This is a genomic window from Neobacillus muris (genome assembly GCF_943193175.1).
Lineage (GTDB): Bacteria > Bacillota > Bacilli > Bacillales > Cytobacillaceae > Neobacillus > Neobacillus muris.
Genome location: NZ_CALPDF010000025.1, coordinates 1 through 57,493 on the forward strand (window position 1 = coordinate 1; position 57,493 = coordinate 57,493).

A 57,493-nucleotide genomic window follows, 5' to 3' on the forward strand; every position below is an offset into this window, starting at 1 on the left:
ACCTCAATTATCCTTAGATTTCAGGGGGTGACAATTTTTTTGCTTATAAAGCCCTCTATCAAGGTATTTTATAGCCTATTTTAAATAAAAGTTTTTACAATACGTCAAAATTGGAGGGGGGGAGTGTATGAAAATTGTCATTGCTGGCGGTTCAGGATTCATCGGGCAGAAATTGACTGAAATTCTCCTAAATAAGGGACATATGGTAGTCATTTTAACAAGGAAAGATCGACCGTCTAAAGGTAATATACTGTATGTAAGGTGGCTGGCGGAAGGATCCACTCCTCAAGCAGAGATACAAAATGCTGATGTGTTTATCAATTTAGCAGGTGTATCGATTAACGATGGACGATGGAGCGTGAAACATCAGAAACAAATATACAGCAGCAGGATGCAAGCAACGGATGAATTATTAAAAATTATAGACGGCCTGTCAGAAAAGCCGAAAGTTCTAATAAATGCCAGTGCGATTGGGATCTATCCTGCTTCATTCACCGCAGTCTACTCCGAGGAAAGCACAGTAATAGCAAATGACTTTCTTGGCAAGACGGTATCGGATTGGGAGACCAAAGCCAAACAAGTTGAAGCACAAGGCATTCGGGCTGTTTTTATGAGGTTCGGCGTCGTTCTTGGAAGGGAAGGAGGTGCGCTTCCTCTCATGGCACTGCCTTACAAATTGTTTGCCGGCGGGACGGTTGGCTCGGGTAAACAATGGGTGTCTTGGATACATGTAACGGATGTGGTAAGGGCGGTCGTCTTTGCTATAGATCATCCTCACCTGCATGGACCTATCAATGTTGTATCGCCTCAACCGGTAAGAATGAAGGAGTTTGGGAAGACAATCGGCCAGGTATTACATCGGCCCCATTGGCTCCCTGTTCCTGCTTTAGCCCTAAAGCTCACACTGGGTCATAAAAGTGCCCTCGTTCTTGAGGGACAGCATGTGGCTGCAAAGGCGTTAATGGACGCGGGGTTTGAATTCAGGTTTCCTGGCCTTTACCAAGCTTTGGAGGACCTGTCAAAGTCTAGATAGCGTAATAACTTCTAAAAAAAGAGTTCAGCCCAACTTTGTTTGGGTTGAACTCTTTCCTTCGATTTACCAAAAGAAAAATGGGGAAAATCCAAATCCGACGAATGGGAAGAAAACAGGAGGCCGAAAGAATGGACCGCCCCAAAAACCATATCCGTATCCGCTGCCAGAAGGACTCGAAGAACTCATTTCTTCAATCTCCAGCCCGTCTTTCCTCACCTTCGCTACCCGTCCAATAGCCCAATTCCCTTCATTATTGACAAACCGAATCATTTCTCCCTCAAGACGTTTGGCCTTTTGATAATCTAATTGCATTTGCTTATTCCCCTTTACTTTGGACTTGCTATAAATTATGAAGGATGTCCATCGTGTGCAAAGGCACTAGTCTATCTAAAAAGTAAATTGGTTTAAATTTATTGCTTTAAACTATCGCCGATCTTGATATCGTAGGAACGAATAGTGTTGACAGGCAATTCCATTACAGAAGCCGCATTATTTATGGGAAAAATCAGTGACCAAGGTTTAACTGATTCTTTCAAATAGATGACCTCATTATTTGAATTGAGAAAAACGACATCAATGGGAAAAAACATAAAAAACATATGAATGGAATTGCAGGGAATAATCCAAATCCCCTCATTTACAATTGGTTTCTTCTTAAACATTAAGCCTCTGAACCTTTTCCAAAAGGTATTGTAAACATAAATCGTGATCGGTAAAGGATGGACAATTTGATTCCGAATCTTTTGCATCTATTTTCTCCAATTGCTCCAAAGTAATATTGCGATATATTTGTAATAATTTTTCCATATAAATGTAAAATATACAAAATCTTATCATTGTTGATATTCGAATCTGCGTGATACTATTTGTCTGTAGACAACAACAAGATACGACAAAAACTGCTGGATTTCTACAATCCCGATGCTGTCTACAAAAAACAGAAAAAGGCAAACTAAGGGAAATCTTAGGACGCAAAACTATAGGGGCTTTATTACTTGTTAATATGCCAGCCAGTTGCCGAAAGTGGTTTTGCCATTCTTCGGGAAAGAAAAAAATTATTATATAAAATGAAGGGTGGACAATAGATCATGATGAATCAAATTAAAAAGTTTGTAAAAGAGGAAAAAGGACAAGGCATGACCGAATACGGTTTAATCTTAGGTGTTATTGCAGTTGGAGCCGTAGTTGCTATTACAGCATTTGGAGATGCCATTGTTGACAAGTTAGAAGAAGTGAAAACGAATATCTTTGGTGGATCTACTACAACTGGATCTAATTCATAAATATATCTAATAAACGAAATATACAGCTATAAAAATTAGTTCATTAAAATCCTACTTTCATTTTCATTTGAAGAAAGTAGGATTTTTTGCGAGGTGAAAGGAAATGTTGACAGCTACTTTATTTACCATTTTAATCATTTCATTAATTACAGATATTAAATATCGAAGAATATATAACGTAGTGACATTTCCGGCTATGCTCATCGGACTGATCGGCAACACGGTTACATCTGGCTGGGACGGGCTTTTCTTTAGTCTTCTAGGCCTACTAACAGGTTTAGGCTTACTCCTTATACCGTATGCGCTGGGCGCTATGGCTGCGGGTGATGTGAAGCTGTTGATGGCGATTGGTGCAATAGAGGGAGCAGCCTTTACGTTTGGCGCCTTTTTATATGTAGCGATTATTGGCGGCATAATAGCGCTGGGTATCCTTATCTGGCATAAGGAACTGCTTCAATCATTAAAAAGAATATTCCTTTCTGCCCAATTCAAAACCTTGAATGGGCTGAGCAAAGATGAATTACACCATGCTTATCCATATGGAGCAGCCATTGTACTTGGCACATTATGCTTTTTTGGAGTTGGTTGGCTTTGATTAAATCGGAAAAAGGACAAGCAACTGTGGAATTAGCAATTGCTTTAACGCTGATCACCTTGATTTTATTCAGTATTATCGACTTTGGCCGTATCTTTCATGCCTATCTTGCACTTGAAAATGCAGGAAGAGAAGCTGCAAGGCAGGCCAGTTTGGGGGCAGCTGATACCGAGGTGATCAGAACAGCATACAGTACTGCGCCATCACTGGATGACGATCTGTTAATGGTAAACATAACACCATCGGAATTAAACCGAAAAAGCGGAATATATGTGACAGTTACCTTGTCCTATCCGATTTCACCGTCAATTCCTGGTTTAAAGGAAATCCTGCCAGATTCACTCATGATCAAGTCAAAAACCGTAATGAGGGTGGAATAATGGTAAGATCTTTTTTAAAGGAAGAGAATGGGGCAGTCATGGTCCTTGTAGCCATTATGATGACCGTTTTTATGGCGCTATTAGCTTTGGTCATTGATGCAGGTTCTCTATATCTTGAAAAAGCACAGCTTCAAAAGATTGTGGATGCATCCGCATTGGCGGGTGCACAGGAGCTGCCGGCAAATCCCGGCAATTCGCGGGCAGAAATCAATAAAACGATTCAATACTACAATGAAAATCCAAATGATTTTACTGTCACATTCAATGAAAGCCACACATCAATTGAAGTTACAGGATCAAAGACGGGTACACTCTTTTTTGCTAAATCACTCGGATTCGAACAACCTAAGATTAAAGCAAAGTCAAAAGTGGCATTATATCCGTTAACATCTGTAAAAAACGCTATCCCATTGGGGATTCAGCCATCTGCAGATTTACAGTTCGGATCCCTGCAATCTTTGAAGGTCAGTGACTCTGCCTACGGAAATTTTGGCGCTATTGCCTTAACAGGACCAGGAGCAAAAGACTATGAGACAGACTTTAAAAATGGATACCAATTTGATTTAAAGGTCGGTACCATTTTAAATACACAAACAGGGCAATTATCTGGACCCACAACAAGAGCCGTTGATTATAGATTGAGTTCATGTCCTGATGCAACCTATTTAGATTATCCAAAAGATTGCTCAAGAGTCGTGATGGTGCCAATCTTTGAGGCTATTCAAACTCAACAAAATCAGGTGAAGCAAGTAAAAGTGGTTGGCTTTGGGTCATTTTTTTTGGAGGGGGTTTCCTCCACAAAAGAGGGGGCAGTCGTTACAGGACGGTTTATTGGAAGGGTCACTTCGGGTGAGACATCCGCAAATCAAACGGATTACGGAACTTATAGTATAAAATTGACTCGTTAGAAATGAGTGATCAACTTGAATACAAAAAAAATATGGCTTCTCGCGCTTATATTTGGAGCTGTCATGTCTATTTTCTTTTATTTTCTCACAGCTGAGCAGACAAGTCCGAAACAGGAGGAAAAGAGCACTTCTTCAACTGCTTCGGAACAAACAAAGGAATCGGAAGCTTCGAATACATCTGGGATAAAGCTTTCAGCTGGTAAACGAGCAGTCTCCATTGCAGTAAATGAACTCCAAAGTGTTTCAGGTTTTGTTAAACCTGGAAGCTATGTCGATGTGATTTTCATTTCACCTGTGCCTGCAGGAGAAAATACTACTGCACAAATTCTTTTAAGCAATGTAAAGGTGTTAGCCACTGGAAAACAGGTAAAGAATAATGCCAATGAGAATCAAGACCCTTATGAAATGGTTACCCTAGAAGTAAGTCCTAATGAAGGGGCAGCCCTTGCTTTTGCAAAAGAAGCCGGTACAGTCTCTCTTATGCTAAGGGGTGAGAACGACGACAAAACGGAACCGGCTGTCCATTACTCTTATCAGGAATTACGTGAGGGAACGATGACGAAATGAGGATACCTTATTTTATTTTTTCAGAAAAACAAATGTACTCTTCTGCTATAAAATCAGTCATGGAAGATGTGAAAAAACGGGCAGCGATAGTGGATACGACTGTTGATCTAAAACATGCCTTGGAGGATGTAAAGGGCTCCATCGTTATCATAGGTCCCCATTTGCAAAAAGATCCCTATAAAGTATGCCAAGACCTGTCGCTGAATTATCCAGCAAGTGCCATCCTGCTTGTATTAAATAAACAAGACATTGATTATAAAAAGGCGATGTTTTCTGGTGCCCTTGACATACTCGACATTGAATGTGAGGAATCCGAGTTAATTGAATCCGTTCAAAAGGCAGAAGAAATCGTGAAATTAAAGGTGGAAGGAAACCTGGATCTCAATGATGAGGGCAAAAAGGCGAAAGTGGTTACCGTATGCAGCACTAAAGGCGGAGTAGGAAAAACGACCATTAGCGTCAATATTGCGGCAGCATTGAATAAAAAAAACTTGAAGGTAGCCGTCCTTGATCTGGATCTGCAATTTGGCGATGTCTCCCTGTTATTTGATCAGCAGCCAAGCCTTACCATTTATGACTGGGTAAAGCAATCCTATGAGAATGGGGATAAGTCCTTCAAGAGATATATGACTAAACATTCATCAGGAGTGGAGATATTAGCAGCGCCAACCCTGCCGGAATTTGCTGAAATGATAACTGGAGAACATATTGCCTATTTAATCGAGGCCATGAAAAAAGAATACGATATCATCATTATTGATACGCCGCCATCATTTGTTGAGACAAGTTTAGTCGCCCTGGAAAACTCAGACGATATTCTCTTAATTGTTTCAATGGATTTGCCCGCTTTAAAGAACGGGAAACTTGCGGTTGAAACATTAAACTTATTAGAACTTAAAGATAAAATTAAGATTATTTTAAATCGGGATACGGCTTCAGATGGAATAACGAAAGAAGTGGTAGAGGAAGTTTTGGCAATGAAGATAAAAGGAACCATCCCTAGTGATTATCCAACAGTCATTTCATCTGTCAACCGAGGAACCCCCTTTGTCACGATGGCCCCTCGGACTCCAGTTGCCAAATCCCTAATGAAGATCTCTGAACAACTGGTAACAGCCGTTCCACTTGAATCCGAGAAAGTTGAAGTGAAGAAAAACAGACGGTCTCTCTTTAAGAAAAAGAAATAATCAAGGAGGATTTGTATGTCGTTATTACAACGTCTAAATGAAAAAAATCTCTCCACCGCTTTAACGCAAGATGGGAATCCGGTCACGTCCAAAAGAGAGATTGTGAGACCAAAAGAATCTGAATTAAAATTATCGCTCCAAAGCCATCTTATTGCTGAATTAAAAAAGAACCCGAACCTCTCGGATGATGGCCAAAGAGAATTGATTGAAGTTGAATCAATGAAATTTTTAAATGACAAAAACGATCGGTTAACATATGAGGGGAAAGTAGAGTTAATTAGAACCGTTTCGAATGAATTGATTGGATACGGTCCCATCACTTCCTTATTAAATGACCCGGAAGTGTCGGAAATTATGGTGAATGGGCCCTTTCAAATTTATATCGAAAAGAATGGCAAGCTTCTTTTGAGTGACCAATATTTTCGTGATGACGAACATGTGCTGCAAGTAATCGAAAAAATTGTATCTCCCCTCGGAAGAAGGATTGATGAAAGCAGTCCGATGGTCGATGCCCGGCTCCCTGATGGATCAAGGGTTAACGCCATTATTCCGCCTTTGTCATTAGTCGGCCCTGCGATTACCATCAGAAAATTTCCGCAAAATCGTTTGCAAATTGACGATTTAATACGGTTTGGGTCCCTTTCAGATGAGATGGCCAAATTTTTAGAAGCCTGTGTAAAGGCTAGGCTGAATATATTTATCAGCGGTGGTACTGGAAGCGGAAAAACCAGTTTATTAAATGTGTTATCTTCTTTTATTCCTGCTGATGAAAGAATTGTCACGATAGAGGATGCGGCGGAACTGCAACTGCTTCAGGACCATATCGTTTCATTGGAAACAAGGCCGCCCAATATTGAAGGAAAAGGTGCCATTTCCATTCGTGACCTTGTCAGAAACTCACTCAGAATGAGACCAGATCGAATTGTGATTGGAGAGGTACGCAGCGGGGAAGCGCTCGACATGCTCCAAGCCATGAATACAGGACATGACGGTTCCTTAGCGACTGGGCACTCCAATTCACCAAGGGAAATGCTTTCTCGTTTAGAAACGATGGTATTGATGGCGGGAATGGATTTGCCAATCCGCGCTATTCGCGAACAAATGGCAGGAGCTATCGACCTGATCATCCAGCAGTCGCGCCTGAAGGACGGCAGCCGAAAGGTGGTCAATATTACAGAAGTCATTGGGATGGAAGGGGACACCATCGTATTGCAGGACCTATTTTCATTCCGCCAGACAGGAACTGGAGAGAATGGGAAAATAATCGGCAAACATGTGTCAGCTGGAATCCGCCCCTATTGCTCTGAAAAGCTGGAGCAATATGGATTTGAACTGCCTGCAGATTGGTTTAATGGAGAGTGAAGTCCATGGTGATTTTGATATTTATTTGTTCCTTCTTAGTTTTTGGCCTGATTGGATCAAGGATCTTCAATCGAAAGAACTACATGGCCAAAAGGCTTGAAAAATTAATCCCGAATAGCACTAGACCAGAACTTATGAAAGCAGAGACAGCTGTTTCCTCAAAAAACTTAACGGTAAAAGATATAATTGAAAAGATTTCTAATCATATTAGCTTATCAGATAAAAAGCGCAAAAGGCTGGAAACTGAGCTGCAAGGTGCAGGGATTCAATTAAAAGTGGAAGAATTTATTGCGATCCGGACTGCATTATTGACAACTGGCATTATTTGTATCGCTGCAGGGGTGCCTATTGTAGTCTCAATATTGATTGGTTTATTCAGCTGGAAACTTCCATCGCTTTACGTCAAAAAGAAAAAAGAAAAACGAATTGCTGCCAGCGGTGAACAACTGCCCCAAGCTTTAGAGACCATGGCAAATGCGTTGAAATCAGGATTTAGTTTTATGCAGGCGATGCAGGTGGTCTCGAAGGAAATGCCGGACCCAATTGGGATTGAATTTAAACGGACATTAAAAGAGATGAATCTAGGGGTCTCAACTGAAGTTGCTTTTGAAAATCTTCTGGAACGGCTTCCAAACCGGGATTTAGAAATTGTCGTAACGGCTGTGTTAATTCAAAGAACTACAGGCGGCAACCTTGCACAGATTCTGGAAACGATCCATGAAACGATATCGGAAAGAGTCCGGTTGAAGGATGAAATGAAAGCACTGACCTCGCAAGGCCGAATGTCCGCTTTAGTCATTACGTTGCTCCCAGTCTTTATGGGAATTATTTTAAGCCTTCTAAATCCAGGTTATTTTGATCCCATGCTTTCTCATCCTTTGGGCCAGATTTTGCTTGGCGGCGGGGTAGTGTCAGGAATATTAGGCTGGATATTTATCCAAAAGGTTGTCACAATCGAGGTGTAAAAAATGGTCAAACTATTCTTCTGTCTTTCATCGTTCTTGTTTTTTACGAGCATTGGTGTGCTGCTATTAAATAGATTATTTCGGAATCACATTGCTATAAACCAAAGAATAGCACCATTCTTGCCGTCCCAAGCTAATCAACTAGAGTCCAATGAGGAGGATGGGTCCCATAAGACATTTTATATCAGAATAATCCTGCCTATAATGGAAAAGCTCCAGACTTTTGTTTTAGGAAAACTGCCTAAAAACAAAATTGCTCAAGTTGAAAAGAAGCTGCAAGCTGCCGGGCATCCATTTGGCCTTTCAGCAGGTACCTTTATTTTGCTTCAGGTGATTTTACCGGTTTTTCTCTTATTAGTATTTATGGCTTTGTTTCTGCCTCTGGCTGAAGAGAAAGGAAAGGTTTTATTCTTATCAGCGTTTGTTTCACTTTTTGCCTATTTTTATCTTAATCATTACTTAACAGCCAAGAGCAAACAACGGACGAAGGAAATTGAAAAGGCCATGCCCGATTTCTTTGACATGTTAAACGTCTCGATTGAAGCGGGGATGGGGTTAGATGGCGCGCTAAAAAAGGTCTGCAGCCAAATGGATTCAGCGATAGCAAAAGAATTCTTATCGGCTCTGGAGGATATGAAGTTAGGTAAAACAAGGAGGCAGGCTTTTATTCAATTAAGAGAGCGTGTCCCTTCTGATTTTTTTAGAAGTGTCATGAACTCCATTATCCAAGCGGACCAAATGGGAATCGGCTTGAGCAAGGTTTTGCAGGCACAAACACAACGGATTAGAGAAAAACAAAGATTTTCGGCAAAAGAAAGGGCTATGAAAGCGCCTGTTAAGATGTTAATTCCGATGGTGCTGTTTATCTTCCCAACTTTATTTGTAGTGTTGCTTGGCCCGGTAATTATTAATTTAATAACCAAATTTTCACAATAATAATAAAGGCAAAATCCCATGAGAAAAGGATATCGAGGGAAATTGCCTTTTTAATTTAGCTCAGTAAACAGGATGGTAATCGTAGTCAATATTGCTGATGAAGTGTTGTCTATTTTTTTCCAATTTTGTATACTATACCTGTACAGTGAGTATTCTGAAATTTTCGACTAAAGTAAAGAAAACGCTTACTTATGTTCAGCTGGAATTTTTAAGGAGGAATGGGAATGAAGGAGCTTTTGCAAAAAAGCTGGCCAAGTGACGTACCGAAAAACTTGTCCTACCGATTAGGGGAAAAACCATTGCATGAATATCTTAAACAAAATGCCATGAATACTCCAGAAAAGACAGCCTTTTCTTTTTATGGAACAGATTTATCCTGGAAAGAGCTGGATGAATCAGTCAGTAAATTCAGCCATTTTTTAGCAGTAAATGGAGTGAAAAAGGGGGACTGCATTGCTTTGTTTTTGCAAAATTGCCCCCAGTATATCATTGCCCATTATGGAATCCAGCGTGTTGGCGGTATTGTTGTTCCGTTAAACCCAATGTACAAGGAAACGGAACTCGAATATTTAATGAACGAAGTAAACGCAAAAGTGCTGGTAGCCGGCCAAGAACTATATCCGCGCATTGCAGCGGTCCGCTCAAAAACTCCTTCCCTTGAATTGATTGTAACCACAAACTATGCCGATTACTTGCCTGATGAACCCAAATGGCCGCTGCCAGGGGAATTAACTCTGGATAAGCACCATATTCATGATTCTTATGATTTCTTACAAATTATGGACGAAAACGATCCTTATCCACCGAACGTTGAGCTTGATCTCTGGAATGACATTGGCTTAATGGTGTTCACCTCAGGTACAACCGGAAGGCCAAAAGCGGCCATGCTTCCTTATGGCAGTGCCTTGTTTAAAACGGCTGCCACGGTACAAGCAAACCAGCTGGACCCAAATGGACGGATATTATCCATTGCGCCCCTTTGCCACATTGCCGGAATGGTTATGGGGGTCAATATTCCTATTTATAGTGGAGTTGAGTGTGTTTTATTAACGCGGTTTGATCCGAAGACTACCGTTGAAGCGATAGAAAAATACGAGATTGCTACCTGGTACAGCATTGCCCCGATGAATGCGGCGATTTTATCTATTCCGGGAATTGAAAACCGAAATCTAAGCTCCTTAAAAAGAAATTTAGCGACCAGTTTTGGTGTACAAGTAACCGAGCAATTGGCCAATGACTGGAAAGAGGCAACCAAGGGCTGCATCCTTCATGAAGCATCCTATGGATTAAGTGAAACTCATACCTGCGACACATTCATGCCGATTAACCAAATTAAATACGGCAGCTGCGGCATCCCAGTCTATCAAACAGATCTTCAAATTATTGACCCAGAAACAGGTGAACCGGCGGACCCAGGGCAAAAAGGGGAAATCCTCATTAAAAATCCGGGCGTATTTAAAGGCTATTTAAACCGCCCGGAAGCAACAGCTGAAACACTCAGGGACGGCTGGGTCCACACCGGCGATATTGGCAGTGTCGACGAGGATGGGTATTTATTTTTTCACGGCAGATTAAAAGAGATGATGAAGGTCTCCGGTTTCAGTGTATTCCCTGAGGATGTGGAAGCCATGCTTAATGAACATCCAGGAATCCTTCAGAGTGCCGTCATTGGCGTGCCAGACGAAACCAAAGGGGAAAGCATTAAGGCTTTCGTTGTTTTAAAACCAGAATACGTTGGGAAAGTTTCCGAGAAAGAACTTATTGCATGGGCGAGAGAGAAAATGGCTGTATACAAGGCTCCGAGATTCGTAGAGTTCATCAGACAATTGCCGGCAACCAGCTCTGGGAAGGTATTAAGACGACTATTGAAACAACCACAAGGAAAGGAAGCTTAACGTGATCAATCAAGAAAAGGACATCGTAAATGAAGCAGTGGAAGAATTAAAGGAACGAAAAAAACGTGCCAGTTTAAATGGCGGAATAGAAAAAATCCAGCGCCAGCATGATTCAGGCTTTTATACAGCGAGAGAAAGAATTGGCCTGCTGGTTGATCCGGATTCGTTTATAGAGCTTGGGATGCTCAATCATTCGGATATGGCAGGGACAGAGAATAAAAGTGCCGGCGACGGCCTGATTGCTGGCCTGGCCAAGGTAAATGGACGTCCGATCATGGTGCAGGCTGGCGACAAAACCGTTTTTGCCGGAACAGAAGGTGCGGTCCACATAAGAAAAGCGAAAACGACCCACGAGTATGCCCTTAAACGGGGGCTCCCTATGTTCTATCTGCATGAAGGGGGCGGATTACGGATGCCAGACGGAATGGGCTCCGATGGTATCAGCGACAAGCTATTTCCTCAAGAAATGCTGACACATAATCGGCAGGTTCCGTCTATTGCCAGTATTCTTGGTGACAGCTTTGGCGGACCGACCTGGACAGCCGTTTCCTCTGACTTTGTCAGCCAGCTGAAAGGAACCTGTATGGCTGTTGCGGGCCCAAGAATGATCGAGATGGCAACCGGCCAGCAGATTTCCAATGAAGAATTGGGCGGCTGGAAGGTGCATGCCTATCAGACTGTCCAGTCTGATGCTTTTGGAGAGACAGAAGAGGAATGTATTGCCCAAATGAAAGAATATTTTAGCTACATGCCTCTTAACGCAACAGAGGAGCCCCCGTATAAAGAATCTAGTGATGATCCATACCGATTGGTCGATTCCGTATTGGATATTTTACCTAAGAAAACCAATCGGGCTTATGACATGAAAAAAATCATCGCTGAACTCGTAGATGACCGCCAATTTTTTGAATATAAGGCGTTATATGGAGCAGCTCTTATAACCGTTTTTGCCAGGATGAACGGACGAACCGTTGGGATTATTGCCAGTCAGCCGATCAAGTATGCCGGAGCAGCGGGTGTCCAGGAATGTGAAAAAGCTACGGACTTTATTGTCTTATGTGACTCATACCATATTCCATTGATATTTCTGCATGATACCCCCGGTTTTCGGATTAGCAATGAAGCGGAGAAGCTGAAGATTCCAACAAAAATCATGGTGTGGAATCAAGCACTGGCACAGTCCACGGTTCCGAAACTTTCAGTTGTAATCCGCAAAAGTGTTGGCGCGGCTTATGGAAATATGTGCGGACCGACGATGGGAGCAGATTTTGTCGTCGCATGGCCAACAGCCGAAATCAATTTCACTGGCCCAGAAGTCGGGATCAATGTCGTATATGGGCGGCAGCTTGAAGGAGTGGAAAATCCCAAGGAGGTGCGCCATCAGCTATTGGAAAAATGGGCGTTTGACAGCTCGCCATACAAAGCAGCCGCCAAGCATCTCATTGATGATGTAATTGATCCAAGGGAAACGAGAAAATTCCTTTGCAGGGCATTGGAATATGCTGCTGTAAAGAATGGGACAAAGAGTGAGCGAAGACTGGCGAATTGGCCGACAGGTTTATAAAATAATTCCAAAGCAGGGGTGAAAAGAGGATGACGAATTCATTAGTGAAAATGGAAACAATGGAACATATTGCCGTCGTAACCATTGATAATCCGCCATTGAATGTGCTGGGCAGTCAAGTTTCGAAAGAATTAAAAGACATATTTGATGAAATCGCCTTAGACCAAGAGATTGTGGCGGTGATATTGACGGGTGCTGGAAACAGGGCGTTTATGGCAGGTGCCGATATTAAGGAATTTCCTCAATCGATTGGAAAACCCGGGAAAAAGGATCATGTCTTAAAACAGCACGAAATGTTTAATCAAATTGATTTCCTTCCGAAGCCGACGATTGCCGTCTTAAATGGGTTAGCCTTTGGCGGTGGCTGCGAGCTGGCTCTCACCTGTGATATCCGGATTGCAGAAGACCATGCACAGCTTGGTCTGCCAGAAATCAAGTTGGGAATCTTTCCAGGCGGCGGCGGAACACAACGTCTGCCAAGGCTGATTGGTGAGGCAAAAGCAAAGGAGCTAATGTTTACTGGAGAACCGATCACCGCACAAGAAGCAGAAAGAATCGGACTGGTTAATAAAGTGGTGCCAACAGGAGAAGGGATGGCAGAAGCATTGGCAATGGCAAGAAAAATGGCTGGCTACTCGCTGCAGGCGTTATCCCGGATCAAAAAAGCTGTAGATGAAGGAAGCAATTTGGAATTCTCAAAAGGAATTGAAAGGGAAGCGGAATTGTTTGCGGAAGTATTTCTAACGGAAGATGTAAAAGAAGGGGTGCAGGCATTTATCGAAAAAAGAAAGCCTGTCTTTTCCCATAAGTAGATTCTAACTATAGGAGGCAGGATAAATGCATAAGTGGATTGTTCCTAGATTAGGTGACCCTAAAGAGGTTTTAGAATGGCAAGAGTCGGCGGTTCCGGAAGTGGAGGATGGGAAACTGCTCATTCAAGTGGAGGCTTCATCGCTGAACTTTTTCGATATTTTATTATGCCAAGGAAATTATCAGGAAAAACCACCTTTGCCGTTTACACCAGGAGCTGAGATTGCCGGCATTGTCCGCTGGGCAGGAAACGGGAGCCGGTTTAAAGTGGGGCAGAGAGTCATTGCTACTCCGCCGCTGCCAAATGGGGGCTTGGCAGAATGGGTCAATGTCCCGGAAGAATCGGTATACGCCATTTCAGCCTCGATGTCTCCAGAGGAAGCAGCAGCGATGTTTATTACCTACCAAACTTCCTACTACGCCTTATACAATCGGGCGAATCTTCAAGAAGGCGAAGTTCTATTGGTCCACGCGGGTGCAGGCGGAGTTGGTTCGGCAGCCATCCAGCTCGGAAAGGCAAGAGGAGCCAAAGTCATCGCCACTGCGGGAGGGCCGGATAAGGCCAGGATATGCAAAGAGCTGGGAGCAGACATAGCGATTGATTACCTCACAGAGGATTTTATTGATATTGTAAAAAAAGAAACTGGGGGCCGCGGCGCCGACGTCATCTATGACCCGGTTGGGGGGGATGTATTTGATCGTTCCAGAAAATGCATCGCCTTTGACGGACGCCTGTTGGTCATTGGTTTTGCCAGCGGCAGGATTCCAGATGCTCCTGCCAATCATGCACTGGTTAAAAACTATTCCATTGTCGGTGTTCATTGGGGCTTATTCCGAAGGTTATACCCGGATAAGGCAGCCGCCATCCATAAGGATTTAATGAGACTTTATGAGCAAGGAAAGATCCGGCCGTTGATTTATCGGGAATACGATTTCAAGGAAGTTCCCGAAGCGCTGGAAGTGCTGGCAAAGCGCCGGACTTACGGGAAATTAACGGTATCACCACGTTAACGTTTCATATTCATGTTCAGCAAAAAAAGCGGAAACGGTTGTCTCTGCTTTTTTTGCTTTGTTTCAGGTTAAGGCAAAAATCAAAAAATAGCACTATGGAGCAAACTCTAACCAATATGTTGGCTATATACGCCAAAATATGCTAATTTTAAAAAAACAAAATGTATCAGTACATGGAGGCTAATAAAATGCTCGATTGGTTTGGGAGTCTTCCCGCTGTCGCTCAAGCAGCTATAGGGTCGTTCTTCACCTGGGGAATGACTGCCATTGGCTCCGCTTTGGTGTTTACAACAAAAACGGTCAATCAAAAATTTTTAGACAGCATGCTGGGCTTTGCCGGAGGAGTAATGATTGCCGCCAGTTTTTGGTCGTTATTATCACCCGCGCTCGAAATGTCAGAGGGAGGTTCACTGCCAGTATGGCTGCCGGCTGCAATAGGCTTCTTATCAGGAGGATTATTCCTATTAGTGGTCGATAAACTTTTGCCTCATTTACATCCCGAACTGCCGATTGAAAAAGCAGAGGGAATTCATCATACCGGGAAAAAGAGAAGCACCTTGCTTGTATTGGCGATCACCTTACATAATATACCTGAGGGGTTAGCGGTTGGGGTAGCCTTCGGCGCCGTCGCCGCAGGGTTTCCGTCTGCCTCATTAACGGGCGCGATTGCCTTAGCACTTGGGATTGGCATTCAAAATCTCCCAGAGGGAGTGGCAGTGTCAATGCCATTAAGGCGTGAAGGAATGTCAAGGACAAAGAGTTTCCTTTATGGACAATTTTCCGGTTTAGTGGAGCCGATAGCCGCCATTATTGGCGCTTTGTCAGTCCTGTTTATCCAGCCGCTTCTTCCATATGCTCTCAGTTTTGCTGCAGGAGCTATGATCTTTGTTGTGGCAGAAGAGGTGATACCGGGATCGCAGGAAAATGGCAACACCGATCTTGCCTCTATCAGTATCATGATTGGCTTTACCATAATGATGATTTTAGATGTTGCACTAGGTTAGCATCACTAATAAACAGAAAAGCCAGGACCCGCCATAAAAGAATAGGTCACTGGCTTTTGTGTGTTTTATAAAAATATTCAGAAAGTTACATGACACATATGAAAATTTGTAATATAGTAAAAATATGCCAAATATAATATAAGTTGAATGATAGAGGGGAATGTCATATGTTCCGAACAATTATCAAGCCGCGTGTCTCTGAAACGGATGGAGCCGGACACATCAATAACACAACCATTCCCATCTGGCTAGAAGGCGGCCGGGATGAAGTTTTTCGAATGTTTATGCCCAATCTTTCATTCGAAAATTGGAAGCTGGTCATTGTCAACATCCATGTCGATTATCTTCATCAGCTATATTATGGAAGAGAGGTTGAAGTATTAACCTATGTACAAGAGATCGGCAACACCAGCTTTAAATTATATGAAGAAATCTATCAATCAAGGAATAGATGTGTCCGTGGTTCCGCCACCTATGTTAATTACAATCTAGCCACAAATCAATCGGAACCGATCCCCCAAAAGATACGCCAGCAGCTTGAGCAGCATATGTACGATAAGGAAAAAACTAAATGATTTTTAAAAGACAGAAATAGTAAGCAGCATCCAATGATACAGCATAAGGTTTCTATTATAAAACTTTAGTGATGATTGGAGTCTGATTGAATGAAATCCTTTATTTCACCTGTCACCGTCATATCTGGTCCAGGTTCAATAGCTAGGGTACCAGAGGAAATAAACAAGTTTGGCGCTTCTAAAGTCATGATTTTTGCAGATCCTGGAATCGTAAAAATCGGTTTAGTGAACAAGCTGGAAAACCTGTTGGCATATGCCAGCATCGAATACGTGATTTATAGTGATTTAGAGCCTGAACCACCGCTGGAAGTAGGAGATAGAGCATTACAAGCTCTCCGGGAAAGCCAGGCAGATTTTGTGATTGGAATGGGCGGCGGCAGCTCATTGGATATTGCGAAAGCGGTTGCAGTATTATCAGCAAACGATGGAAGGGTTCAAGATTACTTAAATCTTACTGGGACCAAACAATTGACGAACAAGGGACTCCCAAAAATGCTGATCCCAACCACATCGGGAACTGGAGCAGAAGTAACCGATATTGCCGTGTTTTCTTTAGAAACCACTAAAGATGTCATAACCCAACCGCTGCTGTTGGCGGATATTGCCATCGTGGACCCAGAATTAACGTACACTCTGCCTCCGAGCATAACGGCTTCAACAGGAATCGATGCATTAACCCATGCGGTTGAGGCTTTTATTTCGGTGAATGCCACACCGCTCACAGATGCGCTTGCGATTGATGCGATTGAGCGGATCGCTGCGAATATCCGGACAGCCGTCTGGGATGGCGCCAATATGGCTGCACGGCAAGAGCTTTCGTGGGGAAGCCTGATGGCTGGATTAAGTTTTTACAATGCCGGTGTCTCAGGCGTCCATGCGCTAGCTTACCCATTGGGAGGGCTCTTTAAACTTCCCCATGGAGTCTCAAATGCTGTGATGCTTCCTTATGTATTTGATTATATTTGGCCTTCCTGCATGAAAAAGATGGCCAGAATGGCGCAAGCTTTAGGCGTGAATTCTGAGCATTTATCTGTACGAGAAGCTGCCATAGCTGCCGTTCAAGCACTGAATCAAATTGTCCTGGATACTGGTGTTCCTCGTACCCTTAAAGATTATCAAATTAAGCGTGAAGATATTGAAACGCTCGCCAGTGAAGGAATCAAGCAAAAACGGCTGTTGGCGAGGAGCCCTAAACCATACACAATCGATGATATCCGAAATGTCTATTTAGCCGCATTTGAGGGCTCACTCCAGTTAGGCACATAATTTGCCAGCTAAGTGAATAGGGAATGAATTAAACTATAGTCTATAAAAATCTAGATGGATTGAGGTGTGGAAATGGCTGCATATCGAGATATTAAGCAATTATATATTGGCGGAAAGTGGGTACAAGCCCAGCATTACACAAAATTGCATTCACCTTACACCGAAGAAGTGATAGCGAAGGTTCCTGCAGCTTCAAAAGAAGAGGTAAATCAAGCCGTTGAAGCTGCATTCAAGACAAGAACTGTAATGGCGAAAATGCCTGCCCATCAGCGGGCGGCAATATTAGAGAAAGTTGTCAGCCTTTTAGAAACAAATGCTGACCAAGCGGCTGAAACGATTGCCCTTGAGGCTGCAAAGCCGATTGCTGCAGCTAAAAGAGAAATTGTCAGAACGATTCAAACCTATAAGTTTGCCGCTGAGGAAGCAAAACGGATTCACGGCGAAACCTTATCGCTTGATGCAGCACCTGGCGGGGAAAACAAACTCGCCTATACTACCCGGGAACCAATTGGAGTTATTGGGGCAATCACGCCTTTTAATTTCCCGATGAATCTGGTCGCACATAAATTAGGTCCTGCGATTGCTTCAGGAAATACAGTCGTACTGAAACCAGCTTCGCAAACCCCTCTTTCTGCTTTTTTTATTGGGAAGCTGTTTGAAGAAGCAGGGCTTCCTAAAGGGGCATTAAATATTGTTACCGGCAGTGGCAGGGACGTAGGCGATCAGATTGTAACGGATCCGCGAATCAGCATGATTACCTTTACCGGTAGTCCAGAGGTTGGTATCGGCATTCGAAATAAAGCCGGGTTAAAACGAATTACACTTGAGCTTGGTTCCAATTCAGCCCTAATCATCGATGAAGGCACAGATATCGAAAAAATCTTGCCGAGATGTATGATGGGAGCCTTTGATTTCCAAGGCCAGGTATGCATCTCCCTGCAGAGAATATATGTCCATGAAAGTTTATATGAACCGTTTGTCGAAAAATTTGTGGAAGCAGCGAGTCGATTGAAAATAGGTGATCCCTTACATCCAGCTACCGACATTTCGGCCTTGATCTCTAAAAAGGATATTGAACGGACGATGGGCTGGATTGAGGAAGCAAAACAAGCGGGTGCAACTGTCGCAACAGGCGGATTTACACAGGGAAATGCCCTTCTGCCGACCGTCATCCTTAATGCCGATTCAAAATTGAAGGTTAGCTGCCAAGAGGTATTTGCTCCTATCGTGCTTATTAATAAGGTTTCATCAATTAAGGAAGCGATCAGCCAGGTAAACGACTCTCGCTATGGGCTTCAAGCGGGGATTTACACCAACGATCTTCAAGCTGCATTAAATGCCGCTGATGAGCTGCATGTTGGCGGGGTGATGATTAATGATATTCCTACTTTCCGTGTCGACCACATGCCTTATGGGGGAGTCAAAGAAAGCGGAATGGGACGTGAAGGAATCAAATATGCTGTTGAAGAGATGACAGAGTTGAAGCTGGTTGTAATTAATCGAAATGGACCAAAGTAGGAATATTTTAATAGCAAGGTGAACGATTAATCACTTAAGGCATAACCATAACAAGCTGGTTATGCCTTTTTCATGTTTTGTAAGGGAACAACGATTGGATAGTTGTTTTGGTCGTTTTTGCAGGAATGTTTTTCCAATCTATCGTATATATACGATAGAAACTTTTTTAAATTGACTCTGGGGAGATATGGAATGGATGTTTCCAATAGAAGAAGTTGGTACCATGACGGACATTGGAACCATTGCCAAGCGGGTGCGTGAGGTGGGCGCATTATTGGCTGTTGACGCTGTCCAAATGGCGGCTGGATCCGTGCAGGACTGCCCCTTACAATACAGAAGAAGAAATCGACCTCCTCATCACAGCCATTCAAACCTATATACACACGCAAATGTGCTAAAAACGCTTTAGTGAAGCAGGGGACAGGCCCCCGCTCGTTTAAAGCTTCACCGCAATGGGGGACTGTCCCCAAAAAATCCTGCCCGGGCTGTAAAACTGGGCAGGATTTTTTTACGTTGCCGTTTACTTTGCTGTACTTGGTTTATGTACTAAAAACAATAGGATGGAAAATAACAAACTTTTAAATGAGAGAATACAGGGTATCTTCTAAAATCACGGTCCCTTCCTTAATAAGTTTTACTAAATGGGCCTCCGTTGTTCTTTTGGCAAATTCAAACACGCTGGGATGGGGAAGCTCCAGATAAATCATACGAGTCAAATTTTCAGCGGTTAGCTGTTTATGCTTTTCAAGCAAACTCTTTATCTGATTTTCGCGATGCAATCTTCGGTTCATGACAAATTCAATGTGTTCATATGGATTTTCCACCCAAACGCCATGACCGGGTCCAATCTTTTTTAAATCCCGCTGTTTTAACCTTGTCAGCGTTTTCAAATAATCCCCCATATCGCCATCTGGCGGACCAATCCAAGAGGTCCCTTCTGCGACAATATTATCACCCGCGAGAAGTACCTTCAGAGAAGGAATATAAAGATTCAACTGGCCAGAAGTATGGCCGGGGGCATGTAAAATTGTAATTTCCTCATTCCCAATTGTAAGAGAATCCCCATCATTCAAGAAAGCAAGTTTGGTCCATGGCGATATGGCATCGAGGGTTGCTTGTTTTTCCTTTTGATGGCAATAAACAATTGGTGACCAATGCATCAATTGCCGAACTCCAGGGGCATGGTCCGGGTGTGAATGGGTAAGAACAATATACTTTGGCACAGCCAGTTTGTTTTCAGCGATGGCTTTTTCTAGGAGCTGCTTCGTTTCTGGCACATCATATCCTGCATCCACCAACATGCATTCCTCTTCATTGCCCACTAGATAGCAATTTGTAGTCGTATGCGGCAGGATGGTTGGTGTCTGAATAGGTACACGAATAATCTTAAGTTCAGTTATCATAAATGGCATCCTTTCATTCATGGCACAACATAAATATTAACTAATTTATTCACTATGGAAACGTGATATTCCTTCAATAAAAAGTAAAAAACTCAATATAAGCAAGTGATACTATTTTTCTTAAGTTTAAAAGTTAGGTAGAATAAAAATAAATACCTTTTGGAAAAACATGGAGAGGGGTGAAAGTTTGAAATTAAACACAGCTTTATGCGGCATACTGGAGATCACTTATCCTATCATTCAGGCTGGCATGGCGGGAGGACCGACCACACCAGACCTCGTTGCTCATGTATCTAATGCTGGCGGTCTCGGAACTTTGGGGGCTGCATATCTGAAACCAGATGACATGAGGTCAGCTATCAGAAAAATAAAGGATAAAACAGAGCATCCCTTTGCAGTAAACATATTTTGCACAGAATGGGATGATCGATATGACGGTGTGGAAGACTCCCAGAAGGTCCTAAATGCCATAAGAAAAACATTGAATATCGGACATGTAACTGAGCCCATAAAAACAGCTGATTTTTTTGAAGAGCAGTTCGAAATAATGCTGGAAGAAAATGTGCCCATAATTTCAACCGCATTTGGTGTACTTCCGAAAGATAAAGTATCCCTATTGAAGAAAAGGAAGATCAAAATAACAGCGATGGTAACAACCGTTCGGGAAGCGCTCATCGCAGAAGAAAATGGGGCAGATATCATCATAGCCCAAGGAAGTGATGCAGGCGGGCACCGTGGAACCTTTCAAATAGAACCTGAGTCAAATGGGGCATTAATAGGAACCTTTTCACTAGTCCCACAAGTAGTAGACTCCGTATCGGTTCCTGTAGTCGCAGCAGGGGGAATCATGGATAGCCGCGGACTTGTTGCCGCATTAGCGTTAGGGGCTCAAGGCGTACAAATGGGCACTGCCTTTTTAACGACTGTGGAATCCGGCGCGCACCCTGCATATAAGCAAGCATTGATCCATAGTAATGAAGAAAGTACAGTCATTACGAAGGCGTTTTCCGGCCGTCCTGCACGAGGCATTAAAAATGAATTCATAAAAGCCTATGACGTCTCAGGTATTTCGCCAGCTGATTTTCCAACCCAAAATACGTTAACCGGAGATATCCGCAGAAAAGCTGCTGAGCAGAACAATCCAGAATATTTGTCACTTTGGGCTGGACAAGGAACAAGACTATTAAGAAACAGCCCATCTGCTGCCGATTTAATAAAAGAATTGGTTACGGGAGCTGAACAAATACTTTCAAAAAATGATTGATGGTAAAAAGAAAATATTTACAGATGGAGAATTAATCATGGAAACGGAAATCCTCAAAATTTTTGATAAGCATCAAAACTATATAGGGACAGCACCGCGCGCTGAGGTGCATCGCTTGGGGTACTGGCATGAAGTTTTTCATTGCTGGTTCATTGGAAACCAAGATGGAGTTGACCATATATATCTGCAAATCCGCAGCCATAGAAAGAAGGATTACCCCAATTTGCTCGATATAACAGCCGCTGGCCATTTATTAGCGGATGAAACAGTCCGAGACGGAATCAGAGAAGTAAAAGAAGAACTTGGGATTAACATCGTAATGGAAGAGCTAATTCCATTAGGAATCGTTTCCTACAGTGCAATGAGTGAAAACCTTATTGATAATGAAATTGCCCATGTCTTTTTATATGAAACTGATCATAGCTTTGACGCTTTTTCGCTTCAGAAAGAGGAAGTTTCAGGGATTGTTCGAATTCCATTTTCTTCTTTTTTCGAACTTTGGTCAGGCGCAATTGACTTCGTGCCGGCAGCGGGTTTTAGAATTCAAAGAGATGGAAGCAAAATGAAATTTTTTGACCATTTTTCAAAAAACCAATTTGTTCAGCATGTTCCTGCCTATTTCGAAAAGGTTTTAGGAGGTATCCAGAATTACTTAGAGCGGAAGAGGCAGGGTGAATGAAAAGGTTAAAATTTTTTAGTAATGTTTGAAATCAATAGAAAAGGGGATTTGATTCATTTTGGAGATACAAAAAGTTTCAATTATCGGTTTGGGCGCTCTGGGCATTTTATTCGGGCATCAACTATCCAAGAATATGCCGAAAGCAGATTTGAGAATCATTGCGGATATTGGGCGGATCAACAGGTATGAAAAGGAGGGCGTTTTTTGCAACGGGGAACGATGTGATTTCCATTTTGTAACACCTGATGATGCATGTGAGCCGGCAGATTTACTTATTATTTCTGTTAAGTTTAATGGTCTTCATGGCGCCATCCGGCAAGCAAAAAACCATGTTGGCGATCACACGATAATTATATCTGCGTTGAATGGGATTACAAGTGAGGAAATAATTTGTGAAACGTATGGTATGGATAAGCTTTTGTATTGCGTTGCCCAAGGGATGGATGCGGTAAAAATGGGAAATAAGCTTACATACGACCATATGGGGATGCTTTGTTTCGGTGAGCGCGAACCTGGCTTCATTTCTGAACGAATGAAGTCCGTTGCCGCTTTTTTCGAAAAAACAGGTGTCCCTTACCAGTTGGATACAGAGATGATGAAGCGGCTCTGGGGAAAATTTATGCTAAATGTGGGAGTCAATCAAACAGTTGCAGTCTATCAGAGCAATTATGGCGAAATTCAAAGGGAAGGTGAAGCAAGGGAGACGATGATTGGTGCGATGCGGGAGGTTATTGCCATATCTGAAAAAGAAGGGATTCCTTTAACTGAAGCAGATCTGGCTTATTGGTTGAGAGTTCTTGCCTTGTTGAGCCCTGACGGGAAACCCTCCATGGCCCAAGATCTTGAAGCAAAACGATACAGTGAAGTGGAGTTGTTTTCAGGAGCAGTCATAAAATTTGCAGAAAAACACGGGATTACCGCACCCATTAATAAACAGCTCTATGAATCAATTAAAAAGATAGAAAGACTCTATTCGGTTGAACCCATCTATTAAACATATAAAATATCTAAATTTTGTAAATAAAGTTACTAAAACGTTCACATTGTTTTCCTTTTATGTAAGGTAAAATAAACATGTTACATATTTCACAAAGTTTATTTGCATAAGGGAGACAATGGTTATGGCGTTTAGTAAACCTGACAAAATTACGGAGATTACGGCTGAATATGGGACAAAGAAAGCCAACTATCCAACTTTGAGAACATTGATATTGGGATTCGAAGCAGGGGCGTTTATTGCTTTGGGCTATTTGCTTTTTATTCGTGTGACGGCCCCGCTGACAGGAGATTTACAAGGGCTTAGCAGTTTAATAGGAGCTTCCGTTTTCCCTATTGGGCTCGTTTTGACGCTGCTTGCTGGCGGTGAGCTTTTAACGGGCAATATGATGGCTGTATCATTGGCAAAACTGGCGAAAAAAGTCACGTTTAAGCAGGTCGCCTGGAACTGGTTTTTGGTGACTGTCAGCAACTTCATCGGTGCCATTTTTGTTGCGTATGTTTTTGGCCACTTGGTTGGGCTGACAGAAGCTGAACCATTTTTAAGCAAGACAATTGATGTAGCGGAACACAAATTGGATGCCACTTTCATTCAAGCCTTTCTTTCTGGAATTGGCTGTAACTGGCTGGTGGCAGCAGCAGTTTGGTTATCGTACGGAGCGGAGGATATGTCTGGAAAAATACTAGGGATTTGGTTTCCGACCATGACATTCGTGGCAGTAGGCTTTCAGCACGTTGTCGCAAATATGTTTGTGATCCCGGCAGCCATCTTTGCCGGCCATTTTACATGGCTGGAATACGCACAAAATTTCGTCCCAGTATTCTTAGGGAATGCGGCAGGAGGAGTCCTCTTTATCTCCATGGCCTACTACCATGCCTACAAAAAAACAGAAGCTCCACTAATCAGACACCAAGCCGTAAAACCGATAGTGAAAAGCGGAAGCAGATAATGACCGAGCGGCTGTCCCTTGGCACTGCACTGCGTTAAAGGAGCGGGGGACAGTCCCCAGCGAAAAACGGCATTTATACGGAATAGTTTATTTTTTCCAGTACATTCTAACATTAAACAAAGGTGTTTAGGAGGTACTGGAAAATTGGTTATGCTGGATGATTTGATCGGTGCCAGAGAGAAGATGAAGGGGATTGTCCACACTACTCCTCTCGATTTTTCTCAAACTTTTAGCAATATTTCCCATCACAATCAAGTGTACTTGAAGCTTGAGAATTTGCAGAAAACCGGATCATTTAAAGTTAGAGGCTCCTATAATAAGTTGACTTCGCTCTCCAAGGAAGAGCTTGAAAAAGGGGTGGTGGCTGCTTCTGCGGGCAATCATGCACAGGGTGTGGCCTATTCCAGCCAAATGCTTGGGATTCCCTGTACAATTGTTATGCCAAAGGGTGCGCCGCTTAGCAAAATATCTGCCACCAGACAGTATGGTGCTGAAGTAATATTAGAGGGAAATGTATTTGATGATGCACTGGCCCATGCTTTGGAACTAAAGGAAAACATGGGGGCAACCTTCGTCCATGCTTTTGATGATGAAGCCATTATTGCCGGCCAAGGTACTGTAGGGTTAGAGATACTGGAGCAGCTGCCGGACATGGAAGCGATTTTATGCCCAGTCGGAGGCGGAGGGCTGATTGCTGGAATCGCCTTGGCAGTTAAAGAAAAGAACCCTAATATTCGTGTATATGGTGTCCAAGCGATTGCCTGCCCTAGCATGAAGCAGTCCTTAATCGAAAACAAGCCTGTCATGGTTGACTCAACCCCAACGATGGCGGATGGAATTGCTGTCAAGAAACCAGGGATCCACCCTTTTGAGATTGTCCAAAAATATGTTGATGACATTTTTGTGGTCGATGAAATGGAAATCGCCAGAACGATGTTATTGCTGTTGGAACGGAATAAGCTGCTAGTTGAAGGTTCCGGTGCCGTTTCTTTGGCTGCGTTGCTTTATCAAAAGGTCAATTTTAAAGATAAGAAAGTGGCAGCTGTTATTAGCGGGGGCAACGTCGATGTCAGCTTCATTTCCCGCATTATTGAGCGTGGCATGGTCGAGTCCGGACGCTATGTAAACTTTTCCATGATCTTAAAAGACAAGCCAGGAGAATTGCAGCGAGTGCTGAGTGAGATCACTGAAATGGATGCAAATATCCTATCGGTTAATCTTCAGCATGTTGGAGAGGATATATATCCGGGATATGCCCAGCTGGAGCTGTCATTAGAGACAAAAAATCAAGACCACATTGAAGCAGTACGCAAAGTGCTAAAGAACAAAGGATACCATGTCAAAAATCATTTTTAAAATTAGAAACACACCTGGGTCCCACAGTTCACCAGAAACCCAAGGGGTGTTTCTTTTTATGTATAATAAATGTATTCACCAAAAAACAAATAGCGAAGTATATCTTTGTTACCAAAAGGTGAATTCTGGTAAAATATAGTAGAAAAAATGGGGACAGGCCCCCGCTGCTGTTCAGCGGTGAAGCGATGGGGGACAGGCACCAAAAAGGAGTTGGATGAATTGAATCGTAAGGTTAGGATTGGAAAGTCTGATTTGTTGGTGAATCCGATTGGGTTGGGTACGAATGCAGTGGGAGGCCATAATTTATTTCCAAATCTTGATGAAGCGGCAGGACGGGAATTGGTCAGATTAGGCCTTGCCAATGGAATAAACTTTTTGGATACCGCGTTTATTTACGGTCCAAAACGTTCAGAAGAAATTATTGGTGAAGTGGTAAAAGAATCTAGCAGCCGTTCAGAAATTGTAATTGCAACCAAAGCTGCCCATAAGTTTGCCGGAAACGAAATCGTCATGGATAACTCTCCGGCATTTTTAAAGCAGTCGGTAGAGCATGCGTTGAAACGCCTGCAAACGGACTACATTGATTTATTTTATATTCATTTTCCTGATAAAGATACCCCTAAAGATGAGGCAGTTGGGGCATTAAAGCTGTTGAAGGATGAAGGAAAAATCAGGGCAATTGGCGTATCTAATTTTTCCATAGACCAATTGAAAGAGGCAAATAAAGACGGATATGTTGATGTTTATCAAGGAGAATATAACCTGTTAAGCAGGGAGGCTGAGAAGGAGCTATTCCCTTATGCAGCTGAACACCAAATTTCGTTTATTCCCTATTTTCCGCTTGCTTCCGGACTATTAACAGGCAAGTATACCCGGGACACAGAACTAAGTGAAAAAATGCGCAAACGTCCGCAGTTCCAGGAAGGGGCATATGAGCAAAACCTGGATAAAATTGACAAGGTGCGGAACATTGCTGCAGCAAAAGGGGCTGAAGTGGCCCATGTAGTGTTAGCTTGGTATTTAACCCGTGATGTCATTGATGTGATTATTCCGGGAGCAAAACGGGCTGCACAGGTGCTGCAAAACCTTAAAACGCTGGAGGTTGCTTTATCAACCGAGGAAATAAATGAAATTGACCAGATATTTAAAAGATAGAAATACATCTAAGCGCTATGGATCGGCATAGTGCTTTTTTCTATTTATCAAGCTATGTGCATTTTTAGTTATTGAATTGCACCTATTAGCGGGTCCATTCAATATATTTTGAAAAGTCTAACAAATAGTTCTAAAATAAGTTAGTAAAGGGGTGACTAGATGATAGACAAGCTATTTTATAAGACATTAATGAAAAAAACTTTTTCAGATCCCGTTCAGATTACATTCTGGGATGGGGAAACGGTACAGTATGGGGATGGGGAGCCTCGTTTCAAGCTCATTTTTCATGATGTCCTGTCCAAATCATTATTAATACAAGACCCTTCCATGGCTTTCGGTGAAGCCTACATGAATGGAATCATTGAGGTGGAAGGCAGCATAAAGGAAATTGCAGCCTCCATCTACCGGAGCAGTGAAGGCTTTTTGGGAAAAGGGCAGTTTGCGGCGCAATTGGTGAAAAAACTCACGAATACCACAAGGAGAAGCAAGGAAAATATCTCTTTTCATTATGACATCGGAAATGATTTTTATAAGCTATGGCTGGATGAAACGATGACTTATTCCTGCGCTTACTTTATCAACCCAGAAGATTCATTAACCACTGCCCAGCAAAATAAAGTGGATCATATTCTAAAGAAATTGAACCTTCAGGAAGGGCAAACGCTATTGGATATCGGGTGCGGCTGGGGAGAATTAATTCTCACGGCGGCAAAACGATATGGCGCTAAAGCAACTGGAATTACACTTTCCGAAGAACAGTTTGCTAGTGTTCAAGAACGAATTCAACAGGAGCGATTATCAGACTTGGTTGACGTGCAATTAATCGATTATCGGGAAATAAAAGAGCAGCAGTTTGATCGGGTTGTCAGTGTCGGAATGCTCGAGCATGTCGGCAAGGACCATTTGCCAGAGTATTTTAAGGAAGTAAATGATTTATTGAAAGAAGGCGGCTTATCCGTTCTCCATTCAATTACTTCTCCAAGGGAAGGCGCGTCAAACTCTTGGATAGAAAAGTATATATTTCCTGGAGGGTACATTCCTTCTGTACGTGAATTAGTGAATGAGCTGGCAGATAAATCATTTTACCTAATTGACTATGAAAGCATGCGAAGGCACTATGCCAAAACACTGGATATTTGGGCAGACAATTTTGAATCTGTCCTGGATAAAGTCAGACAAAAAAAAGAGGAGCGGTTTATCCGGATGTGGAGATTATATTTAAATGCCTGCTCTGCTTCCTTTCAAACTGGGAATATCGACCTCAGTCAATTTATCTTCACAAAAGGAATTAGCGATACCTTACCTTGGACACGACAATACATGTATTAGAAAAAAGAGGGCCGTTTTCTTTTGGAGAAAATGGCTTTTTGTTTGAAGAAGCACAAAAAATTCTAAATTGACCGAATTTTAAAGCGCGTGTTAAAATATTAATATGTTAAATTTTTTTAACTAGGAAGGGGGTATTTCTGGTGGATGAAGTGTATTACATCGAAAAGCTAGAACAGTTAAAAGTTATAAGTGATCCGTTTCGTATCAAAATTTTATGGGAACTGGACGATGAAGCAAAGACAGGAAAAATGCTGGCTGACAGTTTGGGACTGCCGCCTTCTAAAATGAGGTATCATTTGACCGAGCTTCAGAAAGCCGGATTAATTGTCATCGAAAAAACGGAAGTCAAGAATGGAATCGTCCAGAAGTTTTTTCGTCCTATTGCCAAAATGATTTCGCTTGAAAAAATATTGCCTGCTATAAATGGCGGTACTCTCCCAGCCAATGCTTTAATTGAGAATGCCATCCAATCGATTGAAAAAACCAAACTAATCCTTAGAAAATGGGAATCCACTGATCACCTAAACCCCAATAATTTGCTTCAATCCTTTGAAACCCTTTCTATGACAGAAGAAGAGTTTCAGGATTTAAAAAGTAAATTAAGAGAGCTGACTGAGCCATACCGCCAAAAAAATACCATAGAAAAGAAGTTATACCATCTGCATATTACTGCATTCCCAAAAAGCGACTAAAGACGATACAGGAAAGAAGGTAGAATGGAATGGGAGCATTACCACCGGGCCAAGTTACAAACAAAGTAACCTATTATCAATTATTAAAGCAATCAAAACATTTCAACGCCCTGCTATTCGGGCAGATTTTTTCTTTGTTAGGCAGTTCCGTTACCAATGTGGTTCTTCCTATCGTTGTACTGCAAGAGTCCAATTCCACCGCAATGATGGGAACAGTTATGGCGATCTATATGACCCCCTTTGTCGTTTTACTGCCTTTTTCTGGAGTATTAACAGATAAAATGAACAAGGTCCGGATTATGTTTTTGGTGGATATCGTCCGGTTTTTCCTCATGTTCGTTTTATCCATCTTCGCCTTTTTAGATCAGCTGAACATGATCTCTCTATTTATCTTTATGTTTTTCATGGGGACAATGGACAGCTTTTTCCAGCCGGCCTATTCAGGGGTCAGGGCAAAGGTATTTACCCCAGAGATCCGCAACGCAGCTAATTCCTTAAGTCAAGTAAGTGTTCAAACCTTGAGAATATTCGGTCCCATTATCGGCGGGGTGATTGTATCAGTTTTTACAGCTGCATGGGGGTTTGGCATAAATGCAGCTACCTATCTTATCTCGTTATTTTTCATCTTTAGCTTGAGATCACTAAATTTCCAGAATAATAGTCTAAAATGGAATAATAAAATTTCAATTAAAAAAGACTTTATGGAAGGCATTGAAGTGCTTAAACAGCAGTCCTGGCTTTGGATTACGATACTGGCATTTTCATTAATCAATATTTTCTCAGGGGGTATCATCCGCATTATTATCCCTTGGTTGATTAATAGCCATTTTGAATATGACCCTTCCGTCTATGGTATAGTGCTCGCCGCTTCAGGCGCAGGAGCTATTTGTACGGGAATCATTTTTGGTTTAAGGGCCACATGGAAGAAAAGAGGAGTGCTGGCCTATATGGGAGTGACGGTGAGTGGAATCGCTCTGCTTCTTATGGGATTTATATCCAATATTCCATTGCTGGTTCTTTGCATGTTTTTGGAAGGGGCGGGTACGATGCTGTTTGGTTTGATCTGGGAAACCAGCCTGCAGGAACTGGTCCCTGAAGACAAATTTGGGCGCGTTGCCAGTTTGGATATGCTAGGCTCTTTTGCTCTGCTGCCGGTGGGCTATTTGATTACGGGGTGGCTGGCAGAGGGTATTGGAGAAATTTTTACGCTTATTCTATTTAGCATCATTATCATTCTTATTTGCGGTTTGTCGATGATCAGTAAAGGGATTAGATATTTTGATTGATAGCTAATAAAACCATTGTGATATTCCATCTCTATTTATTCAATAGCAAATTGCTAGCAACAGACAGCAGACATATACTCACAGAATTCACTTCAAACAAGAAAGAAATAATGGAGGCTTTAATCATGTTATATGTAGCTATTGAAGCATTAAAAATAATGAAAAATACAAGTCAAGCCGTTTATCCAACTTTTGCTTACTCGGTCATTGATCAATACATACCAGGGCAAATTTATCTCAACAACATAGAAACATCTGCACTAATCGGTACAGAATCAGGTATTTTTACTGTTGCAGGTGATCCAACGATATTCATTTCATTTTAACAAAAACCAAAACTCCAGCATTAAAATGGCAATGAATCACAAAGGTGTCAGCGTTAAAAAGATGGACGAGAATCTTATTTTCCGCAGCTCTGAATTTCATCATGCCTATATCAAGGAATATTGGTATTCGTTATCTCATTTTTTGAATCATGGTTTTGGTTTTTGCTTATTAAAAGATGGACAGATCGCTTGTGAGTGCATCTCTATTTTTCCCTCTTCAGAGTTTGCAGAGATTGACATTGTTGCCCAAGAACCGTTCCGCGGGATGGGATTGGCCCAAACATCAGCTCAATTATTTATTGACTGCTGCCTTGAAAAAAATCTAACCCCAACCTGGGATTGCGATGTAAACAATCTAGCATCAATAAAACTAGCCGAAAAGTTGGGCTTTGAACGTCCAAGTATTTATTCTGTATTCGTCAAAAAGCAGGATATTTATGAAAAATAAAATGGAATTATCCGTATTGTACAAGGGGCACACTAATTTGGCTGGGTATGGATAGGAGATTATCTTTTCCTAGCACAAACAAGAGGCTAGAATCCAGCTAATTCTAGCTTTTTCTTCTTGGTCTTTATGATAAAATAAGTCTATAAAGGGACCGGGGGAACCGAAATGAACAAGGAATTTTTCTTCTATCAATTTTTGGAACCAATTTCAAAGGAATTGGCACTAGTTGCAAAAGAACTGGAAAATAGTATTTTTACCAGTACGCGTACTATGTTGACCCATGCTCGAGTGTTTGTCGAAACCATTCTGCAGCTGGTCATTCAAGCAGAACATCTTCCCGATGAACCTCGGACAAACTTAAAAGATAGACTGGATATGCTGAATGAAAGAGGCTACCTGCTTCCTGAAATACGGGATGCGCTCCACTTTGTCAGGCAAACTGGCAACCAGGCGGCACATGATGCCCGCAGATTCCGGTATTCGGAAGCGTTATTATGCTGGGAAGCCCTGTATACAATTGTCAAATGGTATGTGGAAGTGTACGGACCAGTTGATCTAACTGTGCCCGATTATCAAGAACCATCATTCCGGACTGAACATACATTTGATATGACCGAACTCGAAGTCCGGCTGAAAACCCTGGAGGAACTCCTCAGAAATCCATCACCTGCTCTTATCGGAGAATCTGCCCCTAACGAAATAGCGGCCGCTTCTGAAACAGCTAATGAAGTACAGGACATTCCTGGATTTACCACGATTCGAACAATCGCCTATAAGGATCGGAAACAGGAGGTGCCATACTTTCTTCGTGACGCCTTTCTTTTGCCGCAGCGGTTTCATAAATCAGAAACCTATTTGATCCGGCTGGGTGCAGAACAGCAGGCCCGAATTATGAGTGAGCTGCCGAACAATATCGAAGGACTGCACAAACATGTGAAACGGTTTAGCGACAAAAATGACGAAATCTTTTTTGAAGAATTAGGTACGTTTATGGAAGAAGAAAAAGCCAGAAGGCTGCTAATTCTCGACCGCCCAGGTGAACTCTTCTTCTTTTATAAGTCCGAACGAATCGTGGTTACTGAGGAACTGGCAAACGTCAAACTTACATCCGATGAATTCACGGGAATTCCCGGCCTGCTTCGCCAGTTAAATGAGGATGGAATAAATTCAGTTGGCCAGCTGCCGCAGGAGCTGGTGATTCTGGCAAAATATGAAAATGTGGGCGTCGGAACAGTGGAAAAGCTGTTTGAGCAACTAAAAAAGAAAGCGAACGATAAAAATGCCGCAGCCAATCTAGCAGATAATTCGATAGAAAGCCTCAGCTATAAGAAATGGGATTCTTTATTTGTTAGAGTCAAATTAGGGGAAAGTAAAACCGTCATCCGAGGTGACAGTGTTCCATCACTTTGGAAAGAGGGATTAAAATGGATTGAAGGACACCAGCTTCCACTATATCCGCTCGTGAAAGAAGGGGTCACACTTGGGTCCACGGACAATGGCAAGCGCTACGCATTAGCGCTTAAGCCAATCCATAAGGATCACCGCCCGTTTACCCAGAAGCATACTTATGAATCTAAGGTAACTGGAAAAACGTATTACCTTGAAACAAAAATCAATCCAAAATCAGGACTGGAAACACTCGGGAAATTACTGATGCGTTTAGGGGTAGAAGTGAAAATTCCTTTGCTTGAGGATGCAGAATAAAAAAATACCAAAAGCCGTTTCTTGATGAAGAGAACGGCTTTTCTTTTTTATGTACATATAATCGATTTCGTCTCATACATTTAAACTATCAAGTCTTATTTCGGCATTTCATGATTATGGACAAGACTTTCTTTAATTATGCAGTAGTCAACAGGTACTTTCGAAAATGGTAAAGGAGAAATTGGAATGGAACTCCTGCACGATATTTTTACCAGCTATCATACGATTTTTTCCTTAGAGGAATTTCACAATACTTTCTTTAATCCTGCCAGCTGGGGAGTAATTGGAATCCTGATTATTCTTGAAGGATTGCTGTCTGCCGATAATGCACTGGTTTTGGCGGTCATGGTCAAGCATCTCCCAAAAGGACAAAGGAAAAAAGCACTGTTTTATGGAATTTTTGGTGCTTATTTCTTCCGCGTTTTGGCAATCGGCTTAGGGGTTACGCTGATCAATATTCCTTGGATCAAAATTATTGGCGGACATTATCTGCTTTGGATCGTGGTGCAGAATTTTGTGAAAAAGGATGACGGGGAAGGGGAAGTCCAAACAAAGACTAAGGGTTTTTGGCGTACTGTATTAACAGTGGAATTAATGGATATAGCGTTTAGCTTGGATAGTATTTTAGCTGCTTTTGGGGTGTCAAATAAAGAATGGATCTTACTATTGGGAGGAGTATTAGGAATCTTAATGATGCGCGGTGTCGCGCAACTATTTTTGGCGCTGATTGAAAAAATCCCGGAGTTTGAAACAACCGCTTTTCTTCTAGTTGCGATCATTGGTATAAGGATGATTGTTTCTGCCTTTGGGTTCCATATGGATGAAATGATTTTCTTTAGTTTTATCATCATCATGTTTTTTGCAACCTTTATCGTCCATTTCATACGGAAGTATTCCGAAAATGAAACCACAAGTAAATAATAAAAATAAAAGCGATGTAACTCCATCGCTTTTTATAGTGCCAGGATCGTTAAAATCTTATCAATCAGGTAGGCCAAACATAAAAAAGATGAGTAAAGAAAAATTATAAATACTAAACTTGATAAAATAAGTTTTCCTTTCCTCGGGTTTTACTGAGGCTTATCACCGGTACTCTATCAATAAATCATTATAGTAAGCAATTTTTTTAATAGAACATAGATTACAATAGAATCATTACCCCGGATTGTCAATCAACAATGGAACATTTTTATGATAACTCTCCTGCTTTTTACCTAAATAGCTGCCTTTCAAGTCACTATTGTTGAAATAATCATTTTTATTTTCTTATAATCAGTATATGATTTGAAAAAATATACATAAAAAGGTGCGTGAAGTGTATGAACCTTGTAGCCATTGTAGGCAGCTTAAGAGACGGGTCTTATAACAGATTATTGGCCAAAACCATTCAAGAGCGGAACCATGATAACTTTAATTTAGAAATCCTTGATATTGGGGTACTGCCGCATTATAACCAGGATGAAGAGCTCAATCCTCCTGAATCGGTTATCCAGTTTAAAAAGAAAGTGAAAGAAGCGGATGGGGTTCTGATTATCACACCAGAATACAATTGGTCGATTCCAGGTGTATTAAAAAACGCTTTGGATTGGCTTTCCCGTGTCGACAAAGTTCTAATCGGAAAACCTGTTATGACGGCAGGAGCCGCCACCGGGATCATGGGAACCATTCGGGCTCAGCTGCAATTGCGGCAAATCCTTGCTGCTTTGCAAGTTAAGCTTTTGCCGCCTGCTGGAAATGAAATTTTGATCAGCCAGGCCCAAACAAAGTTTGACCCTGAAACAGGCAAGTTAACAGATGAAGCAACCCTTGCTTTCCTTGATACTGTGACTGAACGGTTTATGGAACTTGTAAAAGAATAAGAAGCTGCTGCCAGGTTGTCATCATCCTGGCAGTTTCCATGTTTCTGGCATAGGCCTTAAAAGGAGCCCCTGAATTCCATGATTGATATTTCATAATTTTCTTGAAAACAGCAATAGCCGCCAGTATAATAATTCTTTAGATAGTTTTTGGAGGGAATAATATGGGTCAAGTGAATGCCCAAATGGAGACGATTCCTGCAACGCAGAATGAAGATACGTTTCTTAAGGGTGTGAAGGATTGTATTCCCACCTTGTTGGGGTATTTGAGTATCGGATTTGCTGCAGGTGTCGTGGAAAAAACGGCGGGCTTAAGCATTATGGAGGTCGTCCTGATCAGCTTGATTCTTTATGCGGGCTCAGCCCAGTTCATAGCCGCCGGGATGATTGCCGTTAATAGTTCTGCGACAGCCATTATTATTACTGTTTTCTTTGTTAATCTAAGGCATATTTTACTGAGCGCCGCATTATCACCTTATTTTCGCCATCTTTCTCCTTTAAAAAACATGCTTCTCGGCTCTCTGCTGACGGATGAGACATTTGGGGTGGCTATCAATAAGGCGGCAGAGAAGAAAGCAATTAGCGAAAGATGGATGCATGGCTTAAATTTAACGGCCTGGTTAAATTGGGCCGTGGCCAATATGGCAGGGGCTTATTTTGGAAACTGGATTTCCAATCCAGAAAAATACGGATTAGACTTTGCTCTGCCGGCTATGTTTATCGGGCTTTTGGTTTTATCAATGATTAGTCGCAAAAAAATTGTACTGGATATCATTGTAGCGGTATTTGCTATCATGATTGCTGTGGGAGTCAGTATGATCTTTTCCAGCAGTCTTGGCGTCATTTTGGCAGCCGTTATCGCTTCAACGCTCGGGATGGTGATTGAAAAATGGAAGTAAGCTGGGGGATCCTCCTGATTATTTTAGGAACGGCTTTAGTGACTTTCCTGCCGCGGGTTATTCCACTGATGGTCCTTAGCCGCTTTGAATTGCCGGAATGGGCGGCTCGCTGGCTGAGTTTTGTTCCTACTTCCGTAATGGCAGCACTGGTAGGGCAGGAGATTTTTATGAATGATGGAGAATGGCTCCTATCTTTCCGTAATCTTGATTTTATCGCAGCCATCCCGACCTTTTTTATTGCCCTAAAAACTCGGAGCCTGCTGGCAACTGTACTGTCAGGGATCATTACCATGATGCTGCTGCGTGTCTTTTTTTAAATATTCTTGTCATGAAGAGCAGCCATTGGGCTGCTTTTTAGCTTTTAGGATCCTTGTCATTATTTAAACTATTTGTCGGGTTATTTGCTGCCTGATCGTATTGCTCTTTGGACATTCCCAGATTTTCTTTTGTCCTTGTGTCCCAGATACTATATTTAATATCGACAGAATCTTTTCGGTTTGCCTTTTTACTCACAACATCCACCTCCATCTATTAATATTTTGCAAATTGATAACAGAAATATGCGGCAATAATATTCTTTAAAACATCCCGATCTTGGATGCAGTTATAAAAATTGCTCCCTCTAAGCTATAATGTAAGAGGTTCATTTAACTTTACTAAAACAGGAATGATGTTATGAAAAAAATAATTGTTGTTGGGGCTGGCATATTAGGAGCATCTACAGCCTACCATCTAACTAAGTACGGAGCAGAAGTCATTATTGTGGATAGAAGTGACCCTGGGCAGGCAACTGATGCCGCTGCGGGAATTGTCTGCCCATGGCTGTCCCAGCGGCGAAATAAGGCATGGTACAACCTGGCTAAAGGCGGAGCCCGATATTATCCTGAATTAATGGCCGATTTAGAAGCTGAAGGTGAAAGAAATACAGGGTATAAACGAGTGGGTGCACTTAGTTTGCATACCGATCCAATAAAATTGGAGCAAATGGCTGAACGTGCCCGAAAACGCAGGAAGGATGCACCGGAAATCGGTGAAATTGACATTTTATCACCGGCTGAAACCAAACGGCTGTTTCCGCCTTTATCGGAGGAATACGGCTCCGTTTATGTCAGCGGCGGAGCCCGGGTGAATGGGCGGGAATTAAGGGATGCGCTGGTTCATGCAGCTGTTAAAAGAGGAGCCATCTGTTTAAATGGGAATGCCTCGATCATTCGTGAGGGCAGTCAAGTGTTCGGAGTAAAGCTGGGAGATAAAAGGCTGGAGGCCGATCTTGTTATGGTTGCGGCAGGTGCATGGTCAAATGAAGTTTTAAACCCGCTGGGAGTAGAATTTTTAGTAAAATCCCAAAAAGCGCAGATTATTCATTTGGAGCTTCCTGATATGGATACTGGCTCCTGGCCGGTTATTATGCCTCCACATACCCAATATATCCTCACATTTGATGACGGCCGAGTAGTTGCAGGATCTACCCATGAAAATGATGCTGGTTTTGATCATCGAGTGACTCCAGGGGGAATACATGAGATTTTAGATCAGGTATTAGATACGGCCCCAGGTTTGGCCAATAGCACATTTCTTGAAACAAGGGTGGGATTTCGACCTTTTACCCCAGGATTTTTACCTGTTGCTGGTCCATTACCTGGCTTTGAAGGAATTTATGTGGCAAACGGACTGGGGTCTTCCGGACTGACTAGCGGTCCATACCTTGGCAGAGAACTTGCCAAATCTGTACTAGGCAAAGAGACTGAAATTGATTTGAGCAGCTATGATGTTTCCTTGGCTCTAAAATCTAAGTAAAGGGCAGATTTCACTCTGCCCCTTAGCCTTTCTTTCCTTTTTGCTTCAGCTTATACTCAGCATCACTCATGACAGGATTATTCCGAGGAACGCTCTTAGTCAATGCCTTTTTCAGTTCTACGCTGGCGTCATCACCTGTGTTATATCTTTTGTCCATGAAAAATTCCTCCAGATTTATGGTTGAAAAACAACTTCTCCATCCTCGCTGATTTCTATGGTTGAATAGCTTTTGAACGTTTCAAAATTGGTAATTTCATGTTTGAATTGACTGGAAAAGCTCTCCATATAAGGTTTATAAACTTCTGGATCTTTAACAAGGTGGTAAAAATATATTCTTTTTCCATTCTTCCTATTGCTTACTCGTAATAAAAAGCGATCGTCCCCAAATTGTTCTTTAAACCATGTTCTTGCTTCTTCATGACTATTGAAATCTGGGATCTGATCATATTCAACTGAAAAATCCTGATCCAAGTTAATTCACCTCAACTTTTTTCCGATATATTTAGGTTCTGTTTCGAAGCCAGTTCATATCCGTACAGCTAAATACATCTAAAGGAAACGGCTGCCCAATATGGACAGCCGTTTCCAGAAATGCACAAGGTCTTTTGAAGCTACCGGCCTTGCTGATTTTGTAAGGATTGTTCTGCATAGGCAATAAGGCGTTTTGTCATTTCACCGCCAACTGAACCATTTGCTCGTGCGGTCGTATCAGCACCAAGCTGCACTCCAAACTCATTGGCGATTTCTTGTTTCATTTGATCCAGAACATTGCCTGCACCAGGAACCAAAAGTTTGTTTCTAGCCATGATACATCACTCCCGACGAATTTTTGAGCAATTATTAATTGCTCGTATATAATTTAACCAGTTTACAAAACATAATTCACAGACTAGGTTTGTAAAGATTAATTGGCATAAAAGTTTTCCGTGTAATAGGGCTGGGATTTGTCATTAAAGGCAACACCCACTCCTAAATATTCATAGCCATTCCGGAGAATATTTTCCCGATGGCCAAGGGAATTCATTAATCCTTCATGGGCAAAAATGCTGCTTAACTGTCCATATGCAAGGTTTTCACCTGCCAGTAAGAAAATGATTTGATCTTGTTTCATGCGGTCAAAAGGAGATTGGCCTTGCAGGTTCGTATGGGAAAAATAATCATTTACCGCCATATCGCGGCTATGTTTCCGCGCCGTTTCTCTCACGTGCGAATCCCATGTCAAGGTCGTCAGCTGATGATTAACCCGGGATGCATTTGTCAGATCAAACAGCTGGTATTCGAAACCTTCCTTTAGCTCAGAAGTAGCTTTTGAATAGTAATCAGCTTTTTCATCCTCCAGGTCTTTGCGGATTAATTGCATGGCTGTCACAGTATGACCATTGTGCTTATCGTAAAAAACAGTTACATAGACATCATCAAGCAGATACATATCATAATCACGGTCTTGTTCCAATTGATAGGTGATCAAGCCTTTTTGTATTTGAGTTATTGGTTCTCCAAGAGCCGCCCGTACCGTTTTTTTAGGAGTGCCCATTTTAATCCCATTTTTAGATGCGATCAAATCTTGATTGGTATAAAGTCCGGCCGCCTTGTTATTTTTATCATACATAACCATAAAAAATTCCTGATAATGGTTATGGTAAGAATACCAGTCTGTGCCGTATTCGTTTAGGGAAGCCCGTTTAGCTGGTCCTGTCACTTGTTCAATTTCAGATTTCGGTTCTCCTAGTTCCACATTATGGATTGAAAAGACTTGCTCAGCTGGAGCTGCTAATTCTATTGATTTTGTTTCTTTTGGTTCGCGATCTTGCTGATTCAACGTAAGACCATCCAGCTGATTGCTCAGCTGCTTCCATAATTGTTGCAGATTCCCGAGGAAGCCGCTCATATCTGAAAGTGTATCAGAGTTACTGGTCAATAAATTTATATCAGATTGAAGTTCATCAATTGTTTTCGTCCATTCACTTTTCGATAAATTTTTTTCTATAGTCGGTCCTGAAAAGCCAAAAAGCACGATAAGAGATAAAAGCACAAGAAATCTCCCCATAACTCACCCTCCATTTCTACTAGAATTGTAACCAATCTAGTTTAAATGTATAAGTGATATGCTTAGCTTAAAAATAATAAATAGGTTAGAATTGACAACGTGAGGAGTGAGGAAATGACGAAAGATAAAAAGCGAGTGCTATTTATTGGCGCAGGGCGGATGGCGCAAGCGATTATAGAAGGACTGTCCAATAAACCGGAATTTGCGATCCTCGTTTCTAATAATGGAAATGAGGAACGACTGGAATTTGTGAAAAATCATTATGGAGTGGAAACAACAGTTAATTGGCTAAACAATCTAGTCAATATGGATATAATCTTTTTAGCCATGCCGCCGGATGCCCACGATACAATTCTAAATGAGTTGGCTAAACAGATTAATGGGCAATTGGTTTTAACGGTTGCTGCCGGCATTGGACCAGCTTATTTGGAAAGCAAACTTCCTAATTCAACGCCTGTTGCTTCGATCATGCCAAATACGGCTGCAAAATTAGGGGAGTCGATCACACTGTATGCGCCAGGCCAATATGTGAACCAGCAGCATGTCCAATGGATTGAGTCCTTAATAAGCGGCATCGGACAATTTGAAAGAGTGACAGAAAAACAAATCCAAGAATTGACAGCAGTGACAGGAAGCGCCCCGGCATTTATCTACAAATTAGCAGGCGCACTCGAACAAATGGCACTTGAAACAGGCATTACCCAACAGCAAGCAAGGAAACTCGTCTCGCAAATGATAGCAGGTTCCGCCGAAATGTTGAAAACCAACATCGACACAAACGAACTAATCAACCAAGTCGCCACCCCGGGAGGATCCACCGCCGCAGGACTAGAACTGCTCGATGACCACCAATTCAGCACCACCATTCAGCAAGCCATCAACGCCTGCCGCCAAAAAGCCGCAGCAATAAAATAACCGGGGACAGTCCCCCGGTTTGTTAACGCTGTAAAGCGCTGGGGGACTGTCCCCAAAAATCCCAAAAATCAATCGATGATTCCCATCCGTATGGCTTTTACGGCGACTTCGGTACGATTTTGTGCGTTTAGTCGTTTCATGATATTAGAGATATGGTCTCTTACGGTATATTCACTCAGGTAAAGCTTAGACGCGGCTATTTGGGTGGAGGCACCCTCTGCAAGGAGTTTAATAATTTCAATTTCCCGTGGAGATAAGTATACTTGTTTGTCTTCTGGAGTGTCTTTTTTATTTCTTTCTGCTTGAAAGTGCTTAAGCAACAATTCTCCCGAGCTTTGGCCAAACTTTATCAGCGCCGGAAGCAGGCTGCTGTCCAGCGGAAAAAACGTTTCTGGTCCTTGATCTAAAATCATGCCGCCAATAATTTTTCCTTCTTCAGGCACATAAATCGGTACGATGATAAGGGAGGTAAGCTTGAAACTCTTCACATATTTTTCAGGAAATTCCTTTTCTGCATCCGCTACATATATAGGCTGGAAGTTCTTCATCTGAGTTCCCTGAGATTTCAGCTTTACCAGACTTTCATTCAGTACAGGGATATTGGTGATTTTTTCAGCGATGGCTTGGATTTCCTCATTATTAAAATGGTGTCCGCAAAGACCTGCCGCAATGCTTTCTTCATTGGCAAACCTAAACAGGGCGCATCGCTGAAAAGGTAGGAAGTATCCAAAACCATAACATATGTTTTCTACGGCCTCTTGAAAAGTTTGGGAACGAATGATCCACTCATTAAATAAGATAACAGCATCCTTCCATACACTATAATGATAATTTTCCCTCTTAAATAACAGAACCTCACTAACTTTTGAAAATAAATAATGAATGGATGGATGCAATTTTGAAGAATATGAGATTTTCGCTTTGACAACACGATGAGCTGAATTTTCAAGCAAATTTAATTGAAATATCAACGCTTCTGGCTCCGGTTCACGATGGAATGCAGCCAGCCATGCTGCTGGCATGTCATCGAATAATTTGGACAAATCGGCATCATCGTTGCGGACAGTTGATAAAAATTCATCCAGAAAATCACTAATAAACTCATATACAAAAATAGATTTTTTATTGGTGTTTTTTAAAAACTGAAGTGTGCTGTTCCACTCATCCAGCAGTTCGTCCAGATATCTGCTGAGCAGCCTAACCGCATCCTCCAATAAATGATTTAAATGATGGTTCAGAGATTTCGACATGTGCTATGCACTCCTACAAATAGTTTGGCCGCCATTACTGCAAAATACTTATGTCATCCCAACATTACATAATTCAGCAAAATACCTTCCTTTTCCTGTCTTCTCTTGAAAGTTTTGATAAATATCTGCCAAAATTCACCCGGCCTCATAACACATGTGAGAAAAACCTACAAATGTAGGGGTTAACTGATTTTTTTATTTGTCATAAAATTGTGACAAATAGGACCAAATATCTAGAAATCATTTTGGTCCTAAAAAAGTAAAGGGGAGGACATTGAATGACAGGAGAGGCTCTTATTATAGGAGGAAAAACGGTAAAGAAAAAATTAATGCTGGCCATACTGGGAGGGTTTATCTTTTTGGGAGCTCTGCTCGGGACTTTTGGGCTTACTGGTGTTGCTTACGCCGTTCCAATTAGTGGATTCGGTGAATTCACGGTTAGCTTTGACAAGTTGGTCGGGAACGGATTTAAACTTTATGGGGGAATCGCAGACGGAGGTTCAAGGAAAGATAATCCAGTTGCAGTGAACGAAATTGACAGCGCTACCATAACTAATTTAAAAATAACAAAAGAATTTAAAGCACTTGGTATTAAGGCTGTCATCGAGGCGGGTAAACCTGTGGAAATTAAAGGTCTAATTCAAAAAGCCACCTTAATTAATGGTGATGCAAGTTTTACGAATTTAACAATGAAAGAAAACTTTGTAGGGGATATTCAAAATCCAATGGAGGCGGCAGCAAAAGAGTTTACCCAGGATGCAGGGACCATTACGATCGAAAATGGTGATTTAAAAACTCTTTATCTGTTCCAGCAAACTGTTTCCCTGCCAGGGATGAAGGTATATTTTGAACCACTGCAATAAGAATTGGCAATCGTAGATTACAAAAATAAGGATGATAACCATGAACTCCACCATGTCAATACGTGCGAGGTTCAAGAATTGGAGAGCAAGGCGCCCATTTTGGGGGGCGACCTTGTGCATCCTTGCTGGACTCGTCATTTTATGGGTGCCGGCGCAGCTTTACGAAGTGGCCGCTGCACCAGGAAGCATTATATTTGTAGGCTTTTTTCTTGGCGGACTGACTCTGCTGTTAGGAATATTGTCGTCTATCATGCCAAGACTGTCGACACTGCTGGGTGTTTTGGCAATATTTTCTTCTGTATTGTCCATAATGGGAGCTTTAGGAGGGTTTCTGATTGGAACGATTTTCGGAATCCTTGGCGGGGCCATGCTGATCGCATGGAAACCGGAATATGCTGTAAAGGAAGTGGTCCATACGCTGGACAAACGAACAGAAAAAGAAATTGCGACTACCGAATTAGAGAATTAAAGGAAAAGGCTTCATTATACAATTTCTTTCATACTTAGAAAGAAACACCAGTAATAGAGAGAAACGGTGATTGGAATGAGAAAATCATATAAGTCTGCTAAACATGTTATTTTAATCTTTTTTACAATTCTTACTCTGATGATTCCAACTAAATATAGTTTAGCAGACAATGAATCGACCATCGGTTTCATCATTGAAGCCAATCAAATGGAGGGAACACCCCTTGGGATGTTGCTGGCTGTTGGAGACACGGCAGACGAAAAAGCCCGGTCGATGCTGGAGTTAAAATTTGCGGATAGTTCAGTAAATGGATTAAAGATAAAAAAACTAGTGAAAACACAAAATGGCATCGTGACAACTAAAATAACTTCAAATGAAATGGTACACTTCCAAACCTTAACACTAAAAGTATCCAATGCTGAATTTAAGGATATCTACGTACCAGAATTAGGAAAGATAGGTTTTCATGATATTAAACTATTAGCTCATAATGTCGAAACAAATGCAGCCAACCTGCCACAATTCGTTTTAGAATTTGAAACAGGAGACACCCTAGAACTCCAACCCAAAAACGAACAAGAACTCCAAACCATAAAAAACACACTAGAAAACCTATTTCCCCCCTCCTAAAAAGCAATTCCAACTAAAAAGCATCACCCTCACAATGCCAGCACCTTCAACGCTTTAACGGACTGGGGGACTGTCCCCCAGTCCGTTAAAGCTTTAAACAAAGAAACAATGTCAGATTTTGTTACGGGATTGTTGAAAGAAGAGGAGGCATGTTTATAATTAGGTATTAATAGGGAATGAAGACTATACAAAATATTACAAAAATTATGAAATTAAATTGACTTTTAAGATATTTGTGGTTTATATTGTTAAAAACAGGTAAGTGATACAATAAAAGGAAGGGCGTGGTATTTTGAATAAAAGTGTCAACAGTTCACAATCAACATTTTTTGCTGGGAAAGTGGTTTTGGTTACGGGAGCAGCTCATGGAATCGGCAAAGGAATTTGTGAAGCCTTCCTCAAACACGGGGCAACAGTTATTGGCACCGATATTTTAGAGAAGGAACTTCTTGAAGTGGACAAAGAAATTGGAGGAATAGAAAGGAAGGCTGCCTTTTATACATATTCTTGCGATCTTACCGATGAATCAAACATAAAAGAACTAATCGAGTACGTAATAAATTATTTTAATAGAATTGATGTCTTGGTCAATAATGCTGGCGGAGTTTGCGGCCAAGTCCACCAGCCAGTAGAGGAAGTTTCAGCAGAAGCTTGGCGGAAGATATTCTCCGTTAACCTAGACGCAGCATTTTATACAACAAAGGCTGCTGCCCCATATATGAAAAGGCAGAACTATGGGAGGATTATTAATATTTCAAGCGGTGCCGGTAGAAGTACAAGCTTGACCGGCATTCAAGCATATGCAAGTGCCAAGGCAGGTCAAATTGGGTTTACTCGGCAAATGGCCCAAGAATTAGGAGCATTTGGCATTACCGTAAATAATGTGGCACCTGGATTTGTCCTTTCAAATCCGTCTACCCAAAAACAATGGGAAGCAATGTCACATGAGAAACAACAGAGCCTGGTGGAATCCATCTCAGTCAAGAGATTAGGAGAGCCGGAAGACATCGCCTATCCTGTGTTATTTTTCGCCTCGGATTTTGCCAGTTATATAAGCGGCCAAACCATTTCAGCTGATGGGGGACTACAACTTTTCTAGGGGGTTACTATGGACATTACAATTATTGGTTCAGGAGCTATCGGAGGTGTTTTGGGTGCCTACCTTTTAAAAGCCGGAAAACAAGTGACGTTTTGTGATATTGACCAGAACCACGTAAAAACGATGAATGAGCAGGGCCTTACAATTGAAGGACCAGAAGAAACTTTTACCGTAAACGGCTGTGCCTATACACCAGAGAAACTGATTCAAAAAGGGAAAAATTTAGACACCGTGTTCTTGTGTGTGAAAGCCCAGCACACTGAAGCAGCACTAGCTCCATTTCTACAGTTGATGAATCAAAATACAAAGGTGGTTTCTTTCCAAAACGGCCTATGTGAAAATTTAATTGCCAGTTTAATAGGGAAGGAACGAACAATTGGCTGCTTTGTCAATTTTTCAGCAGATTATTTAGAACCTGGCAAAATTCTTTATGGCGGGGTCTCCTCCCTATACATAGGAGAAATAGATAATACTATCAGCAATCGAGTATTAGAGCTAAAGGAAATATTACAAGATTGGGGACCAGTCCAAACGACAGACAATATTTGGGGCTACCTATGGAGTAAGATGTCCTATGCAGGACTTTTATACGCAACAGCTCTAGTGGACGAAACCATGGCAGGGGTTGTTAGGAATACAGAATTAAGAGAAACATTAATGGAATTATGCTCCGAAATATTGGAAGTGGCTGACAAAGAAGGTGTAACCCCCATTGAGTTTGATGACTGGGTTCCTTCACTCATTTATCCAAGAGAATCTCGGGATCTCCCGGCATTAAATGCCCAGCTTGAGAGGCTTGCAGCCAGAATGGCTTCAAACAAAAAGACAAAAAGCGGCATATGGAGAGATCTTGCCGTACGAAAAAGGAAAACAGAAATCGACGCCCAATTAGTCCCAATCGTCGAATTGGGAAAAAAACATCAAGTACCAATGCCTTTAACCACACTATTAATTTCAATGATCAAGGAACTGGAAAACGGCCAGCTCCAAATGGATTGGAAAAATCTCAATCGTTTAAAAGAGAGGTTTCTCGATGGAAAATAATTTGCTATTCAACCATGAGAACCTATCAGACCATGTAGTCAAAATAATCCGAACCATGATACTAAACGGAACACTTAAGCCCGGGGAAAAAGTGAACCAGGCGCAGCTTGCGGAAAAACTCACCATTTCTCGCGGACCCATTAGAGAAGCATTAAGGATGCTACAAAATGAAGGACTGATTAAACACGAAACCAATAAAGGGACATTCGTTACAACCCTATCTCTTCAAGATGCCTATGAAATTTACACACTTAGAGCTCTATTAGAATCCAAGGCCGCAGAGATTTCACTCAACTTTTTAACCGATAAGGAATATGCGAAACTCGAAAAACATTTGGATGAATTCCAACAAGCCTTGGAAAACAAAGATTTAGAGAGACAAGCCAGATGTGACATGAGTTTCCACAATTTAATCGTTGGAGCCAGTAAACACCAAAGGCTGATTCATATGCACAGGCAATTGGATACTCAGGTTGGAGCCATGTTTTTGACCGTGGCAAATATCCTTCCGGTAAGGGCAGCATTAGTAGTTGAGATTCACCGAAAGCTATTAGATGCCCTAAGGTCCCAAAAAAAAGAAAATGTCATTTCAGAGTTTTCCAGCCATTATTTGCAAGCCTTCGAAGAATTAAAGAATGTGAAAGAACTTTTGACCATTTAAAGGTGGTGTTGATATGTTACTTGAACTGCAAAACGTCTGCTTGGAATTAAAGCGGAACCATAAATACGTCAAAATCCTTGACGAGGTTTCATTTCAAGTGAATCAGGGAGAAACAGTGGGGATTGTCGGCGAATCTGGCTGTGGAAAAAGTATGACCGCTTTATCCATCATGCGCCTCTTACCTGAAAAAGCAAAACTGAAGGGGACCATCAAGCTTGAAGACGAAGACGTTACTAAATTTTCCAAAAAGGCTTTGGAGAAGGTGAGAGGAAATAAGCTGTCGATGATTTTTCAAGATCCGCTGACCTCTCTAAATCCCCTTCATACAGTAGGCAAGCAAATTGAAGAAACCCTCATGCTTCATACAGATTTGACGAAAAGCCAACGAAAACAACGTGTAGTCGAGTTACTTAGGGAAGTGGGTTTGCCTAGAGCAGAAGAACTCGTCCATGAATATCCGCATCAATTGTCGGGCGGGATGAGGCAAAGGATTATGATTGCTATTGCCATGGCATGCAATCCCAGCCTGCTTATCTGTGATGAGCCTACAACGGCGCTGGATGTAACCGTTCAAGCGCAAATACTTGAGCTTATGAACAGCCTAAAAAAAATGAATGAGATGGGCATCATTATGATCACACATGATTTAGGTGTTGTTGCTGAGGTTTGTGATCGTGTCATTGTCATGTATGCAGGAAAAGTGGTAGAGCAAGCAGGAGTTAAGGAATTATTTCAAAACCCTAAACATCCATATACCAAGGGATTAATCGAGTCCATCCCAAAACTGGGTGAGAGGAAACAAATCCTTGGCTCCATCCCAGGGACCGTTCCAGCTCCAGATAAATTGCCAAGTGGCTGCAAATTTGCCGACAGATGCAGTTATGCCATGGATACTTGCCGCCGAAAGATGCCGCCGATGGTCCACATTACAAACGAACATTCAGCATCATGCTGGCTATTGGAAGAAGAGGAGGGAGAGCAATTTGTCACTTCTGGAAGTAAAAGAATTGAAACAACACTTCACCATTAAGAAGGGCTTTTTAGGTGAAAAAAAGATCGTAAAAGCGGTTGATGGAGTCTCCTTTAAGATAGAGCAGGGAGAAACATTAGGGATTGTTGGTGAGTCGGGATGCGGCAAGTCCAGCTTGGGACGGACCATTCTCCAGCTGATTAAGCCTACTTCTGGAGTAATCCACTTTCAAGGAAGGGACATAACCCATCTGTCAAGGAAGGAAATGAAGGATGTACGGAAAGAGATGCAGATCGTCTTCCAAGATCCATATGCCTCGTTAAATCCGAGAAGTACTGTAAGAACCATTCTGGAGGACCCCTTAATCATTCACGGAATAAAGAGCAGACATAAAAGAATGGATATCATTGAAGGGATCATTGATAAAATTGGCATTCGCAAAGACCAATTAGACCGCTATCCCCATGAATTTTCCGGCGGGCAAAGGCAGCGGATTGGCATTGCCAGAGCCCTCACCTTAAGCCCGAAACTTATTATTGCAGATGAACCGGTATCGGCGCTGGATGTTTCCGTCCAGTCTCAGGTGTTAAATTTAATGGATGCATTACAGAAAGAACTAAACCTTAGTTACATTTTCATTTCTCACGATCTATCTGTAGTACAGCACATATCCGACCGTGTAGCTGTAATGTATTTAGGAAAAATAGTTGAAATAGCCGATGTCGATGAACTGTATCAAAATCCGCTTCATCCTTATACAAAGGCTCTTTTATCAGCTGTACCGCTTCCAGATCCAGCTCAAATGAAGGAACGCATCATCCTGCAGGGTGACCTGCCAAGCCCAGTTAATCCGCCCAGCGGCTGCCCATTCCATACAAGATGTCCTCAGGCCACACCGGAATGCAAAGCCGAGATCCCCGAGCTCAGGGAAAAATCCATGGATCATTGGGCAGCCTGCATTCATGTCCAACCTGGACAAAAACAAAGCATACGCACCAGCATTTCATAATCAAGAAAGGAGGCGGGCTAGATGGATGCGCTTCGCTATATTATAAAAAGAATTTTACTCATGATACCCATATTGTTTGGAATCAGCGTTTTGACTTTTTTTATATCAAATACGATTCCTGGAGACCCAGCCAGATTGGCTGCAGGACCTCATGCTGATGCGAAAATCATCGAAGAGCTCCAAGAAAAAATGGGGTTAAATGATCCCTTATATGTTCAGTATGGCAGGTATATGAAAAACTTGGTGCAAGGTGATTTGGGGACAAGCAACTATTCACACCAGCCAGTCATGGAAGACATCAAACAATATTTCCCAGCAACTTTGGAGCTCACCTTATTTTCTATGTTTATTACGATTTTAATAGGGATTCCTTTAGGGGTAATCTCAGCAAGCAAGAAGGACAAGCTCGCGGATCAATTTGCCAGGGTGATGGCTCTCATCGGTGTGGCTATGCCGGCGTTTTGGCTGGGGATTATCTTTCTACTTTTCTTTTATTTGCAGCTCGGCATACTGCCGGGATCAGGACGTTTAGATACTGGGCTTGCACCTCCAGAAAGCATTACTGGCATGTACACCATTGATGCTTTGTTGACAGGAAATTGGGCAGTTTTTAATTCGGCTATTATCCACTTAATTCTTCCGGGCATAACACAGGCAGCCGTAACGATTGGCATGATCACCAGGATGACAAGGTCCTCCATGCTGGAAGTGTTAAACAGCGATTATATCAGAACCGCCTTTGCCAAAGGAGGTTCGCAAAATCGCGTCCTATATGGCCATGCTCTCAGAAACGGAATGATGCCAATTTTAACGCTTCTGGGCATGACATTTGGCCACTCATTAGGAGGCAGTGTCCTTGTGGAATCCGTCTTCTCCTGGCCTGGTTTAGGCAGATACGCTGTAAATGCCATCACATATTTGGATTTTCCAGCCGTAATGGCCGTTACCATTTTGATCGCCGTTTTATTTATAACAGTCAATTTACTCATCGACATCTTGTACCAAGTGGTGGACCCACGACTTAATTACGATTAAAGGGGAGTAAGGAATGGTTAGACGAGTTTTTCTCAGCCCTTTAACCATGCTAGGGCTATTTATTGTAGTAATGATCGTTATCCTGGCCATATTCGCTCCGTGGATTGCGCCGAATGACCCGCTACAGGTCAATTTAGGGCAAAAACTATTGCCCCCAAGTTCAGAGCACCTATTCGGAACCGATGAGGTAGGCAGGGATATCCTTAGCAGAATTATCTTTGGAACCCGCATCTCATTAAAAATTGGGTTTTTAGTCGTCATCATCGCCTTTCCAATTGGAACCATTCTAGGGGCCATTGCCGGTTATGCAGGCGGGGCGGTGGACCAGGTTATTATGAGGATTACCGATATTTTCCTCAGTTTCCCTGGCATTATTTTATCCATGTCAATTGCGGCTGCATTAGGGCCATCAATCGAAAATGTTCTGCTTGCGTTGGCTGTCACTTGGTGGCCTTGGTACACCAGGATAGTCCGTTCATCCGTTTTATCAATCAAAAATTCAGAATTTGTAGAATCAGCCAGGGCACTTGGAGCAAGTCCCATAAGAATTTTAATCAAGGAAATAATCCCTAATACGATTGGACCCGCCAGTATCCAAGCCAGTCTTGATTTAGGCTTTGTGATCCTGTCTGCAGCCGGGTTAAGCTTCATTGGGTTAGGCGCTCAACCTCCTTCACCAGAGTGGGGAGCCATGCTGTCCTCAAGCCGGGAAATTCTCCGTGATGCCTGGTGGTCTGCTACATTCCCGGGGATTGCCATCCTCCTTACTGTCCTTGGGTTCAATCTATTGGGTGATGGATTAAGAGATTTGCTTGACCCTAAAAACAGATAAAATTCCAAAAACGATTCTATTCTGAGGGGAGGGATGCCTTCAAGCATAATCGGCAATACCATAAAAAATGATCAATTCGGGGGGAAACCAATGAACAAAAGCAGGTTGTTAGGAAAAGCAATGTCACTTTTACTCATTGTCATGTTGGCATTAACAGGCTGTAATAAGTACAATCAAGAATCTTCTGGTGAAGGAAACACATCAGAAAACAATGGCACTAATGCATCAGCTAAACCAAGCGACCCAAACGTATTTAATTTTGCTACTAACCAAGACATCCCGCACCTAGACCCGCATGGCACTTCGGCAAATACTTCTTTCCGTGTTACCTACATGCTTTATGATCGTCTGGTAACCTATGATGGAACCGATACCGAAGTAAAACCTCAATTAGCAGAAAAATGGGACATTTCTGATGACGGATTAACGTATACCTTTTATCTCAATAAAGAGGCCAAGTTTCACGATGGAACTCCTGTAACCGCGGAAGCTGTTAAATATTCATTTACCCGCGCTATTGACGTCGGCAAATCAGCCGCCGGCCAATTTAAAGGCGTTATTAATAAAGACAGCTTCGAGATTGTCGATGACCATACTATCAAAATCAAATTAGAACAGCCATTTGCTCCATTTATTAAAACTTTAGGCACTGTATTTGGAAATATCGTCAACCCTAAACTCGCCGAGCACCACGGAGATGACCTTGGTGAAAGCTATATCGCAGATAAAGATATGGGGTCTGGCCCATACGTGCTTGAAAGCTGGGACCGCGGGCAAAAGCTGGTTTTAAAAGCGAATGAAGACTATTGGGGAACCTCTCCTACAATGAAAACGGTAAACATCCAAATTGTCAATGAACCGTCAACCGCCCGTTTAATGCTTGAAAAAGGAGAAATTGACCTTATTGATGACACCATGCTTTCTCCTGATGTCATGAAACAAATGGAAGACACGGAAGGCATTGAGATCGTCAAATCACCTGGCTATGCCATCGATGACATCGCCATCAATATGGAAAAAGAGCCGCTCGATAATGTAAAGGTCCGCCAGGCACTTGCATATGCGGTAAACTATGATTCTATCAATAAAGATATCCTGTTAGATGCCGGTAAGCGTGTTGGAGGAATCATCCCAGAAGGCATGTTTGGTTACAACCCTGATGTTAAACTTTATGACTTTGATCTAGAAAAAGCGAAAGCACTTCTAAAAGAAGCCGGTTATGAAAAAGGATTTGATTTAGAGCTTCTCATCTCTGAAAATAATGAAGTCCGCAAGAACATTGCCGTAATGATGCAATCTGACCTAAAACAAATTGGCATCAATTTGAACATCAAGACATTGGCATGGCCGACATTCCTTGAAACAGTAACCTCTGGAGGCCACCAGCTGGCTCTCGCTTCTTGGACACCTGATTATCCGGATCCGGACTATAACCTTTGGTATTTTGCCCATTCATCCAGCAAAGGCCCTGGCTTTAACTTAGCCTATTTTGATAACAAGAACGTGGACCAGCTGCTGGAGGAAGGAAGAAAAACAGTAGATGAAAACCGCCGTGAGGAAATCTATAAAGAGATCCAAACGATTATGAATGATGAAGTTCCATATATCTTCCCATCTCAGCGTTTAGTTGAAGTAGCAAAAAGAGAATGGGTAAAAGGCTTTGAAATTAACCCAATGAATACTTGGTACGTTCCATTCCAAAAAATCACAAAGGAATAGATTAACAGTAAGCGGCCGTAAGAAGTTTCATCATACGGCCGTTTTACTCCATCTTAACTAGGAGGGGAAAATATGTGGAAGATTGGTAACCTTTCGGCTGCAAAAGGGGAAAAAGTGAAGGGCTATTTACAATTTGATTTAACAAAAGAAAAGCTGCCTGCCTTTTTAATCCATGGTGAACAAGATGGACCTGAGGTCTTGATCCTTGGAGGGATTCATGGCTGTGAATATACATCGATTGATGCTGCACTGAAATTGGCGAGAAGATTAGAACCTAAGGATGTAAAGGGGAGACTTTCTATTATTCCCATTGCAAACCCAGCTTCATTCTATGCAAGAAGCATCTATGTCCATCCCGAGGACAAAAAAAATCTGAATCGCTCATTTCCTGGAAAAGAAAAGGGAAGTGCTGCTGAAAAATTAGCCTATTGCCTCAATGAAACAGTGATAAAATCAGCCGACTATCTCATTGACCTCCATGGCGGCGATATGATTGAAGCCCTTGTTCCGTTTACCATCTATCAAGTAACGGAAGATCAAGCGTTGACAGAGCAATCCAAACAGTTTGCCTCCCTGTTTGGAATCGAATATGTAGTAGGCTCGACAGGACAGGTTGGCGGTTCCACCTATGCCTGTGCGGCCCAGCAGGGGAAGGTGGCAGTAATTGCCGAAGCAGGGCAGCAAGGAATACTAGATTCTAGTAAATCTTCCCTTTTACAAGAGGGCGTTAAAAATGCCTTAAGATCTATCGGTGTAATCAAAGGTGATCCTTCCAGCAGCCAAATCCGTGCCCTGCAGACTTTTGACTGGAGTTTCGCAGATTTTTCCGGTTTATGGTACCCATGTGTGGAGATTGGGGAAACAGTTCAAGAAAAGGCACTGATAGGTAAAATAACCGATGAATTCGGTGAAACCTTAAAGGAATATTATGCCCAAACCTCTGGTGTGGTTTTATTTTTAGTGACTTCATTGGCGATCAATGAGCGAGACCCGCTCTTGGCGATTGGTGATTAAGATGAAAAAGTGGCATGAACTCTCCATTTTGGAAGTGGCCGATTTGTATCGGCGGCAAGAGCTGTCTCCAGTTGAATTGGTGATGAATAGTTTCCGCCGCCTCGAGGAACTCGAACCGAAACTCAATGCTTTTATTACGACAATCGAATCACAGGCGATGGAGGCTGCCAAACAGGCAGAAACCATTTTTAGCAAAAAGGAACCAACATCATTGCTTTGCGGCATTCCCTACACTGTTAAGGATCTTTTCGATACAAAAGGAATAAGGACGACATGTGGTTCGAGAATCTTGCAGGACCATATACCGGATTCTACTGCCCAGTTGGTTGGGCAATTAGAGGCTTGCGGGGCCGTTTTGTTGGGAAAAACGAATATGCTTGAATTTGCTTACGGTATCGTCCATCCAGATTATGGCCAGACCAATAATCCATGGGATCTCACGAAAACTTCCGGAGGATCAAGCGGAGGCTCAGCAGCAGCCGTTGCTTCAGGGATCGGATCCTTTTCTCTCGGTTCAGATACGGGGGGCTCCATCCGCATACCAGCATCCTATTGCGGCATTTCCGGGTTAAAGCCGACATTTGGATTGCTGTCACTGGAAGGGGTATTTCCGTTATCTCCGTCGCTTGATCATGCCGGCCCTTTAGCAAGGACTTCCGAAGATATCTTAGTGGTAATGGAAACGCTTGTCCCTCATTTTCAAACTGCCGAAAGTCCTAAGGGAACAAACCTAGTAGCGGGAATCCTTCCGGCACATGCCTTTAATGATGTTAATGAGGATGTAAAACTTGTCTATCAGCAAGTTTTAAAAGAAATGGAAGCTATGGGCTGGAAATTAAAGGAGACAGAACTTGCCTCTTTGCAACATGCAGAGGAAATCGTCATGAATATTTTATTGCCGGAGGCAGCCATCATACATGAAAAGTGGCTGGGAAGAAAAACGGATTATGCCCCGCTGACATTTAAACAAATTGTGGCCGGCTTTGTCCATCGGTCTGTCGATTACCTAAAGGCGAAACAAGCTTCAGCCTGTGTGCGCCAAGAAATTGATCATATTTTGGAACAAGCCGGCATCCTTATTATGCCTACGGTTCCATTCCCTGCACCTGAGGAGGATCCAGCTCTTGAGGCAGATAATGAGATGAAATTTACCGGCCTGTTTAATATATCAGGTCATCCTGCTGTAACCATACAAGCAGGGTTTTCTAAAGAAAACCTGCCAATCGGAATCCAACTAATTGGCAGGCATGGCGATGATAGAAGCCTGCTTGAAAAAGCGATGATGCTTGAAAAGCAGTTTACAAAAACAGTGAAAGGAAACCAGTTGAATGTCCATAATTCTTAACTACCTGAAAGAACAACAGGAAGCCATTACAGAAACTTTGTTCAAGCTGACTGAATCCGAGTCTCCATCCATTAAAAAAGTTCTTGTAGACCGCTGCGGTGAAGTGCTTCGGGAGGAATTTGAACAACTCATTGGAGGGACAGTGGAAGTAATTGAAAAAACAGAAGTTGGCAATCAATATAAATTTACATATGGAGAAGGGGATGAAACAAACCAGGTATTGGTCATTGGCCATATGGATACGGTATGGGACGAAGGAGCTCTTCCAATTAGAAAAGAAGGAAATATCCTATATGGCCCGGGCGTATTTGATATGAAAGGCGGTCTAACCATTACCCTTTGGGCCATAAAAGCTTTAAAAGAGAACAACGTGAAATTAAATAAAAAAATAACTTTTCTTGTCACAACAGACGAGGAAATCGGCAGCGAGCACTCAAAGGAAATCATTCTCGAAGAGGCCCAGAAAAGCTCGGTTGTGTTTATACCGGAATCAAGCATTGCCCCTGATGGCGCAGTAAAGACCGAACGAAAAGGCGCCGGGCAGTTTTCAATGAAGATAGAAGGAATTTCTGCGCATGCTGGGATAAACGCATGGGACGGGGCAAGTGCGATTGAGGAATTGGCCTATCAAATTCTCGATTTAAAAAAACTCGCTAATCGTCAGGAGGGCATTTCCATTAATGTTGGAACAGTTAGTGGCGGCACTCGGGTCAATGTCATTGCCAAAGAGGCCGCGGCCGATATTGATGTTCGCATTACCAAGAAAGCCCAAGCACAAGCACTGGTAAAGAAGATTATGGATCGACCTTCTTTTATTGAAGGGACAAGAATAGAAATAAACGGGAAAATAGAACGATATCCGCTAGAACGAACAGATGCAGTTATTCAATTATATAAAGACTTAAAAGAGATTGCTGCTTCTCATGGCTATGAGCTGGGGGAAGGCTCCTCAGGCGGGGCAAGTGATGGGAACTTTACTGCCTGGCTTGGCATTCCTACTATAGATGGACTTGGCCCTGTCGGGGATGGCGCCCACTCCGATCATGAGCACGTAGATTTAACAAACCTGCCATACCGGGCCGCTTTACTGGCAGAAATCATTTTAAAATATGCCGTTCATTAGAAAGGATGATGACGATGTACATGATGAATTTAACTTCCTTACAATTTAAGGAAATGAAAAAAACGGTGGATACTGTACTTTTGCCGATCGGAATGATGGAAACACACGGGCCGCATTGCTCCATAGGGACGGATGTATGGATTCCTCGAGAATTTGTCCGCCGTCTTGATCAGGTGATTGGCGATCGTGTATTAATGGCCCCTGAAGTAGCCTATGGTCATTCATGGGCACTTGCCCCATTTGAAGGAACGATTGATATATCCGCAGAAGCCTTTACTCCATATGTCTACGAGGTTGGAAAAGAGTTTCATAGAAATGGGTTTGACCAAATCATTCTATTTAATGGCCATGGCGGGAATATCCCTAGCTTAGCGGTTGTAGCTGAAAAACTAGCCGACCTTGGAATGAAGGTGCTGACAATTAATTGGTGGACCGATTATCGGGAACAAATCCTCGACATTACCAAAGGTCCCGGTCATGGCGGCGAAGACGAAACTTCCTTAGTGCTGGCGATTGACGAAAGCCTGGCGGACCCCACGATTGTTGGTGATTATCAAATCAAAATGAATCCGAAAATCAAATTTCCTAACTCAGGAAAAACACTATATAAAGACGGTTATCTTGGGAATGCCGGAAATGCAACAGCAGAGAATGGAGAAAAACTATATCAAATGATGATGAAGCTTATATTAGCCGATATTGAAGAGTTATGGAGTGTGGCTTATGAATCCATTAATTAAGGGCGAAAAAAATGTTCTGCGCTGGACAGAGGCACCAGTGGGAGAGAAAATTGTCGATATTGTGGCCAGTTTAAATGAGCAAACGAATAAGCTATATGGCACAGAAACAGCAACTGCCAATTACAGCGGGATAAAGCCGACTTTGGCCAGTTTTGATGACATCGGAACCTCGCTGGATGAAGTAGATGCTGCAATTGCTTTTAAGGAAGGACATGAAGGAGAATACCTTAGAGCGATGGTAAATGGGTTTCGTTATTTTGCCAGAAGCCTGCAGGGAGACCAGGTTCCTTACGACGAACTTATTGCGAACATACAGGAACTCCCCTCGGCCCTCATCACTGATAATCAATTGGAGCATGCAAAAGAACTGGTTGAGAAAGGGCTGGCCGATTTAGGCTACAAAGGCACTTTAATGGAAAAATCAGCTGCCTGGCGCGCAGATACCATCATTGCTCCAGAACAAGTGACAACGGTTGCCGAGAAATTTCGTGAGAAAAGTAAGCAAGGTACTTTAAATCGAGTGATTGGACTGCCTGAAGAAGACGGCATCGACTGGATTAAATCGATTCGAGGCGTCTTCTGGAGCGGATATTCCAAATACACTGGGAATTTCCGCGGCAATCTGACATTTAACATTGACCGTCCCTGGACGGAACCGATCCTGGCCCAGATTATGTGCCACGAAGGCTACCCTGGTCATCAAGCATTTTATTGCCGTTGGGATTATTTGTTTCAACAGGGGAAACTGCCTCTGGAAGCTTCTTACTACTTAATCAACAGTCCAACGAATGCGCTGTTTGAAGGAGGTCCAGAAACTGCCTTAAGCTTCCTTGGCTGGGATGATGTTAGCGAAGAAACCCCTGGTGTGACCGATGTACAAAAACAGCAATATTTACTGGCGAGAAATTACCTTGACTACCAGAGAATGTTTACAACAAACGCCTGTTTTTTGTTCAATCTTGGGAATATGACAAAAGAAGAAGCGGTCGATTACATGGTAAACCGCGGGGGAATAACAGAAATTGAAGCAAACAATGCCTTTAGGTTTTTCTCGGATCCTGTTCAAAAGACCTATTATCCTTGTTATTTTTACGGGCGCTGGATGGTTGGAAATTCGTACAAGGTAACTCCAAAAGAGAAGCGTGATGAATATTTTTCGATTCTTTATGATACTCCGCATACTACGAGCACGTTTATAAAGGCGATTAGCAGCCTTAATGGGAAACCGTTTAACGCTTTCCATACATTAAATCAATAAAAGCGGGCTTAGCAGGTGAAAGTTCGCAAACATCCCCTGCTAAGCTACTATTCCAATAGTCTTTGTATAGCTTTCCGCTCCATTTTATTGGTTGTCCTACATTAAGTAAAAAATAGGCAGGTAAAGAGGTTGATGAAGATGATTGAATTAAAGTATTTTGGCTTGGAAGATATTCCGCAATTAGTAAACTGGATTGACAGCCCCGAATTTTTGCTCCAATGGGCTGGTACGAGTTTGAGGTATCCATTAGATTACCAGCAGCTTGAAAGCTATGTGAAAAATGCTAATCATGCCCATTCAAATATATTTGCGTATAAGGTAATCCATTCAGATACCGGGAAAATCATTGGCCATATTTCCCTTGGCAATGTCAACCGTGAAAACGGCAATGCCAGAATGTGCAGAGTTTTAATTGGCGATCAATCCATGAAAGGGAAGGGCATTGGCTCGATGATCATTAAAGAAGTGTTA

Annotated in this window: 63 protein-coding genes and 1 riboswitch (1 of these 64 cut by a window edge); of the genes, 54 read left to right on the plus strand and 9 right to left on the minus strand. The window is 42.2% G+C overall.

What is annotated here, in order from left to right:
• Window positions 1-127: 127 nt before the first annotated feature.
• Entirely contained in the window at window positions 128-1,033 is a 906-nt protein-coding gene (locus NFS43_RS15510) for a TIGR01777 family oxidoreductase (RefSeq protein WP_251553639.1), read from the plus strand.
• A 63-nt stretch (window positions 1,034-1,096) separates the two neighbouring features.
• Here NFS43_RS15510 and NFS43_RS15515 read toward each other — a convergent pair whose 3' ends face one another.
• On the minus strand, window positions 1,097-1,345 hold the full coding sequence (locus NFS43_RS15515; RefSeq protein ID WP_251553641.1) for a hypothetical protein: 249 nt from the start codon (window positions 1,343-1,345) through the stop codon (window positions 1,097-1,099).
• Window positions 1,346-1,443: 98 nt separating this feature from the next.
• Window positions 1,444-1,782 carry a DUF192 domain-containing protein gene (locus tag NFS43_RS15520; RefSeq protein ID WP_251553643.1) on the minus strand — a complete coding sequence of 113 codons (339 nt, stop codon included), beginning with the start codon at window positions 1,780-1,782 and terminating at the stop codon, window positions 1,444-1,446.
• 187 nt (window positions 1,783-1,969) lie between these two features.
• Window positions 1,970-2,055, plus strand: a riboswitch (cyclic di-GMP riboswitch).
• Window positions 2,056-2,121: 66 nt separating this feature from the next.
• Here NFS43_RS15520 and NFS43_RS15525 point away from each other — a divergent pair.
• The 18 genes from NFS43_RS15525 (at window position 2,122) to NFS43_RS15610 (ending at window position 19,268) form a co-directional block, all read left to right on the plus strand.
• Complete coding sequence (locus NFS43_RS15525; RefSeq protein ID WP_251553645.1) at window positions 2,122-2,316, plus strand: Flp family type IVb pilin; 195 nt, start codon at window positions 2,122-2,124, stop codon at window positions 2,314-2,316.
• A gap of 103 nt (window positions 2,317-2,419) precedes the next feature.
• Window positions 2,420-2,911, plus strand: a complete 492-nt coding sequence (locus NFS43_RS15530; RefSeq protein ID WP_251553647.1) for an A24 family peptidase — start codon at window positions 2,420-2,422, stop codon at window positions 2,909-2,911.
• The gene (locus NFS43_RS15535) at window positions 2,908-3,291 is read left to right on the plus strand and encodes a TadE family protein (RefSeq protein WP_251553648.1); all 384 of its coding nucleotides are present in this window, start codon (window positions 2,908-2,910) and stop codon (window positions 3,289-3,291) included. Before NFS43_RS15530 ends, NFS43_RS15535 begins: the two co-directional genes overlap by 4 nt.
• Window positions 3,291-4,199, plus strand: coding sequence for a pilus assembly protein TadG-related protein (locus NFS43_RS15540; RefSeq protein WP_251553650.1), 909 nt, complete (start codon window positions 3,291-3,293; stop codon window positions 4,197-4,199). The genes NFS43_RS15535 and NFS43_RS15540 overlap by 1 nt, the downstream gene beginning before the upstream one ends.
• Window positions 4,200-4,214: 15 nt before the next feature.
• Window positions 4,215-4,766 carry a Flp pilus assembly protein CpaB gene (gene cpaB / locus NFS43_RS15545; RefSeq protein WP_251553652.1) on the plus strand — a complete coding sequence of 184 codons (552 nt, stop codon included), beginning with the start codon at window positions 4,215-4,217 and terminating at the stop codon, window positions 4,764-4,766.
• 59 nt (window positions 4,767-4,825) lie between these two features.
• Entirely contained in the window at window positions 4,826-5,953 is a 1,128-nt protein-coding gene (locus NFS43_RS15550; protein ID WP_251553654.1) for a CpaE/TadZ family protein, read from the plus strand.
• 15 nt (window positions 5,954-5,968) lie between these two features.
• A complete protein-coding gene (locus NFS43_RS15555; protein WP_251553656.1) occupies window positions 5,969-7,315 on the plus strand; it encodes a TadA family conjugal transfer-associated ATPase in 1,347 nt (448 codons plus the stop codon).
• A 5-nt stretch (window positions 7,316-7,320) separates the two neighbouring features.
• The gene (locus NFS43_RS15560; protein WP_251553658.1) at window positions 7,321-8,280 is read left to right on the plus strand and encodes a type II secretion system F family protein; all 960 of its coding nucleotides are present in this window, start codon (window positions 7,321-7,323) and stop codon (window positions 8,278-8,280) included.
• Window positions 8,281-8,484: 204 nt separating this feature from the next.
• Window positions 8,485-9,216 (plus strand): type II secretion system F family protein, encoded by a 732-nt coding sequence (locus NFS43_RS15565; RefSeq protein WP_251553660.1) that lies wholly within the window; start codon window positions 8,485-8,487, stop codon window positions 9,214-9,216.
• Window positions 9,217-9,440: 224 nt separating this feature from the next.
• Window positions 9,441-11,111: an AMP-binding protein gene (locus NFS43_RS15570; protein ID WP_251553662.1), complete on the plus strand. Its 1,671-nt coding sequence runs from the start codon at window positions 9,441-9,443 to the stop codon at window positions 11,109-11,111.
• A 1-nt stretch (window position 11,112) separates the two neighbouring features.
• Window positions 11,113-12,675, plus strand: a complete 1,563-nt coding sequence (locus NFS43_RS15575) for an acyl-CoA carboxylase subunit beta (RefSeq protein WP_251553663.1) — start codon at window positions 11,113-11,115, stop codon at window positions 12,673-12,675.
• A gap of 29 nt (window positions 12,676-12,704) precedes the next feature.
• Window positions 12,705-13,487: an enoyl-CoA hydratase gene (locus NFS43_RS15580; protein ID WP_251553664.1), complete on the plus strand. Its 783-nt coding sequence runs from the start codon at window positions 12,705-12,707 to the stop codon at window positions 13,485-13,487.
• Window positions 13,488-13,512: 25 nt separating this feature from the next.
• Complete coding sequence (locus NFS43_RS15585; RefSeq protein WP_251553665.1) at window positions 13,513-14,496, plus strand: NADPH:quinone oxidoreductase family protein; 984 nt, start codon at window positions 13,513-13,515, stop codon at window positions 14,494-14,496.
• Between the two features lie 188 nt (window positions 14,497-14,684).
• The gene (locus NFS43_RS15590; protein WP_251553666.1) at window positions 14,685-15,500 is read left to right on the plus strand and encodes a ZIP family metal transporter; all 816 of its coding nucleotides are present in this window, start codon (window positions 14,685-14,687) and stop codon (window positions 15,498-15,500) included.
• Between the two features lie 167 nt (window positions 15,501-15,667).
• A complete protein-coding gene (locus tag NFS43_RS15595) occupies window positions 15,668-16,075 on the plus strand; it encodes an acyl-CoA thioesterase (protein ID WP_251553667.1) in 408 nt (135 codons plus the stop codon).
• A 90-nt stretch (window positions 16,076-16,165) separates the two neighbouring features.
• Window positions 16,166-17,341, plus strand: coding sequence for an iron-containing alcohol dehydrogenase (locus tag NFS43_RS15600; protein ID WP_251553668.1), 1,176 nt, complete (start codon window positions 16,166-16,168; stop codon window positions 17,339-17,341).
• A 72-nt stretch (window positions 17,342-17,413) separates the two neighbouring features.
• Window positions 17,414-18,859 carry an aldehyde dehydrogenase family protein gene (locus tag NFS43_RS15605; RefSeq protein ID WP_251553669.1) on the plus strand — a complete coding sequence of 482 codons (1,446 nt, stop codon included), beginning with the start codon at window positions 17,414-17,416 and terminating at the stop codon, window positions 18,857-18,859.
• A 196-nt stretch (window positions 18,860-19,055) separates the two neighbouring features.
• Entirely contained in the window at window positions 19,056-19,268 is a 213-nt protein-coding gene (locus NFS43_RS15610; RefSeq protein WP_251553670.1) for a hypothetical protein, read from the plus strand.
• A gap of 169 nt (window positions 19,269-19,437) precedes the next feature.
• On the opposite strand, the gene NFS43_RS15615 is transcribed toward NFS43_RS15610, so the two are convergent.
• Window positions 19,438-20,262: an MBL fold metallo-hydrolase gene (locus tag NFS43_RS15615; protein WP_251553671.1), complete on the minus strand. Its 825-nt coding sequence runs from the start codon at window positions 20,260-20,262 to the stop codon at window positions 19,438-19,440.
• Window positions 20,263-20,449: 187 nt separating this feature from the next.
• Between NFS43_RS15615 and NFS43_RS15620 the strand changes: the two genes are divergently transcribed.
• The 16 genes from NFS43_RS15620 (at window position 20,450) to NFS43_RS15695 (ending at window position 35,519) form a co-directional block, all read left to right on the plus strand.
• Window positions 20,450-21,526 (plus strand): NAD(P)H-dependent flavin oxidoreductase, encoded by a 1,077-nt coding sequence (locus NFS43_RS15620; RefSeq protein WP_338150613.1) that lies wholly within the window; start codon window positions 20,450-20,452, stop codon window positions 21,524-21,526.
• Window positions 21,519-22,205 (plus strand): NUDIX hydrolase, encoded by a 687-nt coding sequence (locus NFS43_RS15625; protein WP_251553673.1) that lies wholly within the window; start codon window positions 21,519-21,521, stop codon window positions 22,203-22,205. Before NFS43_RS15620 ends, NFS43_RS15625 begins: the two co-directional genes overlap by 8 nt.
• Before the next feature lie 58 nt (window positions 22,206-22,263).
• The gene (locus NFS43_RS15630) at window positions 22,264-23,199 is read left to right on the plus strand and encodes a ketopantoate reductase family protein (RefSeq protein WP_420910336.1); all 936 of its coding nucleotides are present in this window, start codon (window positions 22,264-22,266) and stop codon (window positions 23,197-23,199) included.
• A 127-nt stretch (window positions 23,200-23,326) separates the two neighbouring features.
• Window positions 23,327-24,151, plus strand: a complete 825-nt coding sequence (locus NFS43_RS15635) for a formate/nitrite transporter family protein (protein WP_251553674.1) — start codon at window positions 23,327-23,329, stop codon at window positions 24,149-24,151.
• Between the two features lie 144 nt (window positions 24,152-24,295).
• Window positions 24,296-25,507, plus strand: coding sequence for a threonine ammonia-lyase (gene ilvA / locus NFS43_RS15640; RefSeq protein WP_251553675.1), 1,212 nt, complete (start codon window positions 24,296-24,298; stop codon window positions 25,505-25,507).
• A 219-nt stretch (window positions 25,508-25,726) separates the two neighbouring features.
• Window positions 25,727-26,662 (plus strand): aldo/keto reductase, encoded by a 936-nt coding sequence (locus NFS43_RS15645; RefSeq protein WP_251553718.1) that lies wholly within the window; start codon window positions 25,727-25,729, stop codon window positions 26,660-26,662.
• A gap of 159 nt (window positions 26,663-26,821) precedes the next feature.
• Window positions 26,822-27,991: an SAM-dependent methyltransferase gene (locus tag NFS43_RS15650; RefSeq protein ID WP_251553676.1), complete on the plus strand. Its 1,170-nt coding sequence runs from the start codon at window positions 26,822-26,824 to the stop codon at window positions 27,989-27,991.
• Window positions 27,992-28,131: 140 nt separating this feature from the next.
• Complete coding sequence (locus tag NFS43_RS15655; protein ID WP_251553677.1) at window positions 28,132-28,683, plus strand: ArsR/SmtB family transcription factor; 552 nt, start codon at window positions 28,132-28,134, stop codon at window positions 28,681-28,683.
• Between the two features lie 29 nt (window positions 28,684-28,712).
• Window positions 28,713-29,969: an MFS transporter gene (locus NFS43_RS15660; protein WP_251553678.1), complete on the plus strand. Its 1,257-nt coding sequence runs from the start codon at window positions 28,713-28,715 to the stop codon at window positions 29,967-29,969.
• 125 nt (window positions 29,970-30,094) lie between these two features.
• The gene (locus NFS43_RS15665; protein WP_251553679.1) at window positions 30,095-30,295 is read left to right on the plus strand and encodes a hypothetical protein; all 201 of its coding nucleotides are present in this window, start codon (window positions 30,095-30,097) and stop codon (window positions 30,293-30,295) included.
• 25 nt (window positions 30,296-30,320) lie between these two features.
• Window positions 30,321-30,743, plus strand: coding sequence for a GNAT family N-acetyltransferase (locus tag NFS43_RS15670; RefSeq protein ID WP_251553680.1), 423 nt, complete (start codon window positions 30,321-30,323; stop codon window positions 30,741-30,743).
• Window positions 30,744-30,908: 165 nt separating this feature from the next.
• Window positions 30,909-32,447: a DUF4145 domain-containing protein gene (locus NFS43_RS15675; RefSeq protein WP_251553681.1), complete on the plus strand. Its 1,539-nt coding sequence runs from the start codon at window positions 30,909-30,911 to the stop codon at window positions 32,445-32,447.
• Between the two features lie 186 nt (window positions 32,448-32,633).
• Window positions 32,634-33,368 (plus strand): TerC family protein, encoded by a 735-nt coding sequence (locus NFS43_RS15680; RefSeq protein ID WP_251553682.1) that lies wholly within the window; start codon window positions 32,634-32,636, stop codon window positions 33,366-33,368.
• Between the two features lie 398 nt (window positions 33,369-33,766).
• Window positions 33,767-34,306 (plus strand): NADPH-dependent FMN reductase, encoded by a 540-nt coding sequence (locus NFS43_RS15685; protein WP_251553683.1) that lies wholly within the window; start codon window positions 33,767-33,769, stop codon window positions 34,304-34,306.
• Window positions 34,307-34,467: 161 nt separating this feature from the next.
• On the plus strand, window positions 34,468-35,202 hold the full coding sequence (locus NFS43_RS15690; protein WP_251553684.1) for an AzlC family ABC transporter permease: 735 nt from the start codon (window positions 34,468-34,470) through the stop codon (window positions 35,200-35,202).
• A complete protein-coding gene (locus NFS43_RS15695) occupies window positions 35,193-35,519 on the plus strand; it encodes an AzlD domain-containing protein (RefSeq protein WP_251553685.1) in 327 nt (108 codons plus the stop codon). Before NFS43_RS15690 ends, NFS43_RS15695 begins: the two co-directional genes overlap by 10 nt.
• A 37-nt stretch (window positions 35,520-35,556) precedes the next feature.
• On the opposite strand, the gene NFS43_RS15700 is transcribed toward NFS43_RS15695, so the two are convergent.
• Entirely contained in the window at window positions 35,557-35,715 is a 159-nt protein-coding gene (locus NFS43_RS15700) for a hypothetical protein (RefSeq protein ID WP_251553686.1), read from the minus strand.
• A gap of 162 nt (window positions 35,716-35,877) precedes the next feature.
• On the opposite strand from NFS43_RS15700, the gene NFS43_RS15705 reads away from it, so the two are divergent.
• Window positions 35,878-36,999 (plus strand): NAD(P)/FAD-dependent oxidoreductase, encoded by a 1,122-nt coding sequence (locus tag NFS43_RS15705; protein ID WP_251553687.1) that lies wholly within the window; start codon window positions 35,878-35,880, stop codon window positions 36,997-36,999.
• Window positions 37,000-37,021: 22 nt separating this feature from the next.
• On the opposite strand, the gene NFS43_RS24410 is transcribed toward NFS43_RS15705, so the two are convergent.
• From NFS43_RS24410 to NFS43_RS15720, 4 genes are all read right to left on the minus strand, one after another.
• Window positions 37,022-37,156, minus strand: a complete 135-nt coding sequence (locus NFS43_RS24410; RefSeq protein ID WP_277613954.1) for a hypothetical protein — start codon at window positions 37,154-37,156, stop codon at window positions 37,022-37,024.
• A gap of 17 nt (window positions 37,157-37,173) precedes the next feature.
• Window positions 37,174-37,470 (minus strand): hypothetical protein, encoded by a 297-nt coding sequence (locus tag NFS43_RS15710; protein ID WP_251553688.1) that lies wholly within the window; start codon window positions 37,468-37,470, stop codon window positions 37,174-37,176.
• A 140-nt stretch (window positions 37,471-37,610) separates the two neighbouring features.
• Window positions 37,611-37,805: an alpha/beta-type small acid-soluble spore protein gene (locus NFS43_RS15715; RefSeq protein WP_251553689.1), complete on the minus strand. Its 195-nt coding sequence runs from the start codon at window positions 37,803-37,805 to the stop codon at window positions 37,611-37,613.
• Window positions 37,806-37,903: 98 nt separating this feature from the next.
• Complete coding sequence (locus NFS43_RS15720) at window positions 37,904-39,046, minus strand: CAP domain-containing protein (RefSeq protein WP_251553690.1); 1,143 nt, start codon at window positions 39,044-39,046, stop codon at window positions 37,904-37,906.
• A gap of 114 nt (window positions 39,047-39,160) precedes the next feature.
• Here NFS43_RS15720 and proC point away from each other — a divergent pair, with 114 nt between their 5' ends.
• Window positions 39,161-39,961, plus strand: a complete 801-nt coding sequence (proC, locus tag NFS43_RS15725) for a pyrroline-5-carboxylate reductase (RefSeq protein ID WP_251553691.1) — start codon at window positions 39,161-39,163, stop codon at window positions 39,959-39,961.
• Between the two features lie 68 nt (window positions 39,962-40,029).
• Here the strand turns inward: proC and NFS43_RS15730 are convergent, their stop codons facing one another.
• The gene (locus NFS43_RS15730) at window positions 40,030-41,211 is read right to left on the minus strand and encodes a response regulator transcription factor (RefSeq protein WP_251553692.1); all 1,182 of its coding nucleotides are present in this window, start codon (window positions 41,209-41,211) and stop codon (window positions 40,030-40,032) included.
• Between the two features lie 278 nt (window positions 41,212-41,489).
• Here NFS43_RS15730 and NFS43_RS15735 point away from each other — a divergent pair, with 278 nt between their 5' ends.
• The 17 genes from NFS43_RS15735 to NFS43_RS15815 form a co-directional block, all read left to right on the plus strand.
• Entirely contained in the window at window positions 41,490-42,074 is a 585-nt protein-coding gene (locus tag NFS43_RS15735; RefSeq protein WP_251553693.1) for a DUF6230 family protein, read from the plus strand.
• A 40-nt stretch (window positions 42,075-42,114) separates the two neighbouring features.
• Entirely contained in the window at window positions 42,115-42,543 is a 429-nt protein-coding gene (locus tag NFS43_RS15740; protein ID WP_251553694.1) for a DUF6114 domain-containing protein, read from the plus strand.
• 75 nt (window positions 42,544-42,618) lie between these two features.
• Complete coding sequence (locus NFS43_RS15745; protein ID WP_251553695.1) at window positions 42,619-43,173, plus strand: hypothetical protein; 555 nt, start codon at window positions 42,619-42,621, stop codon at window positions 43,171-43,173.
• Between the two features lie 292 nt (window positions 43,174-43,465).
• Window positions 43,466-44,272 (plus strand): SDR family NAD(P)-dependent oxidoreductase, encoded by an 807-nt coding sequence (locus tag NFS43_RS15750; protein ID WP_251553696.1) that lies wholly within the window; start codon window positions 43,466-43,468, stop codon window positions 44,270-44,272.
• 9 nt (window positions 44,273-44,281) lie between these two features.
• On the plus strand, window positions 44,282-45,316 hold the full coding sequence (locus NFS43_RS15755) for a ketopantoate reductase family protein (protein WP_251553697.1): 1,035 nt from the start codon (window positions 44,282-44,284) through the stop codon (window positions 45,314-45,316).
• Window positions 45,306-45,977: a GntR family transcriptional regulator gene (locus NFS43_RS15760; protein WP_251553698.1), complete on the plus strand. Its 672-nt coding sequence runs from the start codon at window positions 45,306-45,308 to the stop codon at window positions 45,975-45,977. The genes NFS43_RS15755 and NFS43_RS15760 overlap by 11 nt, the downstream gene beginning before the upstream one ends.
• A 13-nt stretch (window positions 45,978-45,990) precedes the next feature.
• A complete protein-coding gene (locus NFS43_RS15765) occupies window positions 45,991-47,007 on the plus strand; it encodes an ABC transporter ATP-binding protein (protein WP_251553699.1) in 1,017 nt (338 codons plus the stop codon).
• A complete protein-coding gene (locus NFS43_RS15770; RefSeq protein WP_251553700.1) occupies window positions 46,961-47,956 on the plus strand; it encodes an ABC transporter ATP-binding protein in 996 nt (331 codons plus the stop codon). The genes NFS43_RS15765 and NFS43_RS15770 overlap by 47 nt, the downstream gene beginning before the upstream one ends.
• Window positions 47,957-47,977: 21 nt before the next feature.
• On the plus strand, window positions 47,978-48,991 hold the full coding sequence (locus NFS43_RS15775; protein WP_251553701.1) for an ABC transporter permease: 1,014 nt from the start codon (window positions 47,978-47,980) through the stop codon (window positions 48,989-48,991).
• Between the two features lie 13 nt (window positions 48,992-49,004).
• Window positions 49,005-49,823: a nickel transporter permease gene (gene nikC / locus NFS43_RS15780; RefSeq protein WP_251553702.1), complete on the plus strand. Its 819-nt coding sequence runs from the start codon at window positions 49,005-49,007 to the stop codon at window positions 49,821-49,823.
• A gap of 90 nt (window positions 49,824-49,913) precedes the next feature.
• Entirely contained in the window at window positions 49,914-51,542 is a 1,629-nt protein-coding gene (locus NFS43_RS15785) for an ABC transporter substrate-binding protein (RefSeq protein ID WP_251553703.1), read from the plus strand.
• A 72-nt stretch (window positions 51,543-51,614) separates the two neighbouring features.
• Entirely contained in the window at window positions 51,615-52,556 is a 942-nt protein-coding gene (locus tag NFS43_RS15790) for a M14 family metallopeptidase (protein ID WP_251553704.1), read from the plus strand.
• Between the two features lies 1 nt (window position 52,557).
• Window positions 52,558-53,901 carry an amidase gene (locus tag NFS43_RS15795; protein WP_251553705.1) on the plus strand — a complete coding sequence of 448 codons (1,344 nt, stop codon included), beginning with the start codon at window positions 52,558-52,560 and terminating at the stop codon, window positions 53,899-53,901.
• On the plus strand, window positions 53,885-55,024 hold the full coding sequence (locus NFS43_RS15800) for a M20 family metallopeptidase (RefSeq protein ID WP_251553706.1): 1,140 nt from the start codon (window positions 53,885-53,887) through the stop codon (window positions 55,022-55,024). Before NFS43_RS15795 ends, NFS43_RS15800 begins: the two co-directional genes overlap by 17 nt.
• A gap of 14 nt (window positions 55,025-55,038) precedes the next feature.
• On the plus strand, window positions 55,039-55,764 hold the full coding sequence (locus NFS43_RS15805) for a creatininase family protein (RefSeq protein WP_251553707.1): 726 nt from the start codon (window positions 55,039-55,041) through the stop codon (window positions 55,762-55,764).
• Entirely contained in the window at window positions 55,748-57,022 is a 1,275-nt protein-coding gene (locus tag NFS43_RS15810) for a DUF885 domain-containing protein (RefSeq protein WP_251553708.1), read from the plus strand. The genes NFS43_RS15805 and NFS43_RS15810 overlap by 17 nt, the downstream gene beginning before the upstream one ends.
• A gap of 138 nt (window positions 57,023-57,160) precedes the next feature.
• On the plus strand, window positions 57,161-57,493 hold the 5' portion of the coding sequence (locus tag NFS43_RS15815; RefSeq protein ID WP_251553710.1) for a GNAT family N-acetyltransferase. 204 nt of this gene lie beyond the right edge of the window; 333 of the gene's 537 nt are visible here — the first part of the coding sequence; the start codon lies at window positions 57,161-57,163; the stop codon falls past the right edge of the window.

Coding starts and splice junctions, on each gene's coding strand:
- NFS43_RS15615 (WP_251553671.1), bottom strand. CDS start 20,262: ATGATAACTGAACTTAAGATTATTCGTGTACCTATTCAGACACCAACC.
- NFS43_RS15530 (WP_251553647.1), top strand. CDS start 2,420: ATGTTGACAGCTACTTTATTTACCATTTTAATCATTTCATTAATTACA.
- NFS43_RS15610 (WP_251553670.1), top strand. CDS start 19,056: ATGTTTCCAATAGAAGAAGTTGGTACCATGACGGACATTGGAACCATT.
- NFS43_RS15580 (WP_251553664.1), top strand. CDS start 12,705: ATGACGAATTCATTAGTGAAAATGGAAACAATGGAACATATTGCCGTC.
- NFS43_RS15790 (WP_251553704.1), top strand. CDS start 51,615: ATGTGGAAGATTGGTAACCTTTCGGCTGCAAAAGGGGAAAAAGTGAAG.
- NFS43_RS15600 (WP_251553668.1), top strand. CDS start 16,166: ATGAAATCCTTTATTTCACCTGTCACCGTCATATCTGGTCCAGGTTCA.
- NFS43_RS15650 (WP_251553676.1), top strand. CDS start 26,822: ATGATAGACAAGCTATTTTATAAGACATTAATGAAAAAAACTTTTTCA.
- NFS43_RS15560 (WP_251553658.1), top strand. CDS start 7,321: ATGGTGATTTTGATATTTATTTGTTCCTTCTTAGTTTTTGGCCTGATT.
- NFS43_RS15550 (WP_251553654.1), top strand. CDS start 4,826: ATGGAAGATGTGAAAAAACGGGCAGCGATAGTGGATACGACTGTTGAT.
- NFS43_RS15740 (WP_251553694.1), top strand. CDS start 42,115: ATGAACTCCACCATGTCAATACGTGCGAGGTTCAAGAATTGGAGAGCA.
- NFS43_RS15515 (WP_251553641.1), bottom strand. CDS start 1,345: ATGCAATTAGATTATCAAAAGGCCAAACGTCTTGAGGGAGAAATGATT.
- NFS43_RS15765 (WP_251553699.1), top strand. CDS start 45,991: ATGTTACTTGAACTGCAAAACGTCTGCTTGGAATTAAAGCGGAACCAT.
- NFS43_RS15670 (WP_251553680.1), top strand. CDS start 30,321: ATGGCAATGAATCACAAAGGTGTCAGCGTTAAAAAGATGGACGAGAAT.
- NFS43_RS15595 (WP_251553667.1), top strand. CDS start 15,668: ATGTTCCGAACAATTATCAAGCCGCGTGTCTCTGAAACGGATGGAGCC.
- NFS43_RS15605 (WP_251553669.1), top strand. CDS start 17,414: ATGGCTGCATATCGAGATATTAAGCAATTATATATTGGCGGAAAGTGG.
- NFS43_RS15680 (WP_251553682.1), top strand. CDS start 32,634: ATGGAACTCCTGCACGATATTTTTACCAGCTATCATACGATTTTTTCC.
- NFS43_RS15800 (WP_251553706.1), top strand. CDS start 53,885: ATGTCCATAATTCTTAACTACCTGAAAGAACAACAGGAAGCCATTACA.
- proC (WP_251553691.1), top strand. CDS start 39,161: ATGACGAAAGATAAAAAGCGAGTGCTATTTATTGGCGCAGGGCGGATG.
- NFS43_RS15665 (WP_251553679.1), top strand. CDS start 30,095: ATGTTATATGTAGCTATTGAAGCATTAAAAATAATGAAAAATACAAGT.
- NFS43_RS15675 (WP_251553681.1), top strand. CDS start 30,909: ATGAACAAGGAATTTTTCTTCTATCAATTTTTGGAACCAATTTCAAAG.
- NFS43_RS15590 (WP_251553666.1), top strand. CDS start 14,685: ATGCTCGATTGGTTTGGGAGTCTTCCCGCTGTCGCTCAAGCAGCTATA.
- NFS43_RS15705 (WP_251553687.1), top strand. CDS start 35,878: ATGAAAAAAATAATTGTTGTTGGGGCTGGCATATTAGGAGCATCTACA.
- NFS43_RS15785 (WP_251553703.1), top strand. CDS start 49,914: ATGAACAAAAGCAGGTTGTTAGGAAAAGCAATGTCACTTTTACTCATT.
- NFS43_RS15525 (WP_251553645.1), top strand. CDS start 2,122: ATGATGAATCAAATTAAAAAGTTTGTAAAAGAGGAAAAAGGACAAGGC.
- NFS43_RS15760 (WP_251553698.1), top strand. CDS start 45,306: ATGGAAAATAATTTGCTATTCAACCATGAGAACCTATCAGACCATGTA.
- NFS43_RS24410 (WP_277613954.1), bottom strand. CDS start 37,156: ATGGACAAAAGATATAACACAGGTGATGACGCCAGCGTAGAACTGAAA.
- NFS43_RS15585 (WP_251553665.1), top strand. CDS start 13,513: ATGCATAAGTGGATTGTTCCTAGATTAGGTGACCCTAAAGAGGTTTTA.
- NFS43_RS15510 (WP_251553639.1), top strand. CDS start 128: ATGAAAATTGTCATTGCTGGCGGTTCAGGATTCATCGGGCAGAAATTG.
- NFS43_RS15540 (WP_251553650.1), top strand. CDS start 3,291: ATGGTAAGATCTTTTTTAAAGGAAGAGAATGGGGCAGTCATGGTCCTT.
- NFS43_RS15810 (WP_251553708.1), top strand. CDS start 55,748: ATGAATCCATTAATTAAGGGCGAAAAAAATGTTCTGCGCTGGACAGAG.
- NFS43_RS15720 (WP_251553690.1), bottom strand. CDS start 39,046: ATGGGGAGATTTCTTGTGCTTTTATCTCTTATCGTGCTTTTTGGCTTT.
- NFS43_RS15565 (WP_251553660.1), top strand. CDS start 8,485: ATGGAAAAGCTCCAGACTTTTGTTTTAGGAAAACTGCCTAAAAACAAA.
- NFS43_RS15755 (WP_251553697.1), top strand. CDS start 44,282: ATGGACATTACAATTATTGGTTCAGGAGCTATCGGAGGTGTTTTGGGT.
- NFS43_RS15625 (WP_251553673.1), top strand. CDS start 21,519: ATGATTGATGGTAAAAAGAAAATATTTACAGATGGAGAATTAATCATG.
- NFS43_RS15555 (WP_251553656.1), top strand. CDS start 5,969: ATGTCGTTATTACAACGTCTAAATGAAAAAAATCTCTCCACCGCTTTA.
- NFS43_RS15570 (WP_251553662.1), top strand. CDS start 9,441: ATGAAGGAGCTTTTGCAAAAAAGCTGGCCAAGTGACGTACCGAAAAAC.
- NFS43_RS15795 (WP_251553705.1), top strand. CDS start 52,558: ATGAAAAAGTGGCATGAACTCTCCATTTTGGAAGTGGCCGATTTGTAT.
- NFS43_RS15685 (WP_251553683.1), top strand. CDS start 33,767: ATGAACCTTGTAGCCATTGTAGGCAGCTTAAGAGACGGGTCTTATAAC.
- NFS43_RS15775 (WP_251553701.1), top strand. CDS start 47,978: ATGGATGCGCTTCGCTATATTATAAAAAGAATTTTACTCATGATACCC.
- NFS43_RS15745 (WP_251553695.1), top strand. CDS start 42,619: ATGAGAAAATCATATAAGTCTGCTAAACATGTTATTTTAATCTTTTTT.
- NFS43_RS15805 (WP_251553707.1), top strand. CDS start 55,039: ATGTACATGATGAATTTAACTTCCTTACAATTTAAGGAAATGAAAAAA.
- NFS43_RS15690 (WP_251553684.1), top strand. CDS start 34,468: ATGGGTCAAGTGAATGCCCAAATGGAGACGATTCCTGCAACGCAGAAT.
- NFS43_RS15660 (WP_251553678.1), top strand. CDS start 28,713: ATGGGAGCATTACCACCGGGCCAAGTTACAAACAAAGTAACCTATTAT.
- NFS43_RS15735 (WP_251553693.1), top strand. CDS start 41,490: ATGACAGGAGAGGCTCTTATTATAGGAGGAAAAACGGTAAAGAAAAAA.
- NFS43_RS15730 (WP_251553692.1), bottom strand. CDS start 41,211: ATGTCGAAATCTCTGAACCATCATTTAAATCATTTATTGGAGGATGCG.
- NFS43_RS15635 (WP_251553674.1), top strand. CDS start 23,327: ATGGCGTTTAGTAAACCTGACAAAATTACGGAGATTACGGCTGAATAT.
- NFS43_RS15695 (WP_251553685.1), top strand. CDS start 35,193: ATGGAAGTAAGCTGGGGGATCCTCCTGATTATTTTAGGAACGGCTTTA.
- NFS43_RS15520 (WP_251553643.1), bottom strand. CDS start 1,782: ATGCAAAAGATTCGGAATCAAATTGTCCATCCTTTACCGATCACGATT.
- NFS43_RS15715 (WP_251553689.1), bottom strand. CDS start 37,805: ATGGCTAGAAACAAACTTTTGGTTCCTGGTGCAGGCAATGTTCTGGAT.
- nikC (WP_251553702.1), top strand. CDS start 49,005: ATGGTTAGACGAGTTTTTCTCAGCCCTTTAACCATGCTAGGGCTATTT.